Origin of the sequence: Clostridium sp. OF09-36 (genome assembly GCF_003481985.1) — a bacterium.
In the GTDB taxonomy this organism is placed as follows: domain Bacteria; phylum Bacillota; class Clostridia; order Lachnospirales; family Lachnospiraceae; genus Brotaphodocola.
In genome coordinates this window covers 1-57,671 of the sequence record NZ_QUMD01000003.1, presented here as the reverse complement: position 1 = coordinate 57,671, position 57,671 = coordinate 1, and the positions used below count along the sequence as shown (strand labels likewise).

The following is a 57,671-nucleotide window of genomic DNA, read 5'->3' as shown; positions in this document are numbered from 1 at the left end:
GTAAACAATACTAACGGACTAATACCTGTTGCTCCTGCAATTGTTGGAATCAACGGGAATAAAGTCGGACACACAACACCTATTGTGGATGAGAAAAAGCTCATAATACCTGCAACCAGTGCAAATACTACTGGAACAACAGCAACTGGAACATTTGCTCCTATCCAGGATGCAAGTAATTGAATTGTTCCTGCTGATATTGCTACTTGCACTAGCATGCCAACACCACATACCATAACAATAGTTCCCCACGGCACCTTTGCAATTACTTCTTTTTGAGGTGCCAAGTCAAGGCATAGTGCTATAAATGCAAATACACAAGCCATTAAACTTACATCTACTTTTTTGTTCAAATATGTAATTACTCCATTGCCAGGTATCAACATATGAAAAATCGGAATAATTAATACAATTGCCAACATTAAAATCATTAACTTTAAAGTAAGTTTTTGCTTAGTATTAAATTTCTCTGGACACTCCATCGTCACTACAGTTTCTTGCGTATGTTTTCGACCAAGTAATACTGTAAAAGCAAAAACCAAGATACCAAAAAACAAAAAAGACACTATAAAATGTAAAAATTGACCTGAAAATGAAGCATAACCTTCCAAAGGCGTTCCTGTAGTTGCCTCTTCAGCAAGCTGTCTGAAAACAATTCCTAAATTGCTGGTCATAAAGTTGCCTCCAACCAGAGAACCTCCATTGATTGCAACTGCTGCTGCCAGAATATTAATTCCAGCTTCATGACAAATCATGATAGACAATGGTGCCATAAATGCAACTACTGCAAAATTACCGGCTCCAAGACCTCCTACCAATACAGCAATTAAAAACAGAATAAATGGCAAAACGCTTTTATAATTTCTCATGTAATAGAGCAAATAACGTGCTGTCTTTTCCAATGTTCCGTTCACAACACCCATACCATAAAATAGCGTAATCGACATAATAGAAAACATGGTACTAACTGGCCACATTGCAATCACCTCTTTAGATTTAAGCCCGAGAAAAAAGCAACCAATCACATATGCAAAAAGGATTGCCACAATACCTGTGTTAATTTTTGTACGGTAACCAATAATAATAGAAACAACGATGGCAAGAACTATCATCAGATTAATCATCTATAACCCTCCCTTGTTAACTTCTGTTTAAAATATTCGGTATAATGTTTACTGCACGTGGCACTACCATAATTTTCTTTGGCTTTTCTTTTTCCATAACCATATTAACTGCTGTCTGTAAATCAGGTGCCCAATCCATCATCACACTGTGTGCCTGCTCTTCCGTCAAACCTTCACTCACTAAAATAATACGCCCCTTAATCAACGCACGCGCGTACATAAACGCTTTGTTGCTACCAATCCCAAATCCTTCTTTTCTAAAACGCTCAACAACATCTTGTGGACACGATGCTTGCGTCATCCAATCTACAAATAATTGAGGAATCCCCTTTTCTGCTTTTGCACAAAGAATAAATGTGCAGTTTTTTCCTGTACATAAAAGTTCAGAAACAGACAACGCTTTTTGACTTTGCCAGAGATCAATATCTCGTGGTGCACCACCTGGACTACTAATCACGGCATCTGCCAGTCCATGCACATCAACCGTATTGGCTTTCCGGCAAAAATCTACTCCTTTCATATGCGCCTCTTCTAAATCTCCCGCAACTGCTTCTGTTATTTGCTTATGAATGTCCTGAACAACATTTAAAATAAATCTAACTTGTACCATTCTTGCTGCTTCTAAAGCAATTTTATGAAATGGATTTTCCTCAAAATAATTAATCGCTGGCTCGTAAGGTCTGATTGGAAGTGAATGGTGTTTTTTCAAAGTATCTAAACTAACTACTCCAGGAACAATGCTTTTTCTTCCACCAGAAAATCCCGCTACATGATGTGGAGCAATTAAACCAGTTGTCACAATAAAATTAGACTCTGCAACAAAACGATCCAGATAAATTGGTACATCCATCGTTGGCGTATTTCCCATATAAACGTGTGTGCCATCTTGACAGTCATGAATGTGTACTCGAATTCTTTCCTCTAAACCTCCAAGAATTGTATGTAACTGCTCATTAGTCGGCGCACCATGACTTCCTGTTGCTATTACAAAGGTGATGTTTTTATCCGGCACTCCAGCCGTATTCAAACGTTTTATCAATGCCTGGCACATGTTCGCATGGGGACCTGGCCGTGTTTGATCATCTACCATAATCGTAATTTTATCATCTGGAACTACCATTTCTTCCAATCTCTTTGTTCCGATTGGATGGTCCAGAGCCATTTCAATCAACTCATCTGGTGTCTTTTTCACACTCTTTACTTCTGGGTCTAGGATTTCTACTTCTACTTTTGTATCATCAAGTTCTGCCTCTTGATATCCAGTTCCATACGGTATTGAAATATGTTTCATAATATCCCCTTTCAAAATATTTTTTGCTCTATGTTGAGAATAGCACTTGATTATCATAATGTAAAATCATATAATTCTATTATATTTCATCAGTTTTTTTTATATCAAAAAAACACTAGGAGAAAAAAATGACCGAACAAGATTTTCTACTTCTCAAAACATTAGATCAAACCCAAAATGTAACTCAAACTGCCAAAATCCTACACTTAACCCAACCTGCAATTACCAGACAAATTCAGATGTTAGAAAAAGAACTGGAAACCACACTGCTTATACGCTCACGTCATGGCATTCGTTTTACACCCGAAGGTGACATTGCCCTAAAAGCATCACTTGCAGCAGATAAAATCATGGTACAATTACGCCAAGATTTAAATAGTGCCAAAGGTTATTTATGTGGTACTCTGCATGCCGGTATTTCTATGAACTATGCTCGCCATTATCTTCCTGCTATCCTGCAGAACTTCCGACAAAATTATCCCAAAATTACTGCACAAATTAATGTTCGTCATAGCTGGGTTCTTTATAATGGTTTGTTAAATGGCGACTATGATTTGGCTATTTTACCAGGCGAATATCCCTGGAATGAATATAAAAAAGTCCTTCTCAAAGAACAGGTTTTTGCTGTCATGAGTTCCTGCTATGAAAATTACTCATTAGAAGAAATCCCTTTTATCCGAAGACAAACCGATTCTTTTTTTGAACGAAACGCGAATCGCTGGCTCGAAGAAAATAAAATTTCTCCAAATGAGAACTTCATTACAATCAACAACACAGAAGCTTGCCTAGAAATGGTACGACATAATCTGGGATGGGCTATTGTTCCGCAATGCTGCCTAGAAAATTTTACAGGAATTACCAAACCACTTTTTTTCGCAAATACCAAACCATTTCTCCGCACAACCTATCTATTCTATCCTCAAAAATCTGCTGAACTGCCACAAGTACAGGCATTTATTAATGAACTGGATTCACACGAATTATCAAAAAATTCCTTGACGTAAAGTCAACTTCGGGTTGTAAAATATAATTGATTATCATTAACAGCACCCTAAGGAGGATGAGAACATGAGTGATCTGGGTCATGATATTAAGAAACTCGGCTTTGGCCTGATGCGCCTGCCGAAATTAGACGAAAACACAATTGACGTAGAACAGACAAAACAGATGGTAGACATGTTTATGGATGCCGGATTTACCTATTTCGATACTGCATGGGCTTATGCAGGCTCAGAGGATGTCATCCGTCAGGCACTGGTAGAGCGTTATCCGCGTGAGAGCTTCCAGCTCGCTACCAAGAATGCCGCATGGATCAACTGCAAGACAAAAGAGGAGGCTCACGCACAGTTCGAAACCTCTTTAAAGCAGACCGGAGCAGGCTATTTTGATTTTTACCTGCTCCACAACCTCGGAGAAAGCCGCACAGAGTTCTTCGACCGTTTTGATCTGTGGAACTGGCTGCCGGAAAAGAAGCAGGAAGGCCTCATCAAACATCTTGGTTTTTCCTTCCACTCTACCCCGGAAGAGCTGGAGGCAATCTTAACTGCACATCCGGAAATGGAATTCGTACAGCTGCAGATCAACTATGCTGACTGGGAGAACCCGGCCATCCAGTCCAGAGCCTGCTATGAAGTAGCAAGAAAGCATGGCAAGCCAGTCATCATCATGGAGCCGGTCAAGGGCGGCATGCTGGCTACCCCGCCGGAATCCGTTGCCAAGATCTTAAAAGATGCAGAACCGGATTCCTCGGTTGCATCCTGGGCAATCCGCTTTGCTGCAAGCCTGGACGGAGTCATCACCGTGCTGTCCGGCATGAGCAATGTCGCACAGATGCAGGATAACTTATCCTACATGAAAGACTTTACCGGTCTCACTGAAGCCCAGAAGGAAACCCTTAAGAAAGCACAAGAGGAATTAAACCGCATCCCGTTGATCCCGTGTACCACCTGCAATTACTGCGCAAAGGTATGCCCGATGGAAATCGGTATCTCCGGTTCCTTTACCGCCATGAACTACTTAACGCTCTACGGCGATAAGGCAAGTGCCCTGCACCAGGAGAACTGGCTGGTAGACAGTCACGGCCGCAAACGCGCTGACCAGTGCATCAAATGCGGTAAGTGCGAAGCAGTCTGCCCGCAGCATATCGCGATTCGCGAACAACTTGATGAGGTTACTGCGAAGCTATTGGCTGAATAAACAATATCACACAGTAAGTATCAAAGGGGCGAAAGTTCCTGCAGCCACCATGCATGGCGGCTGCAGGAGCTTTCGCCCCTCGTTCATTGTTAGCCAATATTGTTTATAATATGATTGCGAAACAAATGTTCGCATGATATACTAAAAAAGGAAAGCACTCATGACAGGAGTGGGTGTTTTCTTTTATAGTTATTATAAATACCTCTATATGAAAAATCAAGAAAAAATCCAAGAATGGAGATGACTAACATATGCCAAACACGACAACTCAAAATCCTGCAACCGGAAGCCAACTGGAATTAACCAGCCTGACTACCGAATATGAAAACCAGTTTGACCGCAGCAACAAACTGGACAATAAAGTCTATATCACCATTACATTCTGCGGATTCTTTTTTGTATTTATTATTGGCTTGTTTAATGGACTTTCCCAACTGGAAAAGCCTCAGGATGGACTGCAGCTTTTTGTCTCTGTATTATATATTTTAACCTGCATTGGCGTGATGGGTGCATATGCTTTTGTCCTGGTATTTTTCATGCGTCTGTTGCAGCCCGAGCAGATTACCCGAATGGACCCGGATATCATGCGGAAAGAACATTTCGAAGAATGGAAGAAGAGGCGGCAAGGCTTCGCCTGATCGCATTGTACCGGGAAACCGTGAATGGAAATCTGGTGAAACTTCACCGCCGCTGTGATGAGTTTGTGAAAGGATTAAAATTTATTGTACCAACTGTATTGCTGGCTTTTGCATGCTACGCGCTTCAGATTATTCTGCAGATTGCATGGTAAAAATAAATAAATTGTTACTTCAGATAATCCCCCACCGGCGTAGAATTATACTGCTTTTTGATCTCGATCACGATCGAACCATCCTCATTTGTCACCTCGGACACAATCTTATACTGCGTGCGGTTCCGGTCCAGCTGAGCTTTGTATTTTTCATATTCCTGCCGGATAAACTGCTTTGCGTACTCGGTTGTCTCACCATCGTGAAGAGAAGATTCCCGCAAGCGGCAGAATGATGATGAGCTGTCTTAAAAGGGAAATCACCAGAGACTCTATACCGCCGTCCAGTGCCTGGTAAATGCCCTGATACGCCACATTCATTCCCGCGAAAATGAAACTGATGGAAATGATCCGCATATCCGGCTTCATATACTTTATATCATGCTCAAACTCATGATCCAGTCTGAGATGGAAGATGAGCAGCAGTACCGCAGAAACCACCTGGCCAATGACTGTTGCATAAGCAGCACCTCTTACCCCCATTTCCGGTACTGGTCCAAGACCGTAGATCATGATCGGATCCAGAATGATATTGACAACTGCACCGGGAATACCAGTGTCAGGGCATTCAATGCCGATTCGCTTCCTGTTTTCATATTGCCGACGAACACACTGTCCACGATGTTGTAGACAGCCTGCAGTGCCATGGATAAGATTATGGGGATTCCCATCTGGATCATGAGCTTATTCACTGGCATTTCTTTCATTTTGTTACCTTCTGACATTTCGTCAAATCCTCCTGTTCCTTTCTTTTTCCATAAATAAAAAGAACGAGCAGCAAAAACTGGATTTACGCAGTTATTGCTACTCGTTCGCCACCTATTATATTGCCTGTTTTTCAAAAAGTCAAAGGGCTTTTTCCGTATTTTTACTCCTGCCCCATATCCCGGTCACACACATCCAGAAATTCGGTTACCGCATCCTTTGCAGAAACATACTCCCCTGCCGCATATCCTGTCATACAGGAATACCACGCCTCGACGATATCCGGCGTGACCTCGCCCAGGTTTACACTGCCATCCTTAATGAACTCTGCATCCAGGACCTGTTTATAATTCTCAGTGATGCTGCTGTTCTTTGCCACAGACGGAACTCCTTTGATGTTTGCCATCTTGTTGATTTCCTCCTCCGTGGAAAGGAAACGAATGAACTCCATTGCATAATCCAAATGGCTGCCGTCCTTGTTCACCGCAAATCCACACCACAGTTCACGGTAAACGTATGCCCCGTTCTCCCCGGTCGGCGGGTAAATAAACGTGTAAGAAAAAGGTTCCTTCTGGAATGCTTCGGATTTGGATTCCCGTTTTTTCATTCCACCGACCTTTTCGGTATTGCATACCCAGAATGGCACATCCCCCTCCAGGAAACGGAGGATTGCCTGGTCATAATTATCCTTCGGGTAACTGTCATTGACCGCAGGATCTGTATAACCGCCCGCAAGAATTTCATCCACAAGCTCCACGGCTGGCATAACAGCCGCTTCGGCTGCTGCCTGGTCTCCCTCCTGCAATGCCTTATTCAGTGGCTGCCCGTCACAGAGACCAGAAAAGATCTGATTTGCCACCAGCTCCGCATACACCTTTGCAGTTGGTCCCTGAACAGGATTGTATCCTTTTTTCTTTAACGCAGAAAGCACATCCAGAAATTCCTCTCTATTTTGGGGAAGTGCCAGACCTTCTTTTTCCAGAAGGGATGTATTCACGATCATCCCGTAAATATTTTGTCCCATGGGAACTGCAAGCTGTTTGCCGTCAATACAGGATGCAGAAAGCATCTGCGGGTCTATTGCACTGAAATCAACATCTGCCTCCGACAGATTCACGCAATATTTTGCAAGTGCACTATCCTTTGGAGTTAATAATTCACTGGAAGTCATAATAACATCAACGTTGGGATTTGCCTGCAAATATGCCACCTCATTACTCCCGCCTACCTGCTGGTAGGTATACGTGATATTCGGATAAAAGCGGTTAAAATCGCTCATGACCTGATCCAACGCCTCAAAATTCCCAAAATAACCGATCATATCCAGCTGGATCTTTGCATCCTTATCCATTCTCGGTGTAAATCCCGTTTCCGGTTCTTTCTTTGCCGAACATCCAGACAACAGCAATGATGCTGCCAGTGCCGCAGTCACCATACCGTGTGTAAAACTTTTCATATCGTAACGCTCCCATTAAAACATTTTATTTTTTATCTTTTTCAGATAATTCAAAAGCACGATGGTATCGATCGGCTTTGCCATATGGCCATTCATTCCACTGGAGATGCAGGCCTGTACATCCTCCGCAAAGGCATCTGCCGTCATGGCGATCACCGGAATATTCCGAAGGGCTGCCTCGTCTAAGTTCCGGATCCGCTGGCTGGCCTCCAGACCATTCATTTCCGGCATCTGCACATCCATCAGGATCGCATCATATGTGCCTGCAGGATTTGCCAAAAGCTGCTCGATACAGAGCCTTCCGTTTTCCACCCGCTCACAGGTAACCCCGAATTCTTCCAAAAGTATCTCAATCACTTCCCAGTTTAACTCGTTGTCCTCTGCAACCAGCAGATGAAGACCTCTTACCTCATCATCTTCCAGATGTCCCTCCTGCTTTGTCACAGGCTGCTGATCTACAATTGGCAGATTCAGTCGAACCGTAAAGGTCGTTCCCTTCTCAACCTCACTCTCGCAGGTGATCGTACCGCCCATCAGATCAACCATCTGACGCACAATCGCCAGTCCCAGACCAGACCCAAAGTCCGGTTTACCTGGGTATTGATCTCACGCGAAAAAGACTGATACATCCGGTCCTGATATTCCGGTGTCATGCCGATTCCCGTATCGGATACACAAAAGACCAGGCAAGTCAGCTTCTTATCCGCCTCTGCCGGCTCTTCCCCAAAACGCATGGTAATGCTGCCGCCATCCGGGGTATATTTCACAGCATTTGACAGAAGGTTCATATATATCTGATTAAGCCGGATTGGATCGGCCAGAACAACCGGATGCGGCAGCGCATCTTTCTGAATGGTAAAATGCAGATTTTTCTCCCGGATCTGCAGCGCCAGCATATCGTCCAGCTCTTTAAAAAATTTCTCCACCAAGACCTCCGAAGGAGTCAGCACAAACTGACCACTCTCGATCTTTGAGATATCAAGGACATCGTTGATCAGGGTCAGCAGGCGTTTTCCAGATGTCATCGCTTTATCCAGACACTGCGTCACATACTCCGGATCCTGCACATGGCTTTTTGCGATCGACATCATGCCAAGTACGGCGTTCATCGGCGTGCGGATATCGTGTGACATGGAGGAAAGGAACTGGGTCTTTGCCTCACTGGCCTCCTGTACCAGCTGCGCAGTCTTGCGAAGTCTGCGGTTTACCTGGCGCAGATAAAGTCCGTCCAGCAACACCAGGGCCGCCAACGTTCCACAGATCAGAAACACGATCAGCCAGGTGCCATTCTCCGGCTGCAGCTCATCCAACCGGATCACACCAAGGATATCCAGATTGGAATTGCCACCAAAGGACGAATAATACCACAGACAGTCCTCATTCCTGAAATTTTTATAGCAGAGTACACCATGATCGGTGCTTTCCAGTTCTTTTTGGAAACTGTCCACCTTGTTGTAATCATCCTGGAAATTATAGCCCCGAATATATTCCGGAAACGAAATTGATTTCATGGATGGAGACTGGATCACATAACCGCCTTTTGTTGTCATGATCCCGACCTCGGCAGACTGGTATTCTGCCGGAAATACCCAGGTCTTTTGCAGTACATTTGTCGGAATGGCCCGCAGCAGCAGAAAATCTTTCGTCCCATCTTCCGTCTGCAGCGTGATCCGTGCCCCGACACTGACTGCCGGTGAAACCGTTTCATCCAGCTGATACCGCCCGACCACCGTAAACTTCGGCGCTGTGCCATTGTACATCTCCCACATGGCATCCAGCATGAGCTGCTCCCAGTCCTTTAACTCGCCCTGGAATCTGTGATAAGTATCGATCTCATCATGACCAGCCGGATAGCTTGCCGACCAGGCATCAAAATTTTCCATATCTACAATATGAACATACCGCCCCGGATTGGTGTTGATAGACCGCAAAAAGTCCAATGCCTCTTCCCGCGTCATCTGCCGGTCGTTGATGTAGAATGCCCAGTTTTCCACATAGCCCCGCTCACTGTCCAGATAATTCTGGGAAACGGATTTCATGGATTCTACCGTGGAAATAAAATCCGCCTGTTTTACTTCGATCTGCGAAGTGCGGACATGATACGCATAGATCAGGGAGACAACGACTGCAACGAGCATGAGCACGATATTTCCAGCCCATAAGGCTGCTTTATACAGTTTTTCTGTATGCTTGGTATACAATGCCATGCTCCTTCCCCCTTAGCCGTATTTTTGGTTGTGCATATGCGTCTGGCAGAATCTGCTGCCAAATCTATCTTCATTGCTGTTCACTCATGCACAACCCAAATTCTCCCCCCAAAAACGCAGAATTCCCTAATATAAATAGTAACACCACCACGCAAAAAAGTAAATGCGTTCATTGTTTCAAGTATAAAATCGTGGTATCCTTAATAATAACGTAACAGCAATAAACAAAATTTATCAAAAACCTGCAAAAAAATTTACAAAGGAGGACTTTTTCCATGCCACCACTTGCCAAACGCTATTTTTTCTTTATTCTGGGGCTGATCATCAACTCTTTTGGCGTTGCCTTCATCACCAAAAGCGCCCTGGGCACCTCCCAGATTTCCAGTATTCCTTATGTTTTAAGCCTAAAATTCACCATGCTGACCTTCGGGCAGACCACGTTCCTGTTTAATATGATCTTCATTGTCATGCAGATCGCGATCCTGAAAAAGGATTTTCACCCGATCCAGTTTCTGCAGGTTCTGGCCAACATTCTGTTCAGCTTCTTTATTGATATCAGCATGCTCGTGCTGGCATGGCTGAACCCGCAGACACTGCCACTGCGCATCTTAAGCCTACTGATTGGCTGCGCGATCCTTGCCATCGGGATCAGCGTAGAAGTTGCTCCTGATGTCATCAAGGTTCCGGGTGAGGGCATTGTCCATGCAATCTCCCGCGTATCCGGCATCGAATTCGGTAAGGTCAAGATCCGGTTTGATGTTACGTTGATCATCATTGCGATCGTACTGTCATTCCTTTTCTTCCAGCGCTTAAACGGCGTCGGACTTGGCACCATTGTATCTGCCATCCTTATCGGGCCAATGATCTCCTTTGTGAACCGGCATCTGCCGGGGATTGAAAAGATCCGTGGGCTGGCTGGGCAATAAATGAAAAGAGATTTTGCACTGACAACTCATTTCAGATGTATGGCAACAAAAAAATGGCAGGAAATATCCCCACTGCATATTTCCTGCCTAATATTTACTTTTTTCCCATGCAAATCCGTTCCTGCACAAGCTTTTTTAACTGTTTTATATCAATTTTCCCGCTTACATTCATAGGAAGTTCTGTAAATTGCAAAACATGTGCCGGGACTTTATAATCTGCCAGTCTGGATCTTACAAATGCCTGAAGCGCTTCTTTTGATATGGGATATCCTTGCTTTGGTACAATGCAAGCTACGATTTCTTCCTGCAATACTTCTGCTGGAATTCCTATTACCTTAACTCCATCTACACCATCAAATAATCTGATTACCTCTTCAATTTCTTGTGGTGCGATATTTTCCCCAGCCCGAATAATCATTTCCTTCAAACGTCCTGTTATACGCAGTCTCCCGCATTCATCCAAATATCCGATATCTCCCGTCTTTAACCATCCATCTTCTGTAAACACTTTCTTGTTTTCTTCCGGCTTCTTATAATATCCCTGCATAACATTATATCCTCGAACCTGGATTTCTCCACATACGCCTGATTGACCGTTTTCTTCGTAGTCCAGTGAATTAATTCGAATCTGTATATGCTCTAAAACCTCCCCCTCCGATGTTGCCTTATTTTCTATACTGTCCTCCCAGTCTGCTATCGAGATACATGGTGCGCTTTCCGTCTGACCATATGCCGGCTGCAGATGCATTGAAGAAAAGCGTGAACAGATTTCTTTATACTCCAATGATGTTACAGCAGAACCTGCAATAATTCCTGATTTCAAATCTTTTCCTTTTCTGCTTTTGTGTTCCTGCTTGCGGATCAGTGCCAAAAACATGCTCGGCACTCCATTTAACACACTGCAATGACTGTTTTCTATAGCCTCCCACACGTGAAGCGTATGAAAATACGGAATAATATGCATACACATACCGCTGACCAGACAAGCAACAATTCCAGCAGTAATTCCAAAGCAATGAAACAATGGTACCGTAATACACATTTTATCTGTTGCATTCCAGTGCATAGCCATGGCCACGGCCCTCGCATTATTCACAATACTATAGTGACTTAGCATGACACCTTTCGGCATACTGGTTGTTCCAGACGTAAAGATAATGCATGCTGTGTCCCCCGGATTCACCAATTCCCTCATTGCTGAAAACGAACTGCAGCTCCCTAATTCATGGTTTTCTATCCACGCTCTGTCATTCATTTTATTCATTGAAATAAAATATCTAATTCTTGGTAATTTTTTATGCAAATCTGCAATCATGTCTGCATAGACACAATCCTTGTAGCCAGTCCCATAATATAAGATCTCCACATCTGAATAGTCCAGAACTTTCCGAATCTCTTCCACTTTGTAACAGGTATTCAAAAGTACCGGAATGGCCCCTCTCTTCATTAAAGCCAAAAAAACAAACACCCAGGCCGCACTGTTTTCGCTCCAGATTCCTACATGCGTTCCCCTTTTTATATCCAAACTTTCCATCTCAAACGCAAGTGTCTCAGCAATCTGATTTAACTGTGCATAGGTGCAGCTCCAGGCGTTCTCTTCTATTGCCATATGATTTTCTTTATTTCTTGCCTCTTCCTCCAAATACTGCCCAATCGTTTTTTCTATCAATTCCATATGATATTCTCCATATAAAATGAACTCCGCTGCCTGATGAAAGATTCTCAGACAGCGAAGCTCAAAAATTGATTTTTTACAAACTTGCTTTTTCAGAAGAAATCAGAAAAACAAGACATTCCTCTGCTACCTGTTCATCGCTCTGGTTATAAACATATACACGGAACGTAACCACGCCTCTACCAGGCGTTTTACTTGGACGTTTTTCCTCTACGACTAACTTGCAGTAAATAGTATCCTCAAATCTTACCGGCTCCTGATAACTGATTTTCATATCAAGCAGCGCTGTTGCCGTACCTTCAAACATTCTCGTCTGTGCCAGCAAACCTGTACTAACAATAAATGTTACATTTCCATATGCAATTCTTGAACCATAAATCGTACTCTTTCCGTAAACATCATTGGTATGGGTAGCGCTCCAATCACCAGATAAACCTGCAAAATTTACAATATCTGCTTCTGTAATCGTTCGTGCTCCAGTGATAAATTCGTCTCCTACATTCCATTCATCATAGGTTTTCCCAGGAAATACATAATCTTTCATCGCCATAAGTATCTTCTCCTTATTCCATATGTTCACGGTCAGTCGCCATCAAAATAACCCAGGTTCCATCCATAACCATTTCTTCCTTCTGATTAAAGACAGAAATACGGTATGTTATAATTCCACGTCCTGGTTTTCTTGATAAACGCTTTGCAGTCGGAGTCATCGTGAGATAAATCGTATCTCCCACGTATACCGGTTTTAAGAAGCTCATCTGCTGATCCAGTAGTCCAATATAGCTTCCATCCACCCAGAGCGTCTGGCAATCCAGCCCATGCAGTTAGTTGAAAGCTTCGCCACAAACGATGTCCCGGTATTCTGCATCTCCTTAAAAGCCGGCGGAACCGGCCTGAACCTGACTGCTGCTGACATCGTCATCCACTACGATCCGTGGTGGAACGTGGCAGCCCAGAACCAGGCAACCGACCGTGCGCACCGCATCGGCCAAGAAAACACCGTAACCGTTTACGAACTGATCGCGGAACACACCATCGAAGAGCAGATCCAGAATCTTCAGAAGAGTAAGCAGGACCTGGCCGAAGAGATTCTCTCCGGAGAGGGAATCAGCAGCATCCTGATAGACCGGGATGAGATTTTGAAGCTGCTGTAGGATCGATGAATTTGAGAAATAGGCTGACCTGTAACTACTGTCATTAACTCATTAACAATTGCTTTGGGATGCTTAACAATCAAAAAAGGCGTCAGATCCACTTTTTCGGATCTGACGCCCATATTTTTCTAAAACCGGTTCCCGCACTTCGGGCAATACTCAAAATCTTCTGTTGTCTCATAACCGCAATGATCGCAATGCCGGTGTCCATATCCACTGGTTCCCTGCTGCACCATCGTCAAATGCTGCGGCAGAATCTCCACCTGTTCCCCACGCGCAATCGCCTTTCCGATTTCCGGATCAAGCTCATACAGCGTATTGCAGCAGCTCATCTGCACATAATAGTGCCGGTTCCACTTCAAGCATGGGATAAAAAATAACGACAACACCGTATACGTCATAAAGACCTGGTACCGCCCATACTTGCCGCATACACTGCAGATGACGGTCTGCGTAAAATCAAGCTGCTTTCTTCCATCGGTAATTCCCATCATAAAAAACATAATGTCACTTCTTTTCTTAATTTATAGTGTAATCATTATAGCTGTTCTCTTTACACAAATGCAACCTCATTTTGTGTTCCGAGCTCGTTGCAGTTCATGCGTTGCGCAAACCGCTCACGGTTCATGGCTTACCTGACATCCGATTTTTTTGCAATTGCCCTATGTACTTTTCTTTTACCTTGTTTTATAATACATCCGATTTGAGATTCCTCATAAATCACAGGAAACTTTCCGAACGAATATACACAAGGAGATATTATGCAAAAGAATGACATCAAGGACCTGACTGTCGGATCCCCGATGAAGCTGATCTTAAGCTTTGCGATCCCGATGCTTTTCGGGTTCCTTTTCCAGCAGTTTTACAACATGGTCGACACCATCATTGTCGGTAAATGTCTGGGCATATCAGCCCTGGCAGCGGTCGGCTCAACGAGCTCCATTAACTTTATGATCATCGGCTTCTGCACCGGCGCATGCAGTGGCTTTGCAATCCCGGTAGCCCAAAAATTCGGTGCCGGAGACTATAACGGGATGCGGAAATTCGTAGCCAACTCCGGCTGGCTGTCCGCAGTCTTCGCCGCAGTCATGACAACCATCGTCGGTATCCTCTGCATGGACATTTTGCAGTGGATGAACACGCCGGAAGATATCATCCAGGGGGCTTACGATTACATTTTCGTGATTTTCCTCGGAATTCCTGTCACCTATCTTTACAACATGCTCGCAGGCATCATCCGAAGCCTGGGAGACAGTAAAACACCGGTCTATTTTCTGCTGCTTTCCTCCCTCATGAACATCGCCCTGGATTTCTTCACGATCCTTGTCCTCGGCATGGGAGTCCGCGGACCGGCACTGGCTACCATCATCTCCCAGGGAATTTCCGCAGTGCTTTGCCTGATCTACATGATCCGGCATTATCCGATCCTGCATATGAAACAGGACGAATGGAGACCGGACAGCCACATGCTCCGCGTCCTCTGCGGCATGGGAATCCCGATGGGGCTCCAGTATTCCATCACGGCGATCGGAAGCGTTGTGCTCCAGACCGCGGTAAACTCGCTTGGCTCCATGGCCGTGGCAGCAGTTTCCACCGGAAGCAAGGTCAGCATGTTCTTCTGCTGTCCGTTTGACGCACTCGGCGGTACCATGGCAACCTACGCAGGCCAGAATGTCGGTGCCAAAAAGCTGGATCGCGTAAAAGAAGGACTGAAAGCTGCAAGTCTGATCGGGATCATCTATTCCCTGATCGCATTTGTGGTCCTGCTTTTCGGCGGCAAATACATTGCGCTTCTCTTCATGGACGCAGGGCAGACCGAGATCATCGGCAGGGTAGCCACGTTCCTGGCCGCAAACAGTATGTTCTATATCCCGCTGACCTTTGTCAACGTCGTCCGCTTCACGATCCAGGGAATGGGATTTTCCACGTTTGCGATCCTGGCCGGAGTCTGCGAGATGGCTGCACGGTCACTCGTCGGCTTCTGCCTGGTTCCGGTATTCGGGTTCCTTCCGGCGTGCTTCGCCAGCCCACTTGCGTGGATCTTTGCAGATGCGTTTTTGCTTCCAGCATTCTTCCACTGCCTGAAAAAATTGAAGATTCTGTTCGGAGAAAATTAATCATCGGAGGTGCCACTGGCACCTCCTCTTTTCTTATTCAGCCACATCATAAATCCCACACACAAAACCAGCTGCAGCGCAGACGACATCGGCGTCGCCAGCCCGATATGAAACAGAGATGTCTTCGGCTGGATACTCACCAGATAAGACACCGGCACACGGACACCCAGCATACCTCCGCCGCAGATCCGGATATAATCCACAGTCTTGTGAAACGCCTCCTCCGGTGCATTCATTGCACGGCTGACCTGAGGGGCAAATGCCACAAGAATAACCGACAATGCCACCGCAATTCCCGCAAACAGCAAAATCGCCGTTCCTACCGTGTGGCCTCCCTCTTCCCGTTTTCCGCTTCCGATCTGCTGTCCCAGCAAGATCGTGGTTCCCATCGCAAAGCTGCTGATCAGGTTCGTCAGTGTTGTCATGATCTGCGAACCGGTCGATACCGCGGATACATCTGCGGAGGAAGCAAACTTTCCGACAATCAGCAGATCCACCGCACCGTACATTGCCTGCAAAAACAGCGCCAACAGGACTGGAAATGCGAATAAGATGAGCGGCTGCAAAATTTTCCCTTCTGTAAATGATGTGGTTCTCTCCATGAAATTTTCTCTCCAATGTTGATCATTTATTTTTTATTCTGTGGAGCGTGTTTTTCCACGCTATAATTTCCTCTGAAATCAGCGGATATGCCACCAGCACCTTCTTCGATATACAATGCAATAAAAAAAGCCGGATAAGAAAGCAGATATTTCAACCTGCCATCTTATCCAGCTATTGTTTCTGCATCAGCAACGGGTCTGTATCACCCGGTTACTTAAATGGAACAAATCACCCTCCGATGAACGATTCTGATTATACAATATGCATTTTTTCTTGTCAATTTGCAATGCAAAATTTATATTGCCATCTTAACCTGGCGGTTACTGTTCACACGTTGCGGTTTGCCAAACACGTAAGCAGCAGTTACAACTGAGCCCCCAATTCTTCCAGTTCCTTCATTACCGCCTCATTCTTCGCCAGTTCATCTTTCCCATTCGCACTATATCTCTTCTGAAAGCGCATATCCCATTCCAGGTATTCAGACATACATGCAAACTGTTTCTCAATCAGATCATACTGATCATGATTTACAGGCGCACCTCCTGTAACGATCAGACCAGTCTTTTTGCCCTTCAGCTGCAGACCGCGGCAATAACACTTATCAATCACCAGTTTCAACTGTCCGGTAATTCCCCACCAGTACACCGGTGTCGCAAATACGATCATATCCGCCGCCGCGATCTGTTCAATCGTCGGATTGGTATCATCCTGGTCAACACAGCCCTTATAGCACTGACAGGCGCCACAGCCTTTACATGGACTGATGTGCAGCTTGTCCGGCTGAATCACCTCGATCTCATGATTCTTAGATGCTCCCTTGATCAAGGCATTGATTGCCGTTAAGGTATTGCCCTTTCTGGCACTTCCGTTAATAATTACAATTTTCATTGGTAATCCCCCTTTATCACAACATTATCATTTTATAAGCATATCTTATGTTGCTACACATCATATACCACATGTCTTTTTCCTGTGTTTTTTGCCTGATACAGGCGCTCATCCGCATAGTTGAACAGCTTGACCAGCATATCTTCCCCATGAAAGACCGAAGCACCGCCACTGAATGTCAGCGGCTTCCCTTTGGAAGACATCCCATACTCTTTAAAATCATCCGCACAGCCGTTTAAAACCTGCTGTATCTTATTCTGGTCTGTCGTGTGGAACACCAGCATAAATTCCTCCCCGCCAAAACGGGTCACAAGTCCTTGTCCTTTCATATGCTTCAGAAGAATCTCCGAAAATGTCTGCAATACCTCGTCTCCAAACATATGACCATACGTATCATTGATCTGTTTAAAATCATCAATATCCAGCAATACAACCGAAAAAGCATTTTCTCCGTCCGCCTTCTTCTCCTCCAGATACTGGGTCAGATAGCGGCGATTATACAGGTGGGTCAGCGGATCCAGATTCGCCATCCACCGCAGATCCTTTGTCATCTCCTCCAGGCACTTCTGCTGCCTTGTATACTGCTTGAGAAGAATACTCAGCAGCATCAGAATACTGCTGCCTGCGATCAGGAACGTAATAACCACCGAGCTCATATTCTCTTTTCCCGCAAATGCAGCAAAGAAAGCCGGGTCGCGCTGTCTCCATACAATGAATACCAGATCAAACAAGATCAGGGCACTGGTTCCCTTAATCCGCCATTTATCCTCCAGAAACAATGTTGTTGCCACAATTCCCAGAACCATATAAGACAAGCGGTAAAAACCATAGCTGCAATAGAGCACCGGAAACTCAATCAGATCGCAGATCACCAGGATCAGAACGACCGGAATTTTCGTTTTCTTTGTCTTGATACCATAGGCACTTGCCGCATAGATGATCACGGCACAGAAAAGCGGAAACAGCGTAGCTGCCGTCATGCCATATAACAGCATATTCGTCAGGTATCCAAGCGTATTCGCAATGCAAGCTGTCAAAGCCAGTACATAAAACAACCGGATCTTTAAATCAATGTTTTCATCATAAAATATATTCATTCCAATTCTCCACATGGCTACAGTTCACGCAGGCGTGTTCGGTAACCGGATTTTTTTGTACGGCATATTCTAGCATAAATTATGGAGATATTGTAGAGAAAATGACGATTTTTTCTCAAAAATAAACATGTTCCTGGCGGCTCCCGTATCCGTCTTTCTTGAAATCCGAGTTCAGAAAGTCAATCCGCTCCGGCACAATTTTAATCAGGTTCATGACCTCCGGAAGCTTTTTTAACATCTCAATCGGGATTTTCTTAAACTCTGCCGCTTTCAGATATTCTTCCGAAAATGGTTCTACAATCTCTGCAACGCCCTGAACCTGCATTCCCTTTAATTTCGCAAACCCGGCATACTTGTCAAAGATTGCAAGACATACATTCTTATTCTGCTCAAGGCCTAGGAACTTTTCGCCGCCCTCCGAAAACATCCAGAATGCCCTGTCGTGGTATGTATACTCGATCGGAGTGTTTCGGATCTGGCTTCCACTTCCCGTGGCAAGCGCACAGGTATCGTTCGCCAGAATATAACTCTCAATCGCCGCAAGCAGTTCTTCCCGCGGCATCTTAACGGAAGCCGCATCGATTGGTTTCCAGTGGTCTGCGGCTTTTTTATAGTCTTCATGATTCATGCTTATTCCTCCCTTGGAGCTCATTTTCTTGTAATCAGTTTTACGATACCATAACAATGATAACTCTGTTTCCTTATTAAATTACCTATATTATACCGTGTATGGGGTCGGATATCGATGCTTTTTTGACCAAGATTTGTGATTTATGTTTCTTTCACGCGTTGTGTAAAACTCTTCTGTTCTTCCATCAAACCTCCATATAGTAAAATAGAAGAATGACTTCACAGCCATCCTTCTACTAATTTTTCACAGTTTATCCTGCAATGGGAATGGGTTTTCGGTCTCCATCCCGACCACTGGAACAGGTTTTAGGTCTCTGTTCCGACCTTATAAGTATCTCTTTTAGATTACACTGTAGCTTTGAAATAGTCAAAGAAAATTTATGCTTCTTCACCCAATTAAGTCATGATAACATTTTCTTTCGAGAATTAACCTCTAGCCAGGTTGTGGTAAATGTCAAACCCTTATAAAGCTCATAAGATACTGCTCTCTGGCACAATACCTTACTTCACAGCTTGACAGACACTCAGGTTGCCTGTCTCTAATATTAGATTACCTAGCTTCTGAAAATATGTCAACCAAAATCTCTAACTACATTCCTTATTTAAGTCAAGATCGGATAAAGACCGCATCGACCAGCACCAGAAAAACAAATGGCAGCCAATAATTCCAAAAAACAAAAACGACGGGTGTCTTACCCGCCGTTTGGTGGACCCGGGTCTTTCGACCAGCCCAATATAAATAGAGTTTCGATCATTGCTGCAAAAACTGTTCCCAGCGGGAATCGAACCCACAACTAGCGCTTAGGAGTAGACCCGATACGACATCGGGAAGTGGCATCTAATGCTTAAAAATGCTTGGAAATACAAGGTTTTTCAGCATTTCAAATCCCATCTGATACTACGCTGTGATAGCTAATTCAGAGGGATTTTACACCGTCCGATTGGCTCGAAATTAGCAAGTCTTTCGATTTTTGGTGGACGTTGCAAGTGCAAGTAAATGTCACTATGTAACTTCTCGTGATGCGAAATGATAGGAAATCCTATTCATTCTCGTGTGAGGGTGCGGGTGTCCTTAGACACAGATTTCAGTCTGTTTTATATATCATTTCAAAATGAATTTTTCAACCAGAATTATTAAGAATTTCAAAGGTTTTTCAGACTCAATGATTCTATGTAATTTAGACCCGCCGAAGCAGGTCTTTTTTTATTTCAGCATAATCTCTCTATCCTCAGCGCCGAGCATATAAGCACCCTTGGCAAAAGCATCCCTTGCAAGAAGCTCTGCTACATCAACCCTATCGAACAGCATCCATATTTCTTTCTCTTTCGGAGTCAGTTCATGGCTATGGTCAAACAAATGCTCAAGTCCCAATCCTTCAAGCAATGCCGACTTTGCTGCTTTGTATTCCTCAGCTCTGCCAACATATTCGTCGTTCCTTTCCTTGGAAAATGCCTCGATATTGTCAGCTCTCAGATGCTCGTAATACTCGTCCATAAAGATTCTATCCATACTCGTTGACCTCCATAACAAAAAAATAAGGGCAGACCCTTTTACAGCTATTGTAGCTATGTAAAAGGATCTGCCCTTGCAGTTACTATAATGTTTTTGCCAGCGACTTCAGGAGTGCTGCCATTTCCGGATTTTGCAGAAGCTTCAGAAGAAGTTCTTTATCATCAGCGGAGCTTCCGTTGCGGCTGGTTGAACCGGCTCAGGCGTTGCCTGTCTGCCTGAGTAGAACGCAGCTTCCATTCTTTCAGCGTTCAGTCTGCGGTCATCGTCGATGATATGGGAGTAAACATCCGCTACCATCTTGACCTGTGCATGACCGGAATCGCCTTGAACGGATTTCATATCGCCGCCGTTCAGCTTCAGCTTGTAAGTGATACTGGAATGTCGGAGACTATGGAAAACCACTTTCGGCAGTCCCTTCTCCTCAATCAGCTTATTGAAAGCACGGTTGATAACCTGCCCCTCAATCGGCTTGCCATTGGAAGAACAGAAAACCAGATTGAAGTCTACGAACTCGTCACCGAAAAGGTCTTTCAGTTCTTCGATGTCAGCCTTTCGCTGTACCAACATTTCCGCTACGGTTTTCGGTAAGAACACCTTGCGGACACTTGTTTTGGTCTTAGGAGTTTTGAGAACCAATGCGGTATGCGTACTGGCGAAGGTCGGTGGGAACTTGAACATGATGTCCTTACCGTCCAGATCTGCCATCGCTTCACGATTTACTCTCTGCAACTCCTTTTCAACGAAGATGCTTGCCTGACCAAGTTCAATACTGGTGGGGGAAATGTCAATACAGTCCCAGGTAAGCCCCAGAAGCTCGCCCATTCGCAGGGAACAGGAGAAGGCAAGGTTAATAGCCAGACGAAGAATATCATCGTCACAGGCTTCCAGAGCCTTCTGGAGCACTTCTGCTGTCCAGATATCCCTGGTCTTGTGTTCTTCTTTCGGCAGCGTAGCGTGCTCCACAGGGTTTCTGGTCATCAATTCCCACTTGACCGCTTGATTGAAAGCATTTCGCAATGTCTTGTGAACCTCTCGGACAGTATGCGGAGTCAGATATTCTGTACGGGCTTTTACATACTTAGAAGAAACCGCTTTGACAGAAAGCAAATCTCGGTAATACTTGTCCATGATTCTCGGCGTGACATCCTCCAGCTTCATATCACCGATGAGGGGACGAATATAGTTTGCAATCAGGCTCTTTCTGCTTTCATAGGTAGACATCGCCCAGGTGTTCACACCATAGATTGACATATACTCATCCAAAAGATCATTGACGGTTTTAGCAGAAGGGGGAATAAAGGTTCCGGACTCCTGCTCATATTCAACCTGCAACTTCCTTTTCTTTGCTTCGGCATTCGTTTCAAAGGTTTCCCACTTCTGACGCTTGTTGCCGTTCTCATCGGTGTATGTATAAACCACAGAATACTTCTTTTTTCTCTTAACGATAGATGCCATGTAATCAGCTCCTTTCCTGTCTATCTTCCGCTAACTGGTAGCGGGTCTGATTGTGATACCATTTTTCAAAGCTCTCTTTGGTAGCTCGCTTATACCTGCCAACCTTGATAAGCTCAAAATCTTCATTGGCAACGATATAGTAAATGGTCTGACGATGTACCCCAAGCATTCTTGCCATTTCCGGCAGACCGTAGGTGGATGCCATAATATCTGCATCCAGTTCCTGATCCTCTACCGTGCGGTAATCGGTTTGAGAAGCATACCATCTTTCAAAGCTCTCCTTTGTCACTCTGCGCTTGCCCAGGACATCGACCACATCAAAATGCCCTTTGGCAACCAGTTCGTAAGCAGTCGCTTCTTTCAGCCCAAGGCGCTGTCCAAGCTCCTCCATTGAATATGTAGTTTTCTTCAATTCCTCGCCGGGAGGGGTTCCATCGACCTTCTGGTATTTGAACTGATTGGCATACCATTCTTCAAAGCTGTCGATCATCACCCTCATGGTGTTGCCGACAAGAATGGTTTTGAAGTAATTCTTCTTAATGAGCCAGTATGACTCCGTTTTACCAAGACCGAGCATCCTGCCCATTTCCAGAACAGACATACTCGTGCGTTTTCTCATTTCCGCCATCGTACAACCTCCTATGTAAAAAATGTAGCCATGTGTTTCTTGTCATGGCTACATTTTATCGAACTCTCAATATGTTTTGAAGTTTGTCGCCGGGTTGTACGACGCCCTTGACAAATCTTACATTTGATGATCCAACCACTCATCAAAACTCTTTTTGGAGATTCTGATACTGCCACCGATGCGGACGCTATGGAAAACTTTCTTTTTCACAAGGTTGTATGCGCTGGTTCTGCTGATGCCCAGAATATCCTGAATCTCATCAACCGTATAGGTTCTCTTATCAAACTGAACTGCGTTAGCAGCCATCGCTTCTTCGGTGCGCTGATTCATGGCAGCGATTCTTTCTTCAAACATTTATGTTCACTCCTTCGCTCTCTTTGCTTTATGTTTTGGGGAACGCTTTTTCAGCTGTTCCATTGCCAGGCTGACAGATAAGGCTTTCTCAATCGCTACCATTTCACGGGGCGTTACCTTACCTAAGTAATTATCAATCCTGCTTTTATCAATGGTACGAATCTGTTCCAGCTGAACAACGGACGCTTCTTTGAATGCAGGATTGTCGTAAATAACAAAGTGCGTCGGCATATTCGCTTTCTTATGGATTCTGGTGGTGACCGTTGCCACAATCAATGTGGGAGCGTGTTTATTACCGGTATCGTTCTGAATGACGATAACCGGACGGATGCCGCCTTGTTCCGACCCAACTACCGGGTCCAGCTTGGCGCAATAAATATCACCACGGCAATATACCCAATTTTCTTTCATCATGTGCCATGACCTCCTTTCGTTGGCTATGTAATAACTGACTGCCAGAAAGGAATCAGGCAGTCAGTCCAAAAGTCTATGTGTCCCATATTTGCCACGCACCCCTGGGAAAGAGGCTTACGCCCTCAGGGAATCACCGAACGACTGATTGCGAATCAGTTCCATAGGAATCTAACCTCTGCCGGGTTCTCCGCCAGCTCCGTAGAGAAGTATCTTTAATCCTGTTGCTTTCATGGCCGTATTGGGAGCAACCCAATATTTACAAGCCAGTATTGATCGCTGGCATCGGGAGAGAGACAAGCGCTTAATTTATAGAAGAAAGTCGTTCTGTTTCTCTATCCGATACGTCTCGGCGTACCGCTGATGTGGCTGATGCTCTCGCACCGGCAACAGGAACGTATTCGATGACTGTGTATTCAGTTTTCAAGGATCAAGCAGCCGATTTTCTTTGGCTGTATCTAAATTGTACCTGTTCCTCATGCAAGTTTTTATTGCCTCGTAGGTATAGTTTTGAGGTTATTCACGACCTAAAAATATGTAATCAAGGGTTGTCTCAAAGCGCACAACCAGTTCGATTGCCAAATCAATAGAGATACCTCTGTTGCCGGTTTCAATTCGTGCAATGGTGTTTGCGGCAACACCTAACTGCTCCGCAAGCTGTTCCTGTGTAAGCCCATGTTCCTTTCTCAAGGCTTTAATTCTTTTTCCGCTTTCAACCAAGTCGTAATACATTTTCGTTCCTCCGTGTTTTTGAATTTGTGAAGTTGCAAAATCAAAAACAGCGGGAGGAGATCGTGCCCGATTCTCAATACCCTTTGCCATCTGCCTGTCCTCCTTGCAGGCATAAAAAAAGAGCCGGAGTAAATTACTCCAAGCTCTCGTTCATGCCTTTGTGTTAATTATTGGGGAAAATAGGCAGGTATAAAAAAAGCCCCGTACCCATTACAGGCACGAGGCGTAACTCTCTCTATTCAATTTTATGCCGCTATCTCCCAGCATAGCCATTTTAACACTGGACAAGTCGGACTTTCAGTAGGGGAACCGTCGTATTTTCATCGGATTTTAGTCGGACTAAATCCTGTCTTAGCATTCACAATAACACAATGCTTCTTCCTCCCGGGCACTTTCCAGGAAATCTTTCAATTTAGGAATGGCTGTTCCCCAAAGTGACAGACCAAATAACAGTATCGCTTCTTTCTTTCGGTCATAGTAGGTGCTGCGTTCCATATTCAAAACCTCCAGCATTTCTGATTCCCTGTACTTGAAGCGGTTGAGATATGCCTTTGAGATAATCTCACAGTACAGAGCGCCTTTATCTGGATATTCTCTGATTTTCAACATAGCCATATCTACCAGTTCAATGATCCACTTTGTCTCAAATAAGCTGCGAATGCGTTCTTCAAATCGTTCTCTCGCTTCATCCGGAGCAAAGTTCTCCAGATAAATCAATGCACCATCTAAGCTGTCACCGTAAGTACAAATAAGGGTATCACATACATCATTCGCACGATCAATGGTAGACCAGCACACCTCTCGATATATGGATAAAATCAGCTTTGCTCTTTCATACAGAACCTTCTCGTCAATGTTCTGCATCCGGCAAAGCATTCGAATACTGCTTAATACCTGTGTATTATATCTGCTCATTCAGAATCTCCTTTCAGCCTAATCCATAAAATAAGAATTCCTTTCTAACTCCTGTCACTTGGCTAAAGGGAAACAAATACCATGGGACAAGAATGACTATAACTTCCGATATTTGATTAAAATAACAGAAGTGAAATCGGAAGTTCTTGACTTTATAAAAGTTCCGATATATAATTAAGTGGAATTAAAACTTCTGTTATGATTCTTATTATAGCATTTTCCAGAAGTTTGTCAACAAATAATCGGAAGTTACGAATAAATATTTTTTGAAAGGAAGGATACTACCATGACATTTGGAGAAAAAATTAAAGAAGCTCGTTTGGCTATGAACCTATCTCAAACGGAGCTTGCCCAGATGACCGGCATTTCCGAAAGATCCCTTTACACCTATGAGCAGCTCGGAACACTCCCCAGAAAAAGCAACATCAGAAAACTTGCTGAAGCACTGCATATCTCTGTGTCCTATCTTTTGGACGAATCTGAAACGGATAGCCAGAGCCATATAGATCAGGATATGTTTATTTTAGAGGCAAAGGAAAACTTCGGTTCAAAAGGAGCAAAAGAAGCTCAGGAAGTGTTGGGTCGTGTAAATTCTCTGTTTGCCGGTGGAGAATTGGACGAGGACGCAAAAGATGTATTCTTCCAGGCGATTATGTCAGTTTATATGGACTCTAAGAAAACAGCACGGGAAAAGTACACTCCGAAGAAATACAGAAAGCATAAAGATAAAGAGTAAAATCCTCAAGCACAGAATATGTTTTCTGTGTGCGATTCGGAGGTGAAGCAAATGAAAACGGCAGAGCATATCATTGAAACTGTCGATAAGCTTGTGCGAAAATATCACACCAGAGACCCTTACGAGCTATGTCAGCTGTTAGGTATCAAAATCCACTATTACGATTTACAGAAGAAATTGAAGGGCTTCTTCTATTACCAGTCCAGACAAAAGAATATCGTGATAGATCACAATGTGAACGGTATCCTGGAGCGTATATTAGTCGCACATGAATTAGGACACGCTGTCCTGCATACAAAAATCGCTATGATGCACGGCTTTCAAGAAATGGAAGTTTTTGATGATAGATCAATCGAAGAAAATGAAGCAAACTTCTTTGCGGCGGAGCTTCTGTTAGAAGATGGGAAAGTCCTGGAATGCCTTTCGGAACACACATTTTTTGAAACGGCTAAAATGCTCTATGTACCGGCAGCATTATTAGACTACAAATTCAGCCTGCTCCACGAAAAAGGAGAGCTGGTAAATTCGATGTATATTCGTAAAGCAGATTTCCTGAAAGAAGATCTTCATGCCTACGATAACGACATTGGTTATGGCGATATATGAATATCTATTTTTATATCTTTACAGAAAAAGTCCACCAGTACGATGCGTAGTGCATCATGACTGGTGGACTTTTTGCTTCTTAAAGAATCAGTATATTGTGCTGCAAAAAAGAACCCCATAGCAGTTCACTCTGTACCGTCAATGGGCTTCTTTTTCATTATATCAATCAAGCTCCGCTTTTTTTATCATCTCTTGCTGGTCAATCAAGACATCAATCAACTTTCCTACGGTTATCAATGTTGTTACATTACACTTTTTCAGTTTTGCAGCAATCTCATTATCAATGATGCTGTCGCATTTTGCATATGGGGTATCCAGTAAAAAATAGTCAAAGTTCTTTTCCAAGACGAATGCCAGTTTTAGAAGCATTGCCAAAGAAACTTTCGTCTGTCCAACTTCAACATGGCTCATATGATTGTTCGAGCAACCAACCAACGCACCCAAATCAGCCTGACTATAACCCTTTTCCAGTCGGGCAGCTCTAATGCGCTGACCAATCTTAACGTAATCAATTTCCGGTTGCGTTTCAATCACCTCCATGCTGTGTATGATTCTGCTATACATTATAAAATGTACCAAAAATCTCAACAACCAACATCGGGTGCAAGTTGCATTTATAAATGCAATATGATAAAATTTTATAGGCAGATTGCATTAAATGATAGAATGAAAAGAACCCCAAGACGACAATATGAGCTATCTTGAGGTTCTTTAAAATAAAAAATTCGTAGAGTACATTACTCCACGAATCGCATTCTTCTCTGTTTTTTTTAGTTTATATCTTTATTTTACAAATTGTCGCACTGTTTGTCAATATGTTAGGGACATAAAACACGAGGTTTTGCACAAAAATCCATCTTAGAAAGTTCCAAAGTCACAATTTGCCGTCAGAATTATAGTCATATTGAAGGAGGTGTACCTTATGGCACGAAAAGGAGAAAATATTTACAAAAGGAAAGACGGCAGATGGGAAGGAAGATACATTAAGTCCCGATCTTCTACAGGCAAAGCCAATTACGGTTATGTTTATGCAAAGTCATATCGAGAAGTCAAGGCAAAACTTATCAGTCAAAGTTCGTGCACGAGTAATTCTGTCACTGTCGATCCAGAAATTAGCTCAGATCAATTTGAACAGGTTGCTATGGAATGGTTTCAAGCTATATGTCCTAAAGTGAAGGAATCTACAAGCAACAAATATAGGAATCTTCTCAGCTCGTATATACTTCCTGTGTTCGGAAGCAAACAATTGCGTGATATAACACACGAGTTTATTGAAACGCAGTGTAATTTTTTCCTTGTTTCTGGTGGATTAAAGGAGAATGGACTTTCCTCTAAAACTGTTTCAGATATTTTATCTCTAATTCGAAATGTCTTACAATTTGCCACCCGAAACGGGAAAGCCATTTCTTGTGACGCACGATCTATACAGATAAAACGTCAAACGAAGGAAATGAGAGTTTTGAGTCGTGCTGAACAGGAAAAATTATGCCAATACTTGTATTCTAATCTTGATTCCTGCAATATTGGTATATTAGTATGTTTATTCACTGGTCTCAGAGTAGGTGAAATTTGTGCGTTACGATGGGAAGATGTTTCATTCTCAGATTACACAATCCACGTGCATCAAACGCTCCAGAGAATCCAAGATAGAACCAACAGTGAATACAAGACAAGGATTGTTGTTACCACACCAAAAAGTGCTTGCTCCATCCGTACTATTCCAGTACCCCATGGCTTAATGACTATTCTTACAGCACACAAAGCTTCTTCTACTGGCTACATCCTAACCAATAGCGATCAGAATCCATTAGAACCAAGAACCATGCAAAATCATTTTAAGAAGGTATTGAAAAACAGCGGAATCACCTCCGCAAATTATCACTCGTTACGTCATACATTTGCTACAAGGTGCATAGAGCTTGGATTCGATGTAAAAAGTCTCAGCGAAATATTGGGTCATGCCAGCGTGAATATTACAATGAATCGCTATGTACACCCATCCATGGATTTAAAAAGAGAAAATATGCAACGGCTTTCTGATTTATTAGCCGTCAAATAAATTGTCAACACCGTCAAATAATGCTGAGTTTTCAGTGTTTGGCGGTGTTTTTTCGTGGAGTAATGTACTCTACGAAAGAGTATACCCAGGAGGAGATTTATTGATTCAATTTGTAGGGCGAGATGCTTATAAGCAGTTTTGGAATTTTAGTAAAGATGAGAAAGAGAACTTGGCCACTCAATTGGCGATTGAGTTACCCGCATTCAGAGGAAAAGTTGGTGCATCACAAGAAGAAATTGCTTCGGCTGTTGGTATTTCACGACAAACTTATAGTGCCTACGAAAATCGGACACGCCCAATTCCATGGAGTTTATATCTAGCACTATTGTTTTATTTTGATTACATTCCAAGTACACATTATATGATTCGCCAGCTTGAATTATTCCCAAATGAATTAGACGAATGTTGGTTAGCTGGTAGAGTTTTTATTGAGGAAGAAAAATGAGCGAATATTCACAGCAAATAAAAAGGGATATTACATGAACAAAAATATAAAATATTCTCAAAACTTTTTAACGAGTGAAAAAGTACTCAACCAAATAATAAAACAATTGAATTTAAAAGAAACCGATACCGTTTACGAAATTGGAACAGGTAAAGGGCATTTAACGACGAAACTGGCTAAAATAAGTAAACAGGTAACGTCTATTGAATTAGACAGTCATCTATTCAACTTATCGTCAGAAAAATTAAAACTGAATACTCGTGTCACTTTAATTCACCAAGATATTCTACAGTTTCAATTCCCTAACAAACAGAGGTATAAAATTGTTGGGAGTATTCCTTACCATTTAAGCACACAAATTATTAAAAAAGTGGTTTTTGAAAGCCATGCGTCTGACATCTATCTGATTGTTGAAGAAGGATTCTACAAGCGTACCTTGGATATTCACCGAACACTAGGGTTGCTCTTGCACACTCAAGTCTCGATTCAGCAATTGCTTAAGCTGCCAGCGGAATGCTTTCATCCTAAACCAAAAGTAAACAGTGTCTTAATAAAACTTACCCGCCATACCACAGATGTTCCAGATAAATATTGGAAGCTATATACGTACTTTGTTTCAAAATGGGTCAATCGAGAATATCGTCAACTGTTTACTAAAAATCAGTTTCATCAAGCAATGAAACACGCCAAAGTAAACAATTTAAGTACCGTTACTTATGAGCAAGTATTGTCTATTTTTAATAGTTATCTATTATTTAACGGGAGGAAATAATTAAACTATGTTTTGAACCATGAATTAAATAAAAATGACTCTCAATTATTGGAAGTCAATTTATTAAACCAATTAAAGCTTGCAAAACGTGTAAATCTTTTTGATTATTCTTTAGAAGAATTACAAGCCGTTCATGAGTATTGGCGGTCAATGAATCGTTACTCAAAACAAGTTTTGAATAAAGAGAAAGTGGCTTAATATGGCAAATATAGTCAATTTTACTGACAAACAGTTTGAGAATCGCTTAAATGATAATTTAGAAGAATTGGTTCAAGTAAAAAGCGGTTGAATCGCCAACCGCTTTTTTACTTGGTGGGCAATCAGGGTCAGGGAAAACCAGTTTGCGAAGAAGATGATTGAGCAGGCAGGAACAAAGTGATAAATTCAAATTGTGAGGGAAAATACAGATGAATCAAGGAAGAATTATTGTGATTACAGGCTCACCGGGGACAGGAAAAACAACAACTGCGTCAATTGTCGCAAAGGAATCAGATATGGATAAATCAGTGCATATGCACACCGATGACTTTTTTCATTACTTAAGCAAAGGCGCAATACCACCACATTTGCCAGAATCCAACAAGCAAAATCTGGTTGTCATTGAAGCCTTTTTAGAAGCTGCAAAGCGATATGCTCGTGGCGGATATGATGTAATTGTAGATGGGATTGTCGGGCCATGGTTTTTGGAGCCATGGAAAGCTCTTGCCCAAGAAGATTACGAGGTACACTATATTGTATTAAGAGCGAGTAAAAAAGAAACTATGAAGCGAGCTGTGGAACGCTCAAAATTAGATAGAAAAACAAATATTGAATTAGTGGAAACAATGTGGGAGCAATTTTCCGGTTTGGGGATATATGAATCAAATGTCATAGACACAACTACATTCACAATTAAAGATACGGTTTCCGCAATAAAAGAAAGAGTTGCATGTGGGACGTCTTTACTATCTTAGACATTCCCATTTGTCAGGAAGATAGCAAAGCCAGCCGAGCCAGTCAACGGTCAAGATGAACGGCGCATTTCATGCGCCGCCGTTGACAGTCACGCCCGTCTTTGCTAAAAAGTAATCAAGGCGGGAAAGCCCTAAAATGGCTTCCCGCCCATTTCAATTTTTAGAAAAGAAACGCTCCAAAATCAGAAAGAGAGCGTCCAAGCACTTTGAGGGATTGGCCGCCTTGTCCACCCATTCAGCGGGACAGCGGGCGGAGGTCAAGGCCGGGTGTAAACCCGTTCATTTCAGCTTAGAAACCCTTCATAAAACGGGCTTATTTAGCGATATAAGGCTTTATAATAGAGAAGGAGTGAAACTTCTATTCAAGTTTAGAAACGCCTTCCATTAGTCCGAAAGAGACCTTAGAAAGAGAATTAAATCGTAAAGTATCAGGGAAAGAAATTCAACCGACTTTGGAGAGAATAGAGCAAAAAATGGTTCAAAATCAACACCAAGAAACCCCTGAATTTAAAGCAATTCAACAAAAATTGGAAAGCTTGCAGCTACCTACACCACCAATACCCAAAACACCTAAACTTCCAGGACTTTAAACCTTAAAAAAGGAAAAGAGTAGTTACCAAAAAACGGTAACTACTCTTTTTTTATAAAAACCTTTCCTCATGTTTGAAAAGCTGATCGAGAAATAAAGCACACAACGGTATTCTTTCTTTTTTCAGTTGGTACATTTTGCAGTCTGTAACGTGTCATTTACTGTTTGTTACCTTAACATATCCAGTCGAAAACACAAGGGTATATAAACGAGCAAGCTCGCCCTTGTGTTTTCTTTGTGTCTATGTTGCGTTCTCGTCACAGCAAACGACACGAACACACTGGCGAAAATGAACCAACAAAACGAAAAAAGAAAGGAGCGTATACTTCACAGACGGTGTTAAGGATACTTACCAGATGAAACCGTACATTGCACCGACCGCTGCTGAGTTGGAACAATTTCTTTCCTCTCTAAATTAAATCTTGCCGAAGCAGTGATGTGTCAGACTTTCCTGACACATCGCCGCTTTGCACTTCACAAAATCCGCTGCCAGGAGGTGATGAAATGAGTATGGTAAATGCTGACTCCGTTCAGCTATTCGCAATGCTGAAAAAAATGCAGGATTCCATTTCCTCCATCGAAACTACCAAAAAATCTGTAAAGATGAAATATGAACAGTTAGGTGCTGGATGGCAAGATAAAAAATACAACGAGTTGGGCGTGGTTGTAAGAGACTGCAACAAGGCTCTCAATGACATATTGGTAATTATGCTTCAAGCAGAAAAATATGTGGCTTTACTCGCCAAGAGCCTTAGTGAATACGAAAGTGTTCAACTAGGATCTACAAATGGAATATCTGCAAGCACACCTCAGACCAGTAGTTTTGCTGTTACACCATCAAGTGCAGATACAACCACCTTTGAGTCAAATACCTTTGGTTCTAATCTTGCATTTGTTCAAGACAGACTATCAGCTGAACGATATTTTTCCCGTGGAAATCACTATGAAGAATATCGAGATTATTGGGAGAACGGGAACTATACCTTTTCTCGAAATGAAAATCCAGAACTCGTATACGTTAGAGCAAGGGATATTGAAGGAGTTTATCTCAGTGACCGAGAACTTGGGAACCCGGAAGGATTTTGGACACGGAATGGTCGAGAGGGATGGTCGAGAGAAAACATTCTAAGGCGAGCTTCGCACATCCAAGATGTTCGTCAAAATACTGAGTCAGGAATGTCTTTGGATGAGCTTTCACAAAACCCAGTGTTAGATGATACCATTCGTAGCTATTACAATAATCCTGTCCAGGTTGCGCAGGTAGGTTCTTATTATGTATTTCAGAGTGATGGGCGACATCGAACACTTGCAGCTCAATCGCTTGATACATATATCCCGGTTTTAGTAACAGGTAGCTACACTCGAAATGATTAACAAATGAGGAGGTGAGTGTTTGAGCAACGTAAATGCTGATGCAACTCAATTACTGACAATACTGAAAAATATGCGGACCTCCATTTCTTCTATCGAAACTACAAGAAGTTCTGTGAAGATGAAATATCAGCAATTGGGAATTGGATGGAATGACAAGAAGTACGATGAGCTGGGAACTATCGTAAAAGATTGCAACAAAGCCCTGAATGATATTTTACAGATTATGCTTCAGGCCGAAAAATACGTTGCTTCACTTGCCAAAAGTGTACAAGAATATGATAATGTTAATTTGGACACTCCTTCTGCACGAAATTCTTTCCTCCAGGGTCTGCAAACACCTAATGTTGGTAATTCGTCTTATCAGTATTGCCTTGGCGTGCTAACCCAAGGTAGCACACCAGACGGATATATCGCTGTTATATCACAACGCCATGAAAATGCAGAGCAGAATGTCAGAGAAGTGTTTGACCATTTCGCTGGTAAACTGATGATACAAGATTCTGAATATCCACCGGATCAGACAGCACATTACTCACCGGGAAATTATATAGGGCATTCACGAGGAGTCTACTACAATGCAGCTTCTGATATGACAAATCCAAGAGGTGCAGGAACAACTTATTTCCACGAGCTTGCTCACATGATCGACCATGCTTCGTGCAACTATCGGAGCAATCTATCCAATACTCCAGAATTTGCTGAGGCACTGGTTGAGGACGGACAAAGAATCCTGAGCTTATATAACAATCTTCCAGTGGAAAAGCAAACTGCTTTTCTGACCCGTATTAGGCAGGATTCAGCTCACTCCTTCTCGGACTTAATTGATGCGACAACAAATGGTCAATTGCACGGAAATTATGGTCACTCAAGGAACTATTGGACGAGACCGGGCAATCTACAAGCAGAAGCCTTTGCCCACTTTTTTGAAGCGTCTATGGGAGACCAAGGCAAATTAGAGCTATTAGCAAATTTCTTTCCTACAGCGTTTGGTATTTTTTCTTCAATGATTGATTCTATTAGACCAGATAATCATGTTAGGGTCTTGAGCAGAGAAAGGTAGGTGCATACAATGGACAAAAACAAGAGCGTTGCAGATTTTATGAATAGCTTCCTTAATACACCTGAACCGAAAATTGATAATGAGTATTATGAAATCGAAGAACAGTATTTTCGGCAATTCGGTCATGGTGTCCCAAGGGAAATGTTGCCTGATAGCATTTCAACGGAACAAATTAAACAAGCCATGAAAAAATGCATTCTTTCCAAAAAGGATAATCTCTTTGAACTATTAGGCATCATTATCAACGATAATTATTTATATTAAGAAAAGGAACGACGACATGGATGAAGACAACATTATAACTTTGAATGATGAGAATGGGAACGAAGTTGAATTTGAATTTCTTGACTTAATACCGTATCGCCAGAACGAATATGTTGTCCTGCTTCCTATTGGAGATTCGGATGGGCAAGTTGTTATTTTGCAGCTGAAAGAAATTGACGATGAAACAGAAGAATATGTTGGTGTTGAAAACGAATTTGTGTTAGAGACTGTCTTTGCTCTGTTCAAAGAGCGAAACAAAGATTTCTTTACATTTGAGTAATTAAACAATGCAAGCTCAAACCAACAACACGATAAAAGGGGGGTGCATTATGGATATTTGGCATCGTGTAGGCAGAATTGTTCGCTTCTCAAACTTAGGAACTCTTCTGTTCTTTACTCTTAATATTCTGCTGATTGTTGCTGTGTTCGGTTCGTCAGGAAGCATTGTTGAACTGATTTGTATTTACTTTTTCACAGTAGCTATCAGCTTATCCCCATTAGGCGAAATGTGCCTGGCTGCCTTCGCAGGAGCAAGCGATATAAAAAGAGTAGATATAAAACTTCGAGTTGTCCCGCTGGTTCAATATGTTTTAGATAAAGCAAAAGAGAACACATCATACTGTCCTAAAAAAGTGAAAGTGAAGATTATCCATGATCCTGCTCCAAATGCATTTGCTCTAGGTAGGCAAACACTATGCATAACTGACGGATTGCTTTTACTCTCCGATGATATGATACTTGGAATTCTCGCCCATGAGATCGGACATCTCTCATACGGACATACTGTTATCCAATTATTGATTGGCGGGGGCAATATATTTATATCCGGGTGCCTCCTGTTAATCAAAATATCCTACTGGATTTTTTCTGCAATCATGGGGCTGTTCGCAATATGCTCTCGTAGTGGTGTAATGGGTATAATTACCGCAGTTTTCGCAGGAATATCAACAGCACTTTCTTGGTTATGGGTAAAGTTCTGTATGCTTTTTCTGATGTGGTCTATGAGACAAAATGAGTATCTGGCTGATGAATTTGCTTATAAAATTGGTTTTGGTCTTGAATTAGCGACGGTATTAGACCAACATATCTCAGATGTTCCGCATGATGGTTTTCTCAGTGCAATATACTCAACTCATCCATGCAACGATGATAGGGTTGCAGCATTGCAAAATTTAGGTGTACCCTATTCTCGATACTAAATTCATAATCTCACAAATTGGCAAGCAGTGTAAACCTGTACAGGTTCACTCATTTTCTCGATTTTCCCTTCGGTGCAATCTTCGCAAATTTGCTTGTTGGGGAAGCATCCCCAATCCCCTTTGAACATCATCTGCCGATGATGGCTACACGATTTTCAATCGTTTCTCAAAGAACAGTAGAATAAAAATTTGCCCATGGTTGAAAGCACCGAAATCGAAAAGCAAAAAAGCAGCCACGATCCGCACCCTTTGGGGAGTGCAGACCGTGGCTTTTTGCTTTAACGGAAGTTCTTCTTTTCCTCTTTCTCTTTCTCTTTTTCCTGCTCTTTCTGCCTGTCGATATTCAAAATCGTTTCAACCGTCCGTTTGGCAATCAGCAGTTCTTCTTTCTCTTTTCTGATCTGACGGTACTCAGCGTAGTCCTGCTTTTTCTGGACTGCCAGCTGATGAAACTCCTCATACAATGATTGCATGGACGGGAGCTTTGTAATCTGCAATTCATCAAAGGCTTGCTTCGCCGCTTTATGAATTGTGATTTCCTGACGGTGTTCTTCAAAGAATTTTTTGCTATATCCAGACTTGCGGTACTCGATATAAATTTGCCTTGTGTTGCGATAATTTTTGATGTGCTGCTGCAACGCCTGAACCTCAACCATACGTTTCTCTGCGACCTTGATAGAATCAGAAAGCGCATCGAACCGGGCAGACAGATTTTCAATATGAGCAGTCAGATCGTCGTAGTTGCCCAAGCCTTTTTCTTTCAGTAGGATTACCGTTCGGGCAGCTTCTTTTCGGTTGAACTTCTTCGCCCACTTTTCATAACCGACCGTCTTGCCCTCGGCCATCTTTGCCTGAATATCAATCAGCATCTGGAACTGCTCGGGGCAGGAGCTTGGCAGAGCCGCCTTTTGATTTGTGCAGGTTCTTGCCGGAGATAACCGCTTGAATTTCCTCTTTGCTATATCCTTCGCCCAGGGAACGCAGCCGAATGAAACGCTTCTGATTCTCGCCCTTGAACGCAGGCTGCTTTCCATCCTTGAACTCAAATCCCATGTCAGCCAGAGCCTGAACAAAGCCATCAAAGCTCTTTGGTTTCTGCTTCAGCACCGCATCAATCGCATCACATAATTCGTCACGCTGGGTACGCTTCTTGGGATAAACAGTTCTTTTCTGGCGCTCCCGATACGGCTTCGGTGTAATAATGGACAGCCCGTGTTCCAGGCAAACCATATCACTGAGTCTTTGCACCGCCAGACCGGAAAGAAAGAAGTTTTTGAATTTCCGTGTGGCATCCAGCGAGGTCGAATTATAAATGATATGATTGTGAATGTGGGATTTGTCGATGTGGGTCGCAACGATGAAAGCGTGTTTTCCCTTTGTCCATCGCATCGCTGTTTCATAGCCGACTTGGTTCGCTTCTTCCGGGGTGATTTCTCCCGGCTTAAAGGACTGGCGTATCTGGTATGCGATGATATTGTTCTTCTGCTGTCTGCCGGTAATATGCTGATACTGCCGTTTGGAAAGCAGAAATTCCTCATCTGCTGTCTTTGGATCACACTCATAGGAACTGATAAATTCGCCATCATTGGTTTTTGCGGCATTTTGTGAGTAGTCGGTTCTGTCTGCCAAACATTGAGCGACCGTCTTTCCCTTATTCACATGGAGTGCAATCAATCTTGTCGCTGCCATTCCCATCACTTCCTTCCCAAAAAGAAAAAGCCACCGGTCGGTGACTTTTCTCTGATATTATCTTATGACCTGATAAATGCTCCCAGACTTTCTCCAATATTCTCGACTTTCATAACAGCCCAGACGAGCAAGAACACCGCTGCTATTGTCGCAATTCCAAGAACCACAAGAATAAGCAGGGACTGCCACAAAGCCTTTACAATGCAGTAAATCGCAGATCCGCCAATGACCAAGAGCAATAAACCAATTACATAGGACACAACATTTGTAAGCAGATTTCCAAGAATGCAAATCACTTTTACAACGAACAGCACCGGCAGTGCCAATATCTTCAATACCAGCTTCATAGGCTCAACCCCTTTCTTTTAATTATATTGTACAAGGGTATCTGCCATAACGCAATGATGTCAACCCTTATGTAAAAGCCGCAGCCGAAACTGCGACTTCCCAACAAGTTGTCGGATTACTGGATTGAGGACAGGCGAACAAGAACTTCTCTCATGTCCGTCCAGATCTCCTCCAGCCGTTTTTGCAAATCCTCAATGTCAGCACGATAGATGCTGCCTGTTTCGTTCGCTCGCTTTGCGTACTGGTTCAGGTTGTTGGAGCAGATTCGCAGGAGCGAAACCAGGGCTTTCACATCCTGCAAATCCAGTCTGATACAGTAACCATCCAGAGCCATTTTCCGCAGATAGGCTCCCATGCTGCGGATGCCAAGCTCGTCCATCTTCTCATGGATTCGCTCGACCTCCTCCTTGGATGCAAGGAAATGAACATCCTGATCTCGCTTTGCCATTACAACACCTCCTCACGGGTTTCAGAGTATTTTGCAGGCGGGATATGCTCCGCTTTGGATTTCAGATCAGCCAACACAGAAGGACGCTCTGACTCGCTTCTTTCGTCACGATTTTCCACAGAGTCCTCCATATTCAGGGCTGCATCCAGTTCTGCCAGTCGCTGACTTTTGGCTGTCAGCTCTGCTTCCTGCGGGAACGGTTTTCCAACCTCCGCCTTGGCTGCTTCCTGCTGATTGTAGAGATTATTCAACTGCTCATTGGCTCGTTCTAAGCGCTCAAGGATGCCTGCAAGGGCATTGTCCAGTCGGGTGATATTTCCTCGTGCGTCCGTTCCAAGGGCTACTCTGTGGCTCACAGCGCCCTTCAGGGTCACATCGAACTCGTTCCGGAAACTGTCAAACGAAAGCTCCATCTGAAAGCCACGGTAACTGCCAAGAGGAACCGGATCGGCACTTTTCGTGTCCTTACAAGCCGCAAGGAGGATTTCACCGGCATCTGCCTTTTCGGTGTAGGCTTTGCCCATGATTTCCATGCCGCAAAAGCCATCGGCAATCTGCGGGTGTGCTTCCACGGTTTTAATATCAGCTTCAAAGCCATGAATATAGCCTGTCTGCTTTTCAATCTCAGCCGGGAAGTATTTCAGAAGCTTATCTTCCATACGGTACTGCTGGCTCTGGTGGTCAGCTTTCAGCACCTTCAGCCTTGCCACATCAATGTCCAAGTCCATCTTTTCCTTGATAAGCGGATTGCCGGCACACAGCGCCTTGATCTCCGCATAGGACAGCGCCTGCTCATCCACATCGTCACAGGAGCGAACCGGTGATTTGGAGGTCATAATCTGAGAAATAAACTTCTGCTTGTTTTCCAAGGTCTGATACAGGTAGGCATCGAAGGTTCCCTCGGTCACATACTGATACACCTGAACCTCTTTGTTCCGGTTGCCCTGACGGATGATACGACCGTTTCTCTGGGTCATATCAGACGGACGCCAACCCACATCCAAGTGGTGAACTGCCACCAATTTGTCCTGGACGTTGGTTCCTGCACCCATCTTTTGCGTACTGCCAAGAAGCACTCGCACCTGCCCGGTACGAACCTTGGCAAAGAGGTCTTTTTTCTTTGCCTCGGTATCTGCATCATGGATAAAGGCAACTTCTTCCGCAGGCACACCGTTTGCAATCAGCTTGGTTTTGACATCATCATAGACATTGAAGGTTCCATCATTTTTCGGTGTGCTAAGGTCGCAGAACACCAACTGGGTCAATTTGTCAGCCTGACCGTCCTGCCAGATACGCAGGATATTTCCCACGCAGGCATTGAGCTTGCTGTCAGGGTCATCGGGTAACAGGGTGTTCATTAGCCGCTGATCCAGTCCCAATTTTCGTCCGTCGCTGGTAATCTTGAGCATATTATCGACGGACGGGTCTACAATACCGGCATGAACATCTGCTGCTCTCTCTGAAAGGGAAGCCACCATATCCTTCTGGTACTCAGAGGGCTGAACCACAACCGTTTCAAACTTTGCTTCGGGAACAGGGAGATGCAACTGGTCAGAGGTCTTGATGTCGGCAACCTCCTTGAACATATTCATCAGTTCAGGCAGGTTGAAGAACTTCGCAAATCGGGTTCTGGCACGATAGCCGGTTCCCTCCGGTGCAAGCTCAATCGCAGTTGTTGTTTCTCCGAAGGTCGATGCCCAGGAATCAAAATGGGTCAGGTTCTTTTGCTGGAGCGTACTGTACTGGAGATAGCGCATGACCGTATAAAGCTCGGTCATCGAGTTACTTACTGGAGTACCGGTTGCAAAGATCACACCACGCCCGCCGGTCAGCTCATCCATATAGCGGCACTTCATAAACATATCCGAAGATTTCTGGGCTTCGGAGGTGGACAGACCTGCCACATTTCGCATTTTTGTGTAGAGGAACAAATTCTTGAACGCATGGCTTTCGTCCACAAACAGCCGGTCTACACCCAACTGCTCAAAGGTAATGACATCATCTTTCTTGTCAGCGGCAAGGAGCTTGTCCAGTCTGGCTTCCAATGATTTTCGTGTTTTCTCCATCTGCTTGATCGTGAAGTTTTCGCCACGCTGCCATTTCAGCTCCGCAATCGCACCCTCGATCTCATCAATCTGCTCCCGCAGCTGCCGTTCCTGTCGTTCGGCAGAAAGCGGGATTTTTTCAAACTGGCTGTGACCGATGATGACTGCATCATAGTCACCCGTTGCGATACGAGCGCAGAACTTCTTACGGTTTGCTGTTTCAAAATCCTTCTTGGTGGCAACAAGGAGCTTGGCACTCGGATAGAGGTGCAGGAACTCGTTTGCCCACTGTAAGGTCAAGTGATTCGGCACAACGAACAGGGATTTCTGGCTCAATCCAAGCCGTTTACTCTCCATAGCCGATGCAGCCATCTCGAAGGTCTTGCCCGCACCAACTTCGTGTGCAAGCAGCGTATTTCCACCATATAGCACATGAGCGATAGCATTTCTCTGGTGTTCACGGAGGGTAATATCCGGGTTCATGCCGCCGAAACGGATATGAGAGCCATCATACTCACGAGGTCTGGTGGAGTTAAAAAGTTCGTTGTACTTGGTGGAAAGGGTTTCTCGTCTGTGCGGATCTCTCCAAATCCAATCTCGGAACGCATCCTTGATTGCCTGCTGTTTCTGCTGTGCCAGGGTAGTTTCTTTTTTATTGAGGACACGCTTCTGCTTACCATCTGCATCTTCAATCGTATCATAGATACGAATATCCTTCAGATTCAGCGTTTCCTCCAGAATCCGATATGCGTTGCTCGCTCTGTACCGTAGGTGACATACGCCGCCACATCGTTGTAGTTGGGAGAACTCTTACCGTTGATGCGCCACTCTGCGGTCAGCTCGGAGAACTTGACCTCAATGGAACGGCGCAAGTAATACGGCGTTTCAAAGGTTTCCTCCATGAACTGCTGAATATAATCGGCATCAATCCATGTTGCACCCAAACGCACATCAATCTCGGACGCATCCAAGTCCTTCGGCTGTGCTTTCTGCAAGGCTTCCACATTGATGTGGAAGGAAGAATCCCTGTCTGCCGCCATCTGTGCGACACGCAGCTTGCTTCTTACATCACCGGAAAGGTAATCATCGGCAGTCTGCCATCCAACTTCCACAGCATCGGGAGCCATCGGGTCTTTGAAGATCACCCCTCGAAGCTCTGCCTGAATCGCATCGTATTCTCCAGGTGTTCCAAGCAGCTGTGCCATAAACGGCAAATCCACCTTGCCACGCTCACCGATAGAGATTGCCAGAGCTTCGGACGGCGTATCCACGCTCGTCACTCTGCGTTCCGGCTTGATGGTTCGCTTGGTGAACATATCCGCCTTGCTTTTCAGATTGCCGTCCTCATCCACATTTTCCAGAGAACACAGGAGATAGTAGGAGGAATCGTCAGCAAATGCCTGACCATTGGCTCGATTATTGATAAGCCCGTTCTTTGCGGCAAACGCATCGTAGGCATCATTCAGTTCTGCCTGTTTCTGAGTAATCATTTCATCCGGGTAATCCTCAAGCTGATATTCGATCAGCTCGTTGACGATACCACGAAGTTCCACCATGCCCATCACACGGTCTTTTGCTTTCTCATTCAGGTCTACACGGCGCATCAGGGAGTTTTCACGGAAGTACACATTGCCATCCACCACGGTATAAGAGAAATTCTTTACATCCGGGGTTGCAGGAATGGTTTCGATTTCCTTACCCTTGTCAGCTTCGGGAAGCTCCACAGCCTGATAGGTTCCTTGGATGTGGGAAACTGCTTCTTTCAGAAGTTCGGACAGTTCCATGCCCTCAATGGGACGCACTGTAATGTCCATGCCGTAGGCGGTACTTTCTTCCACCGTATCGCCCAGAACCATTTCAGGATGAGCGACAAAGTAGCTGTTCATGGTGTGTCCTTCTTCGGTGCGGTCAAGGTTTACCCATTCCGGTACAATGTCAATCGGATGGTCACGCTTTTGCAGGAACAGGATGTCGGACACGACTTCCGTGCCTGCGTTTTTCTTAAAGGCATCGTTTGGCAGACGGATTGCACCAAGCAGTTCCGCCCTCTGCGCCATATATCGCCTTGCGTCAGAGTTCTTGGAATCCATGGTGTAACGGCTTGTCACAAAAGCGACCACACCACCGGGACGAACCTGATCCAAAGCCTTGGCAAAGAAATAGTTGTGAATGGAGAATCCCAGCTTGTCATACGGCTTGTCGGACACTTTGTAGTTGCCGAAAGGGACATTACCCACAGCCAGATCGTAAAAGTCTCGGCGGTCTGTCGTTTCAAAACCGGCTACTTTGATTTCTGCGTTGGGATAGAGCTTCTGAGCAATTCTGCCGGTGATGGAATCCAGTTCCACACCATACAAACGGCTGCTCTGCATTTCAGGAGGGAGCATACCAAAGAAGTTGCCGATACCCATAGCAGGCTCCAGAATATTTCCTGTTTCAAAGCCCATCTGTCCGACCGCATCGTAGATGGAGCGAATGACCGTAGGGCTGGTGTAATGTGCGTTCAGGGTGGAAGCTCTTGCCGCAGCATATTCATCTTCGGAAAGCAGGTTTTTCAGTGTCTGATACTCCTTCGCCCAATTTCCCTTGTCCGGGTCAAAGGCATCTGCCAGACCGCCCCAACCGACATAATTCGACAAAATCTCCTGTTCTTCGGTAGTGGCGTTCCTGTTCTCGCTTTCCAGTTTGAACAGAGTTTCAATGGCTGCGATGTTTCTTGCGAATTTCTGCTTCGGTCCACCTTCACCGATGTTGTCATCCGTGATGTGGAAGTTCACCGCAGGAACAGGTGGGATTTCTCTGGTGGTGATGGACTGCTCAAGCTGAGCGATAATGTCCATGACTTCGGCATTCTGCCATCCGTCCACCTGGGCATAATCCTGAATGATGGTGTCCTTTCCATCTACGCACTGTACGAAGTCCAGACTACCCGGCAGATCTCTGGTATTCATTGCACCCAGGGCTTTTCTCTGCGTGTCAGGAAGTGCATAGTAGGCTCGCAGGGCATCATCAAAGGAACTGTATTCCTTGATGTCCAGCGCACCCCGCTTCTGAATGTCCTCGGCAACATAAAAATGATCGATGAAGTGTTCCGGTTCCTGCTGTTCGGGTTCCGCACTGGCTCTGACCTGTGCGTGTGCCTTTTCGTCAGGGTAGTCCCCATAGATACGGATGCACTTATGCTCCTGCTGATCGTAAACGGCAGCACCATCGTACTTGAATCCGTCATCCTCCATGGTTCCGTCCACATAGCCCTGGGCAGCTTTTTCCGCTTCTTCCAGAGTGTAGTAGTCCAGTTTATCATCGAAGCCGTTTTCAAAGTGATGGTAGGCGGCAACCAGATAGCGGGGAGCCATGCGCTCCTCGTAGCTGTTAATCATCTCAGGTGTCAGCCATTCTGGTTTGTCGGGAATCATTTCATACAGCTCACGCATCTTGGCAATCTGTGCATGGCGGTTGCCTGCCCACAGATGCTTTTCGCTGTGCTGTCCTGCACCAAGGAAGTATTCGCAGTCCATACGCAGACGGTCTAACAGCTGATACTCAGGGGTGTAGTCCCTCGGTTCGGTTTTGCCCAGAAAATCCTCTGTAACGGGCTTTTCTTCGGTTTGGGCATCAACCCTTACCGCATGGTTTCTTTCGTCCTGAGAGAGCATACGCTCGAAATTCTCACGATTCTCGGCACGGAAGATGGGATAAGCAAGCGTAGGGTCACGCAGCTGAACTTCTCTGTCCGTGATCTGCTCCACACGGAAAGCTGTATCGTCCAGATATACCGTGTCACCGACCTGATAATTCCATTTCGGTTCCTCGGAAGCAGATGCTTCCACAACTTCGGCAGGCTCTGCCACAGGCGCTTCTGGCTGAACCGACTCCATCGCAGCTACGGACTGACGAACTTCCTCCAAATAGTCATTGGCAAGCCATTCGTCCGTGAAGTATTCCGTAACGCCTTCCGGGTCTACATAGTAGTCATCGGTCTGATTATCCCAGATCGCATACTCGCCATCCTCGGTATCAATCACTGCGAAACGGTCATAAACATCTTCCAACGGATCAGTTTTAGCTTCTTCGATAGCCTGTCGTTCCGCTTCTTCCTCCGGGCTGAGGTAGCGTCCCTTTCGTATCAGACCGTCGATTCTCTGCACCACCTGCGCCCAGGACATCTGCAATTTATCGCAACCGCTCTTGGTGTAAGCAACACCCTTGGCATCGTGATCCTGACCGCTGTGCGTTGCACCAGAGCAGGCATGGGAATGACCACCGGTTCCGTATTCATGCTTCAGGAAGTCCATCTTTTCCTTGGCAGAATGATTCTCCTGCCAGTAGTTATAAATACGGGCTTTACCACCGGAAAAGCCGCTTCCACGGGTCAAGTCTGCATTGACTTCATCATCCGTAATGAACTGGCGGACAAGGGGCATCTGCATCATATCGGTCTGATACTCACGCAAAGGCATATTCAACTCATACAGCTGTTTCTGAATGAGATTCAGCTTGTGATAGTGAAAACGAAGCAGATCGGGATTTTCCGCAAGGGTTTTTCTAAATTCCGAATACTGCTGTACCAAGGTTGCGTGGAAACGAGGGTCATCCAACTTTTCAGCCAAGTCTGCGGTTTCGTCAGGGAAACCACGAAACGGTTCCTGATGAAGAATTGCCAGATAGTTGCTGGAACGGGCTTCTTCACTCAAATCGTGATAAAGATGCCACAGGGATTCTGCCAACTTCTGACGCTCATATCCGGATGCTTCTACCAGTTCCACATTAGTTGCGAACCGACCATTTTCAAGCAGTTCTCCAATGCGCTCGGCAACCGTTTCCCAAGAAACGATCTGCGCTCTGGGGCTGTCAATGGCAGAGGAACCTTTGGCAAGGTGGATACCGTCCTCGGCATACCACGCACAGATATTCCCGCTATCTTCTTTCAGACCATAGCCGCCGTGATAGACCTGCTTTAAGGTCTGAACGATTTCTTCCAACGGCTTCTGCTTCATATATTCCAGCGCTACGACTTTTCGGGCTTCATCGGTATTGCTACCAAGCAGAAGGAAGTGGTCGATTTCTTCCTGGGCAAAAGAAAAAGCAGAGGGCGTAAAGCTCTCTGCTCGGTCGATAAAACTGATTTGTTCATTTTCGGAGAGGAAAAGGTTCAGACTCAGCTGTTGATAAGCTCCGTCATCACGACTTCCTCCGCCTGTGCTTTCAGGCTGTTCATGTGCTGCACCCACGCCATCTGCTGCGTTTCCTTGTCCGGTGCGGGGCTGTCCTTCAGGTACTGCTCCATCAGAAACTCCACTCTGGCTTTCGCTGTTTCCTCGATCTCCCACAGGTGCGGGAACAGGCTCTCCGTCAGAATCATGTCGTTCAGGAGCATCGGATTGTTCTGTTCCAAAAATGCTCGACGCATCCTGCCGTACTTGCCCAGAGGTTTCTCTCCCTCGTTCTCCAACTGAAGGTTCGGAATCTGATAATCTCCGGCCTGTCTGTAAGTCATCTCGCTCATAATCTGTACTCCTTTCGGTAGCTTTAATCTGCTCATGTTCTCCAATCGCTTTTTCGATTTCCTGAAGCATCCTTGTGCTGATGGCATTCACCGCAGTACCAAGGGCATTTACCGTCTGTCTGGTGTTAAAATCAAACACCTTCTGGAAATCCTCATGCTCGAAGTAGTTGTCGGGACTTTCCACGAACCGGCAATACATCGTATAGGATACGCTGTTTGCCACCGCATTTTTGAAAGCTACTTCGATGTTGAGTTCATCATACTCCTCAAGGAAGCTGTTGGCAACGATGTCGAGGAACTGCTTTTTGTAATCGTCCCAATACTCAGCCGCCAGTGCGGATGCAATATCTTCAAGCTGTGCTTCCAGTACCCCGTCAGCGGCAACACCGAAGGTACGCTCCATCGCTTCCATGACATAGGAGCGGTTTTCAGGCGTCACCTCCCACGGTTTCAGTTCCGGGGAAGAACGGCGAACGCCGGTATCCGCCACATCAAACACATAGCGCAGATACGGTTTATCCCTGTTCATCACAAACAGAGCAATGCCGGTAGAGCCACGCTTTACATATCTGCGGTAATTTTCAGCGTTCCAGTCCTCATAGGGCTTGCAAAAGGTCGCATTGGGGCGCTGAGCATAAATCATCACCTGTTCCGGATAGGTGAACTCATAGTTGCGGGACATCGTTCTCAAAAACGAAGTCCAGTTATCTGTGTTCGAGGTGATTTTCCCAATCGTTTCTTTTGCTAATCCGGAATAAAATCGCTCTTTTGCGTTCATTGTATCCCTCCAATCCTATCAATCCGGATAAAGGTTCAGCTTCTCAAAGGCGGCATCGTCCATGGCTGAAACTTTACGGAGAACCGAGTCTGCCAAAGCAAAAAGCTCTGACTCGTCCTCCGAAAGCTGTTCCTTCATCAGTGTCAGTGCTTCACACAGCCCTGACCTTGTGCCAGGGCTGTAAAGCATCATCATGTTCCGCTCATCCTGTGTGAAATCCATCATTCAATCTCCCTTTCCGGGTGGCTCTTGGGCGGCTTATGGGAAACATCCGGCACGGGCTTTTCCTTTAACTGCTCCAACACCGAAGGACGTTCCTCTAATCCGGACGCTTTTCCGTTATTGATGATACCGTCAATCATCCCATAATCATCTTCCATTGCCATCTCTGCGTTTTTCAGGTAGTTTTCGGACTTCATAAAGTTTTCCAGCTTCTGAAACCCAACAGAATCTACATAGTGAAAGGATACCTCACCGACTACCTTTAAGGCTACGATGTCGCTGACCGACATACTGTGACCACGGAAATCATCCGGGTGGTCAATATTGAACTTTACATACAAATCTTCCAGCTGCCGATTCACATCCTCGGACATAGAAATGGAGCCATGATAGACCACCTCGTAACGGTCAATCTCAGGCTCCATTTCTTTCTTCTGAAGGTAGCTGTAATTTGCAAACATGAGCGGGATATTATCGTCTACATCTTCCCGCAGCTGAAGAATCGCATAGGAATCCGTGGGGCTTTCCAGAAAAGCAACCATTCTGTCATCCGGGGTGGTATTTCCGTGAACATCATCCCATTTTTCGTTTTTCATATCCGTGTCCTCCTTATCGTTCAGGCTCTTTGCGTTTGGGAGAGGGACTGGCAGGCGCAGCTTTTTCTGCGGCCTGTGCCAGTTTTTCCATGACCGACTCACGCTTCGGAGAGTCGAGCTTATCCAGCTGACTTTTCAGCACTTTGGCAACCTCAACCGCAGTTTCCTCACGGGCTTCTTCAATGGCTGTATTCAGGAACTCACGATACGGAGCCGTATTACCAGCGGCAAGATCTGCCTTGATTTCTTGGATATGCGCCTGCACATCATCGACCTGATCCATATATTCATAGGGGTCGAAGTTCTCTGCAAAACGGTCGAGCTTAAAAGCAAGCTCAGCGATAGGGTCATTGACCACCACCGCCTGTCTGCCGACTTCAAAAGCCTGCTCCATGACATCCTCATAGAACATTGCCCGCAGTTCCCGGCGCTCCAGCCCGAAGGATTCCAGAATATCCCGGCGGACTTCGAGCATGGACAGTTCAGGGTTATCAACCTGACCGCCATCAATCTCGTTGTAGTTTTCATCCAACAGGGTGTAGTCGTAACCATCTTCGCAGGTCTGCACCGCAAGGATTCTATCCTTTCCGACCTTCCATGCGGCTTCATCGCCCATAATCTCAGGCTCCGGCATATAGCTTGCGCCGTTGCGCTCCATAATTTCTGCAAACTGGCAGATATGAAACACATTGTATCCGATCTGCGTATGATACTCGTCAATGAAGGTGCAGGGCTTCACAACCATTTCATCCGGGTAGTGAATCTGCACACAGCTGCCATCGGGGATATGAAACAAATCCTTATAATGGCTGTCGATAAATCGGATTTCCTTACCATCCGGGTTGTACTCATTTGTCATTTGCGCTTTCCTCCATTTTCAAATTCCATACTGAACTTCGTTTTGCCATCATCTGATACCTCCATAAAGACGGTGGCATCAAAGGTGTTGCCCGTTCTTTCGGACTTGCAATTCTTGAGCTTTACCTTGCCGGAACCAAGCAATTTCTGCGCCGTGGCAGAAGTCATGCTCTTGCCGATGCTCGCAAAGTAGCGATTGTTTTTCCAGAGGGCAAATTTGCAAGCTCTGTTGGAACAGAAAAATGCCTTGGCTTTGTCCTCTACAGCACTGCCGCAGAGCGGGCATTTGCCGATAGAATTGGCTTCTTTCGACATCATAACCTCGGAATCACGGATTACTTCATAGTTCTGAATCAGACCGGCAATCACATCTTTGATCTCGTCCATAAAGTCCTCGCTGGCATATTCGCCTTTCTCAATGAGCAACAATTTTTCTTCCCAATCCGCCGTCATGGATGGGGACTGAATCTGTTCCGGCATGACTGTTACCAGAGCCGTACCCTTGTGGGTCGGAATCAGGTGTTTGGTTTTCTTATCACCCTTACGCTCCAGAAAACCGATGCGAACCAGCTTCTCAATGATACCGGCACGGGTCGCAGGCGTTCCCAAACCTTTGCGCTCCACCTCATCAGGCATTTCGTCCGCACCGGCAGTTTCCATAGCAGAAAGCAGAGTATCCTCGGTAAAGTGTTTAGGGGGAGATGTTTTCCCTTCCTTGATTTCCGTGCCGCTGACGGTCATTTCGTCACCAACGGAAACAGAAGGGAGTGTCTGCACGTTTTCGTCGGATTTTGTCGAATCATTTTTCTGAACCAGAGCTTTCCATCCATCCTGCACAACAGTTTTGCCTTTGGTGGAAAACACGGTACCGCCACAGTCCAGCTCAATAACTGTCTCTGCGTATCGGTGCGGATCGCCAACAGCTACGCACAACCGATTCGAGATCAGTTGCAAAATTGCAAGTTCACCCTTGGGAAGTTCGCTCAGATTGCATTTCTGCAATTCTCTGGTCGGAATGATGGCATGGTGATCTGTGACCTTTTTGTTATTCACAACCTGCTCTGCATGAACTGGTATGTTATCCACATCCTCCACGGGGAATGTGTGGAAAGCCAGCTTTACGAGGTCGGTCAGGCTATGTGCCATATCTTCCGTCAGAAACCTGCTGTCGGTACGGGGATAAGTGACCAGTTTCTTTTCATAGAGGTTCTGCGTGTAGTCCAAGGTCTGCTGTGCCGTGTAGCCAAGCACACGGTTGGCTTCTCTCTGTAAACTGGTCAGGTCATAGAGCGCAGGCGGCTTTTCTGTTTTCTCCTTACATTCAGCTTTCTGAACGATTGCCACCGAACAGCTTTGTTTGACAGCTTCGGCTGCTGCCTTGGTTTTGAAGCGTTCGCTTGCAGCCGTAAAACCATCCAATCCAATCTGAACTGTGTAGAACAGTTCAGGCTTGAATGCGGAAATGGCAGCTTCTCGCATAACAGCCATAGCAAGGGTAGGGGTCATAACACGACCAACATTCAGGGTCTGCCCGTAAAGGGTCGAAAAAAGTCGAGTAGCGTTAATACCAACAATCCAGTCGGCTCGTTCTCGACACAGTGCTGCTTCATACAAAGCATCATATTCCGTTCCAGACCTGAGATTTTCAAAGCCCTCCTTGATTGCTACATCTTCCATCGAGGAAATCCAAAGCCGCTCAAACGGCTTTCTGCACCCGGCTTTGTGGTACACCAACCGAAAGATCAGCTCGCCCTCACGACCGGCATCTGTTGCACACACAAGACTCGCAACATCTTCTCTGGCCATGAGCTTTTTCAGAATCCCAAACTGTTTTTTCGTACCGGCAGAACCTCATACTGCCAGTCCATCGGAAGATAGGAAGGTCTGCATAAGCCCATTTGCTGTACTTCGCATCATAGACTTCCGGCTGTGCCAGCTCCACCAAATGCCCTACACACCAGCTGACCACATATCCGTTTCCCTCTAAGTAGCCATCCTCACGCTTGGCAGCACCTAACACTTTGGCAATACTCTGTGCAACCGAAGGCTTTTCAGCCAAAACTAATTTCATTTGCATCTGCTCCTTTCACAAAAAAATAAGCAGCCACACACCGTAGTGCATGACTGCTATGTAAAAAGTTCGGAAAGGATTTTTGCAACCTGATACAATTTTCTGTTCTACAATCTCCGTCATAATAAAAATATCTCCATCATTTCAAAAGAGAATGACGGAGATATTTCACCTTGCTTATTCTTGTAGCAACCAATCGGCTATATCGTGAATTTCGATTCCTTCATAGCTATATTGGGGATGTTTGGTTCTGGCAATAATCATTTTCGGATAAGCGTCTCGAATCTGAAGCAGAGGAGAGCATTCTCTCTCAAATGTTTCCTGCCCGGAAATGTTGTCGCTGACCTGAATATAAATCTTTTCGCTACCTCTCTGAGCAACAAAGTCGATTTCCTTTTGATAGAGCTTGCCGACATAGACATCATATCCACGGCGAAGAAGCTCGATACAAACAACGTTTTCATATACTCTGCCATAGTCTATATTTCTGCTTCCCAGTATTGCATATCGAATACCGCTGTCACACAAATAGAACTTTTCAGAGCTTTCAAGGTATTTCTTACCTCGGATGTCATATCTCTTAATATCATAAAATACAAAAGCATTGCACAAATACTTAATGTACTTGCCGACGGTTACATGATTGGTTGGAGTCTCATTTGCTGTCAGTAGCTGACTGACCTTATTCGGAGAAGTCAGGTTGCTGATATTATCCATAAGGAACTCGCTCAGACGTTGTAAAACCAAAGTGTCCGGGAGAGTATATTTCTGTACCAAATCCCTTGTAACAATCGTTTCGTAGACCTCTTTGATATAGTTTGTTCTGTCTTTTTCGGTTCTATAAGCATAGGAACCTGCTAAACCGCCCTTGATAGCGTACTCATCAAAGAGCTTATCTTTGTCACTAATATCATCATAATACTGGCAATATTCCTGGAAGCTGAAAGGAAACACATGAATTTCAATATAGCGTCCGGTAAACAGAGTTGCCAGATCTGCACTCAACAGGAAAGCATTAGAGCCTGTTACATAGATGTCGTATTTTCCCTTAGAGTACAGGCTATTGATTGCCAACTCAAACTTGGGACACATCTGAACCTCGTCTACAAACAGGTAGTTCGTTTTTCCTTCCTGATAATGTTCTTCCACATAGGCGTGTAAGGCATGGTATTCCTTGATTTCTTCATACGCCAAATCCATGAAGTCGATGAAGATAATATTGATGTTTTCAAAATTGCTTTTCAGATACGCAATATACGCCTGCATCAATTTGGACTTACCAGATCGACGAATGCCCGTGATGATCTTGATGTCAGGAGTACCATTCAGTTCAATGATTCTATCGAGATATTTTGCTCTCGTGATTGTTTTCATATAGTCACCCGCTTTCAAAAATTGAAGTTTTTTCATTTCTCGAAACCGCTTCGCTGTACTTATTATACTGTCTGCTAATAGTATATGCAAGATGTCACTTTCAAAAACGCAAATTTTTTTATTTTTTGAAAGCGGAAACTATGTAAAGGCAACCCGAAGGCTGCCCCAGGCATCAAGCCTATCCTGTTTACACAGGTTCATTATCATCTTCATCGACGGAGCTATCTTCATCGTCGTCCTCAAACTCCGGATCGTACCCATAGTCCTCGTCATCGTCCACATAATCAGCATCTGGGTCAGGCTTTGCCGCTTCCTGTGCCTTCTTCTTTTCCTGGACTTTCTTAAATACGAAGAATCCACCACCACAGGCAAGCACAATCAGAGTAAGAATCGCCGGGAGCATATTTGTGGATTTCGGCTTTTCCTCCGGTGTCGGTTCTGTAATTTCAGGAACTGTTTCAACTACTTCCGGCTTTGTTTCCTCAACCGGCTTGGTGAACTCTGCAACTTCTTCCTCGTCCATCAGCTTGAGCAGGTCGGCTTCATCCACCTGATTCAGAAAATGCACGGTTTCCTCGCCTTATCATCACGGTCAATGATGATATAGAAGTAGTTTCCGTTTTTGGTTACAGCGGTAATGAACTGCTTTCCGCTTTTCGTAGGCGAGCCAGCGTCATCAACCAAAGTCAGATTGCCGTCGGGAGTAAGCGGTAGCATCGGCTCCTCCGGCTCTGTTTCGGGAACTTTTTCTTCGACCGCAGGTTCTTCAGTCGCTACGCTTTCATCTACATAGCAAATGCCGTTGTAGAAAACACGCCAAAACACATTGCACACGCCAGCAATGCGGCTCCAATTTTCTTAAATCTCATTCTGCGTTTCCTCCTCATTCATAGTATTGATCGTATCAGCTTCGGAGCCATATCCGCAGCAAACATACGGAGCAGCTCGGAAAGCTGTTCGGGATTCAGGTTCGCAGCATGAACCATCTCATGGATTTCGGAATTTTCCTCCTCACGGTATCTGCGTTCCAGGTCTTTCACCTTAGCATCCCATTCTGCCCGTTTCTTACGGGCTTTTTCAAGGTCTGCACCTATTCTGTCTAACTTGGCACTCAATCGCCATCCCTCCTTTAGTTTCTGATTCTGCCGAAGCAGTAAAAATGCTGTTGCCAGTAATTCGATTCGATAGAAGCGTAGGAAATGGGGTTTCCGCAGTGGATCATCATACCATTGCCAACATAGATACCAACGTGTGATGCACCGGAGGTATCATAAGTGCCTTGGAAGAAAATCAAATCTCCCGGTTTGGCAGAGCTTTTCGGGATAATGTCGCATACGCCCATCAAACCGTTTGCGGTCAAACGACCAACACTCCAACCGTTTCCGCAGTGATTGATTACATAGGAAACAAATCCGGAGCAGTCAAAGGAGGTAGACGGGCTGCTGCCGCCCCACACATACGGGTATCCCAGATATTTTTCAGCTTCCCGAATCATATTGGCAAATCTTGTGTCTGTCAGCGCTTCGCCCGGAATATCATAATCGGTGTACTCGCCGCCAGGGGTGGCGTAAATGTCATTTCCGAAAATATCCGGTCTGTTGCCCCTTGTCTGAAGCAAAATTCTATATCGCTCCATATCATCTTCCGACAAGCCGGAATTTGAAATCACACTGTTCAAGCCCTTATTTCTGAGCTTCACATTCAGAATATAATATTCGTAATCTTCTTCCTCTGTTGTTGTCTCTCCCGTTTCGGGATCAGTAGAAGATGTTGTTCGTGTACGAATCTCTACTACTTCCGTCAGGGTCAGCTCATATTGTTGCTCAAATAGCCATTGCAGGGTAGCCTGCACCTCATCTCTGGTGTAATCCTCAAACTTCACCGTCAAATACGCCGCCAGCTCATAAGGATTGTGGTTGATTTCATCAAGGTCATACCGGTACTCGTCATATCCGCTATGAGTACGCTCGATATTATTGATTTTATTGCGGAGCGCAGCTTCCAAAGCCTTGTAATCATTGTCCGCACCAATAATATCTTCCTCTTTTGCAGTAAAAGAAGTTCCCAGAATGATCTGTGTGCCGCCTTGGAACATAGCCGAACAAGACGAGAACATCCCTGAGAGTATCATAAAAAGCAGTCCGGCAATCAAAACAAACAGAATCGTTTTAGAGTGTGTGGTGCAGAACTCCGTTACTCTTTCTGTGATGTTCTTGGCTCCCTGAGCTGCTTTGCCCGTTGCCTTGCCTGCACCCTTAGATGCAGAAGCCGTTGTCGAAGCGGTATTCTTACCGGCTTTGGCGGCAGCATATTCTTTCTTGATTGCCCTTTTCTGTTGCCAACGGGAAAAGGGATTGGAACCGGCATCGGGGTTGTCCTTTTTGAACTTCTCATACAGGGCATTTACATTTGCTTTATCTGACTTCTCAACCAGCTTTTCCGCCTTGTCGTAGGCTTTCAGCTTGTGACTGTAAACGGCATGATCGACGGTATAGACAGTGGATTCAACAGCCTTGGTCGTTTCCTGCACAGCCTGAACGCCGATATTATCATCCTCATATTCTGACACCGCCCGATGTGCTTTGGATGTGAGCGTGACTGCGGCACCACGGCTTGCCATGTGCTTTGCCACAGATGGGCGCTCGATTTCCGTAAACTCCGCTTTTTCAAAACGGAGCTTTGCTTTACGGGAACCGGCTGCATCTGTTTCCAGCTTTAGCTTCGGCTTTGCCTTTTTAGAAGCCAATTTGTCTGCCGCTTTTTCAGCCCTATCAACCGCCTTATCTGCACGGTCGGCAGCTTTCTTCACATGAGAATCTGCAAGGTCATCTTCGGTAAAACGGAGTCGTGTAGGTCTTTTCGCCATACATTACGCCTCCTTTTCCTGTGCCACCTCGTTTAACTTCGTGGTCATAATGCGATACAGTTCCAGATCTGTCGGGAATCGGTCAATGAACGGCAGAATCACATTGCCATAGAACAGAAGTCCTTCGCCCTCACCGGAGTTGGTTACATAGGACAGCTGATGCGGCGAAATGTTCAACCGCTGTGCCAGAATACTTCGGTCATCGCTTGCCTGATTCAGCATATAGATGAAATCAGAGTTTTCGAGGATGTTGGCAATCTCCGGGGAACGAAGCAGGTCTTTGACATTCTGAGTAATACCGGTCGGCAAGCCGCCCCATTTACGGAATCGCTTCCAGATTTCTACGGAATAGGTTGCCGTCTGTTCTTCCTTCAGAAGCAGATGGAACTCGTCAATATAATATCTGGTCGATTTACCGGCAGAACGGTTGGCAGTTACACGCCCCCAGACCTGATCCTGAACGATCAGCATACCGATTTTTTTCAGCTGATTGCCCAGCTCCTTAATGTCGAAGCACACCAGACGATTCTGAATATCCACATTGGTTCTGTTGTTAAACAGTTTCAGAGAACCCTTAACATAGATTTCCAAGGCGGTCGCTACATGGTGGGCTTCCTTTTCGTCCTGTTTCAGAAGGGCATCATACAAATCCTCAAGGATCGGCATATTCTCAGGGGCAGGATTGTCGAAATATCTCTGGTAAATCTGATGCACACAACGGTCGATAACCGTCTTTTCGATAGGCTGCAAGCCATCCTTACTGCCCATAATCAACTCACAGAGGGACAGGATAAAATCAGCTTTCAGTGCTACCGGGTTGTCATCCTCAGAGTAGTTCAGGTTGATGTCCATAGGGTTGATATAGTTGGTACTGGAGGAGCTGATTTTTACCACCTGACCATTGAACTTGTGAACCAGAGCCGCATATTCCGCTTCGGGGTCGCAGATGATAATATCGTCATCCGTAACCAGGAACGCATTGGTGATTTCACGCTTTGCGGAAAAGGATTTACCGGAACCGGGAGTACCCAGAATCAGTCCGTTGGGGTTCTTGAGCTTCTTTCTGTCCACCATGATAAGGTTGTTCGACAGAGCATTCAGCCCGTAATAGAGCGTTTCTCCACCATTCTGGAACAGCTCCTGCGTGGTGAAAGGCACAAAAATAGCCGTGGAACTGGTAGTCAGGCCACGACGAATCTCAATCAGGTTTTGTGCCAAAGGCAGGCTGCTCATCAGTCCGGATTCCTGCTGAAAATCCAAACGACGCAGATTGCAGTTATGCTTCTGGGCGATGCTCTGTGCCTGGAACACATTGTTCTCCAGTTCCTGCTCGGTGCGCCCGGTGTTCAGCACCAGAAATGTCACCATGAACATTCGCTCATTCTGGCTCTGCAATTCTTTCAGAAGTGACTTCGCATCTTTACCATAGGTAGCAAGGTCAGATGGGATAATGTCCATGTCATAGCCAGAACGCACAGCCTTTTTCTGTTCCTCGATTTTGGAACGGTCAAGCTCGGTGATGATTCTCTTGATGGTCTTAATCGCCGCAGTCTGGTCAACCGACTGGATGTGCATGGTCACGATCTGCGTGGATTCCATATCCAGAAAATCCGCCAGCATACGATCAGACAGGTCTGATGCCGTAATTGCCAGATAAGACATCGAACCGAAGATACTGCCCATCTGGAAGGTGCGGTTGGTCTTAAAGGCAAACGCCGTCGGAGCAATGAAGTCCTTTACGGACAGCCCGGATTCCACAAGATACTTCCAATCGAAGAAGAACTTATCATTATCACCCATGTGGAACATAGAGTGCATCAGATGCAGCCGCTCTTTGCCGTTCATGGTAGTGGCAATGACACCCAAACGCCGAAAGTTATTGAGCAGATCGTTTTCGATATGGTTGAGTCTCGGCTTTGCCTGCCGCATGGATTCGGCTTCAATGCCGAATGTCAGGTACTTGGTTTTGGTCAAGCCGTTGTTGCCCTGCGCCAACTGCTTTTTCAGCATCTGGCTATACTCGGCACGGACGGGATTGAAGCTGTCCTTCTTGAACGGGATACGGATACTCTTTTCAAAGCTTTCAGCATCGGTACTCAGGTTCATAAAGGAAAGCTCAAAGTGAATGGAGCTGTCAAAGAAATTCAGGAAACTGCACCACTCATCGAAGATGGCAGTCTTATCTTCCTGCTGTGCCAGCTGATAGTTGATGTCCTGAAACTGAATGGTCTTGGTGTAATAACTGTCAGTGACACGGCAGATGCCATCCGGGAACATTCTCTGAAAGGGAATGGACTGCTGTGCAGTCTGCGGAATACCGTTGTCCTTCTTTGCCCGTTCCACAACAGCTTTAATTTCTCGCTGCTGCTTCCGATTCAGATTTGCAGGCATTTTGATGTTTCTTGCCTGTGGCTTCTTTTTGAAAAACAATTCGTTCAACCTCCTTTTCCAGTTTGTACTGACGCATCAAAGCGTCATAATAGTTGTCCGTCTGATAAGGGCGAACCTTGGGACGAACGAATTTGGTCTGAATGAAGTGTTCTACAACCACTTCCAACGGCTGACTATCCTTTTCATACATTGCCAGAAAGAACAACGGTAACATGACGATCATCATGGACAGTGCTGCAAGGCTCACATTTCCGGTTGCTTTGACCAGAAAGAAAATCGGCACTCCGATGAGCGCCGCCGCACCAAAGCAAAGTAACTGCCGTTTCGTCAGATTGAAGAACACTTTTGTTTTTACCCTCGTCAGGTCACGAGGTACGGGAATATACGCTGCCAAACAATTTCCTCCTTCCCTTAGTGAGCGCTGAATACACCCTTCGCAAGCGAACCAGTCTTAAACAGGGTGAAGCACAAAAGGACGGTGTAGCCCATAACACCCCAGATAGAACCGATGATGTCATCACTGAATGCGATAGACTGAATCAGCACCGCATAAATGCCCACGCAGATCATAATCAGGAATCCCTGGAATCCGATTGCAAACAGCGAACGCAGATAATTCTGTCCGATATTGCTCTGTTCTCTGTTTCCAAAAGTGGAAAGCGGAATCGGGGCAAGGCTGACCATCAGATAAATTTCAATCATTCGACCGTAGACGATCACAAAGATGATGATTGCCAAAGCGGACATCGTGACCTGCACGATAAAGGATTGCAGGAACAAGCCGAGCAAAGGACCCAAATCCATTGCCATCAGCGTTTCTTCCATTGTTTCCAATGCCGAAGCATCTATGGCAGTATTTCCGGATATGATACCGGCGCTTGCGTTTATAACGTGCTGTGTCACATCAAACACAGCCATCGTGATATTGAATGTGTTTGTGATTAACATGACCGCAACAAAAGTCTTGAACACCCATTTGAAGAAGATCCAGGTTTCAAAATTTGCCAGATTGTTGTGGTCAATAATCATCTGAATTAGCTCATAACAGGCAATGAAGGTCAGAATCAAGCCTGCGATTGGGATAATCACTGACTCGGAGATGTTTCGTACCATGGCAAAGACACCCGGCGAAAAATTCGCCGGGGTCATGCCAACGGAGGTTGCTATCTCGCCAACCTGGTTGTTGACGGACTCAAACATCCCCGACAGATTTCCCATAATAGCTGAAACGAGCATTTCTTTCAGCCAGTCTGTGATCTGTTGGAGTATGCTGTCCAAAGGCGATTACCTCCTTGTTTTGTGATTAACCGAACAGTCCGGAGAGCAGAGGTACAAGGGTGGTGCCGATGAGGGCAACACCGCCGCCAGCCATGAGCTGTTTTATCCCCAATTAGGTGTAAAACTCTGCTCGATGGCGGGCGGCGGCGTACAAAAATCTATATGGTGTTTTTAAGAGAACCGTCCCGGCGGGACAGGTCAGGCAGTGACCTGTTCCACCTCCGGGATGGGTTTGAGATTAAAATGAATTTCGATAGAAATGTGTCTTGTTTTATCTTCG

The 57,671-nt window shown here is 44.9% G+C and carries 53 protein-coding genes and 11 pseudogenes (1 of these 64 running past the window's edge); 22 read left to right on the top strand and 42 right to left on the bottom strand.

Annotated features, from left to right (window positions below; translation table 11 throughout):
* Nucleotides 1-1,124, bottom strand: the 5' portion of a protein-coding gene (locus DXA97_RS03580) for an SLC13 family permease (RefSeq protein WP_118718593.1). The gene continues 187 nt to the left of window position 1, outside the view; 1,124 of the gene's 1,311 nt are visible here — the first part of the coding sequence; the start codon lies at nt 1,122-1,124; its stop codon lies off the left edge, out of view.
* A 16-nt stretch (nt 1,125-1,140) separates the two neighbouring features.
* Nucleotides 1,141-2,415: a nickel-dependent lactate racemase gene (gene larA / locus DXA97_RS03575; RefSeq protein WP_118718592.1), complete on the bottom strand. Its 1,275-nt coding sequence runs from the start codon at nt 2,413-2,415 to the stop codon at nt 1,141-1,143.
* A gap of 128 nt (nt 2,416-2,543) precedes the next feature.
* On the opposite strand from larA, the gene DXA97_RS03570 reads away from it, so the two are divergent.
* The 4 genes from DXA97_RS03570 (at nt 2,544) to DXA97_RS03555 (ending at nt 5,401) form a co-directional block, all read left to right on the top strand.
* Nucleotides 2,544-3,419: a LysR family transcriptional regulator gene (locus tag DXA97_RS03570; protein ID WP_118718591.1), complete on the top strand. Its 876-nt coding sequence runs from the start codon at nt 2,544-2,546 to the stop codon at nt 3,417-3,419.
* A 64-nt stretch (nt 3,420-3,483) separates the two neighbouring features.
* Nucleotides 3,484-4,611 carry an aldo/keto reductase gene (locus DXA97_RS03565; RefSeq protein ID WP_118718590.1) on the top strand — a complete coding sequence of 376 codons (1,128 nt, stop codon included), beginning with the start codon at nt 3,484-3,486 and terminating at the stop codon, nt 4,609-4,611.
* A 251-nt stretch (nt 4,612-4,862) separates the two neighbouring features.
* Nucleotides 4,863-5,249: a hypothetical protein gene (locus DXA97_RS03560; RefSeq protein ID WP_118718589.1), complete on the top strand. Its 387-nt coding sequence runs from the start codon at nt 4,863-4,865 to the stop codon at nt 5,247-5,249.
* Entirely contained in the window at nt 5,219-5,401 is a 183-nt protein-coding gene (locus DXA97_RS03555) for a hypothetical protein (protein ID WP_118718588.1), read from the top strand. The genes DXA97_RS03560 and DXA97_RS03555 overlap by 31 nt, the downstream gene beginning before the upstream one ends.
* A 14-nt stretch (nt 5,402-5,415) precedes the next feature.
* Here the strand turns inward: DXA97_RS03555 and DXA97_RS03550 are convergent, their stop codons facing one another.
* The 6 genes from DXA97_RS03550 to DXA97_RS21475 all read right to left on the bottom strand — a co-directional run bounded on the left by DXA97_RS03550 (nt 5,416) and on the right by DXA97_RS21475 (nt 9,766).
* Nucleotides 5,416-5,622 carry a hypothetical protein gene (locus tag DXA97_RS03550; RefSeq protein ID WP_118718587.1) on the bottom strand — a complete coding sequence of 69 codons (207 nt, stop codon included), beginning with the start codon at nt 5,620-5,622 and terminating at the stop codon, nt 5,416-5,418.
* On the bottom strand, nt 5,594-5,911 hold the full coding sequence (locus DXA97_RS21860; protein WP_347561439.1) for a hypothetical protein: 318 nt from the start codon (nt 5,909-5,911) through the stop codon (nt 5,594-5,596). Before DXA97_RS21860 ends, DXA97_RS03550 begins: the two co-directional genes overlap by 29 nt.
* Complete coding sequence (locus DXA97_RS21855; RefSeq protein WP_347561438.1) at nt 5,908-6,123, bottom strand: hypothetical protein; 216 nt, start codon at nt 6,121-6,123, stop codon at nt 5,908-5,910. The genes DXA97_RS21860 and DXA97_RS21855 overlap by 4 nt, the downstream gene beginning before the upstream one ends.
* A 143-nt stretch (nt 6,124-6,266) precedes the next feature.
* Nucleotides 6,267-7,559 carry an ABC transporter substrate-binding protein gene (locus DXA97_RS03540; RefSeq protein ID WP_118718586.1) on the bottom strand — a complete coding sequence of 431 codons (1,293 nt, stop codon included), beginning with the start codon at nt 7,557-7,559 and terminating at the stop codon, nt 6,267-6,269.
* 15 nt (nt 7,560-7,574) lie between these two features.
* The gene (locus DXA97_RS03535; RefSeq protein WP_118718715.1) at nt 7,575-8,105 is read right to left on the bottom strand and encodes a response regulator; all 531 of its coding nucleotides are present in this window, start codon (nt 8,103-8,105) and stop codon (nt 7,575-7,577) included.
* Nucleotides 8,093-9,766 (bottom strand): histidine kinase dimerization/phospho-acceptor domain-containing protein, encoded by a 1,674-nt coding sequence (locus DXA97_RS21475; RefSeq protein WP_118718585.1) that lies wholly within the window; start codon nt 9,764-9,766, stop codon nt 8,093-8,095. The genes DXA97_RS03535 and DXA97_RS21475 overlap by 13 nt, the downstream gene beginning before the upstream one ends.
* Before the next feature lie 275 nt (nt 9,767-10,041).
* Between DXA97_RS21475 and DXA97_RS03525 the strand changes: the two genes are divergently transcribed.
* A complete protein-coding gene (locus DXA97_RS03525; RefSeq protein WP_118718584.1) occupies nt 10,042-10,692 on the top strand; it encodes a DUF6198 family protein in 651 nt (216 codons plus the stop codon).
* 94 nt (nt 10,693-10,786) lie between these two features.
* Here DXA97_RS03525 and DXA97_RS03520 read toward each other — a convergent pair whose 3' ends face one another.
* The 3 genes from DXA97_RS03520 to DXA97_RS03510 all read right to left on the bottom strand — a co-directional run bounded on the left by DXA97_RS03520 (nt 10,787) and on the right by DXA97_RS03510 (nt 13,161).
* Nucleotides 10,787-12,367: an AMP-binding protein gene (locus DXA97_RS03520; protein ID WP_118718583.1), complete on the bottom strand. Its 1,581-nt coding sequence runs from the start codon at nt 12,365-12,367 to the stop codon at nt 10,787-10,789.
* 76 nt (nt 12,368-12,443) lie between these two features.
* The gene (locus tag DXA97_RS03515) at nt 12,444-12,917 is read right to left on the bottom strand and encodes a MaoC/PaaZ C-terminal domain-containing protein (RefSeq protein WP_118718582.1); all 474 of its coding nucleotides are present in this window, start codon (nt 12,915-12,917) and stop codon (nt 12,444-12,446) included.
* Between the two features lie 13 nt (nt 12,918-12,930).
* Nucleotides 12,931-13,161, bottom strand: coding sequence for a hypothetical protein (locus tag DXA97_RS03510; RefSeq protein ID WP_147354187.1), 231 nt, complete (start codon nt 13,159-13,161; stop codon nt 12,931-12,933).
* A gap of 27 nt (nt 13,162-13,188) precedes the next feature.
* On the opposite strand from DXA97_RS03510, the pseudogene DXA97_RS03505 reads away from it, so the two are divergent.
* Nucleotides 13,189-13,521 (top strand): annotated as a pseudogene (locus DXA97_RS03505) (C-terminal helicase domain-containing protein); the annotation flags it as partial.
* Between the two features lie 128 nt (nt 13,522-13,649).
* On the opposite strand, the gene DXA97_RS03500 reads toward DXA97_RS03505, so the two are convergent.
* The gene (locus tag DXA97_RS03500; protein WP_118543106.1) at nt 13,650-14,024 is read right to left on the bottom strand and encodes a zinc ribbon domain-containing protein; all 375 of its coding nucleotides are present in this window, start codon (nt 14,022-14,024) and stop codon (nt 13,650-13,652) included.
* 258 nt (nt 14,025-14,282) lie between these two features.
* Between DXA97_RS03500 and DXA97_RS03495 the strand changes: the two genes are divergently transcribed.
* Nucleotides 14,283-15,638: an MATE family efflux transporter gene (locus DXA97_RS03495; protein WP_118718580.1), complete on the top strand. Its 1,356-nt coding sequence runs from the start codon at nt 14,283-14,285 to the stop codon at nt 15,636-15,638.
* On the opposite strand, the gene DXA97_RS03490 is transcribed toward DXA97_RS03495, so the two are convergent.
* From DXA97_RS03490 to DXA97_RS03440, 11 genes and pseudogenes are all read right to left on the bottom strand, one after another.
* Nucleotides 15,635-16,240, bottom strand: a complete 606-nt coding sequence (locus tag DXA97_RS03490) for an MATE family efflux transporter (protein ID WP_118718579.1) — start codon at nt 16,238-16,240, stop codon at nt 15,635-15,637. The two genes, DXA97_RS03495 and DXA97_RS03490, sit on opposite strands and share 4 nt — an antisense overlap.
* Before the next feature lie 364 nt (nt 16,241-16,604).
* Nucleotides 16,605-17,129: a flavodoxin family protein gene (locus tag DXA97_RS03485; RefSeq protein WP_118718578.1), complete on the bottom strand. Its 525-nt coding sequence runs from the start codon at nt 17,127-17,129 to the stop codon at nt 16,605-16,607.
* A 53-nt stretch (nt 17,130-17,182) separates the two neighbouring features.
* Nucleotides 17,183-18,226, bottom strand: a complete 1,044-nt coding sequence (locus tag DXA97_RS03480) for a GGDEF domain-containing protein (protein ID WP_182436786.1) — start codon at nt 18,224-18,226, stop codon at nt 17,183-17,185.
* A gap of 115 nt (nt 18,227-18,341) precedes the next feature.
* Nucleotides 18,342-18,854, bottom strand: coding sequence for a pyridoxamine 5'-phosphate oxidase family protein (locus DXA97_RS03475; protein WP_118718576.1), 513 nt, complete (start codon nt 18,852-18,854; stop codon nt 18,342-18,344).
* Between the two features lie 1,206 nt (nt 18,855-20,060).
* On the bottom strand, nt 20,061-20,366 hold the full coding sequence (locus DXA97_RS03470) for a hypothetical protein (protein ID WP_002304425.1): 306 nt from the start codon (nt 20,364-20,366) through the stop codon (nt 20,061-20,063).
* A gap of 85 nt (nt 20,367-20,451) precedes the next feature.
* Nucleotides 20,452-21,824 (bottom strand): annotated as a pseudogene (locus DXA97_RS03465) (tyrosine-type recombinase/integrase).
* 4 nt (nt 21,825-21,828) lie between these two features.
* Nucleotides 21,829-22,452: a helix-turn-helix domain-containing protein gene (locus DXA97_RS03460; RefSeq protein ID WP_002304420.1), complete on the bottom strand. Its 624-nt coding sequence runs from the start codon at nt 22,450-22,452 to the stop codon at nt 21,829-21,831.
* A gap of 117 nt (nt 22,453-22,569) precedes the next feature.
* Nucleotides 22,570-22,806: a helix-turn-helix domain-containing protein gene (locus DXA97_RS03455; RefSeq protein ID WP_002304418.1), complete on the bottom strand. Its 237-nt coding sequence runs from the start codon at nt 22,804-22,806 to the stop codon at nt 22,570-22,572.
* A gap of 6 nt (nt 22,807-22,812) precedes the next feature.
* Nucleotides 22,813-23,220 (bottom strand): type II toxin-antitoxin system PemK/MazF family toxin, encoded by a 408-nt coding sequence (locus DXA97_RS03450; protein ID WP_002578938.1) that lies wholly within the window; start codon nt 23,218-23,220, stop codon nt 22,813-22,815.
* Nucleotides 23,221-23,733: 513 nt separating this feature from the next.
* Nucleotides 23,734-24,039 carry a helix-turn-helix transcriptional regulator gene (locus DXA97_RS03445; protein ID WP_002304413.1) on the bottom strand — a complete coding sequence of 102 codons (306 nt, stop codon included), beginning with the start codon at nt 24,037-24,039 and terminating at the stop codon, nt 23,734-23,736.
* 261 nt (nt 24,040-24,300) lie between these two features.
* Nucleotides 24,301-24,864, bottom strand: coding sequence for a hypothetical protein (locus tag DXA97_RS03440; RefSeq protein WP_002304412.1), 564 nt, complete (start codon nt 24,862-24,864; stop codon nt 24,301-24,303).
* Between the two features lie 286 nt (nt 24,865-25,150).
* Between DXA97_RS03440 and DXA97_RS03435 the strand changes: the two genes are divergently transcribed.
* Both DXA97_RS03435 and DXA97_RS03430 read left to right on the top strand, forming a co-directional pair.
* The gene (locus tag DXA97_RS03435; protein ID WP_002304411.1) at nt 25,151-25,600 is read left to right on the top strand and encodes a helix-turn-helix transcriptional regulator; all 450 of its coding nucleotides are present in this window, start codon (nt 25,151-25,153) and stop codon (nt 25,598-25,600) included.
* A gap of 51 nt (nt 25,601-25,651) precedes the next feature.
* Nucleotides 25,652-26,206 carry an ImmA/IrrE family metallo-endopeptidase gene (locus DXA97_RS03430; RefSeq protein ID WP_002304410.1) on the top strand — a complete coding sequence of 185 codons (555 nt, stop codon included), beginning with the start codon at nt 25,652-25,654 and terminating at the stop codon, nt 26,204-26,206.
* A 162-nt stretch (nt 26,207-26,368) separates the two neighbouring features.
* Here DXA97_RS03430 and DXA97_RS03425 read toward each other — a convergent pair whose 3' ends face one another.
* The gene (locus tag DXA97_RS03425; protein WP_002578940.1) at nt 26,369-26,746 is read right to left on the bottom strand and encodes a helix-turn-helix transcriptional regulator; all 378 of its coding nucleotides are present in this window, start codon (nt 26,744-26,746) and stop codon (nt 26,369-26,371) included.
* 382 nt (nt 26,747-27,128) lie between these two features.
* On the opposite strand from DXA97_RS03425, the gene DXA97_RS03420 reads away from it, so the two are divergent.
* From DXA97_RS03420 to DXA97_RS03355, 12 genes and pseudogenes are all read left to right on the top strand, one after another.
* A complete protein-coding gene (locus DXA97_RS03420) occupies nt 27,129-28,265 on the top strand; it encodes a site-specific integrase (protein ID WP_002304408.1) in 1,137 nt (378 codons plus the stop codon).
* Between the two features lie 100 nt (nt 28,266-28,365).
* Nucleotides 28,366-28,710: a helix-turn-helix transcriptional regulator gene (locus DXA97_RS03415; RefSeq protein ID WP_243107545.1), complete on the top strand. Its 345-nt coding sequence runs from the start codon at nt 28,366-28,368 to the stop codon at nt 28,708-28,710.
* A 4-nt stretch (nt 28,711-28,714) separates the two neighbouring features.
* Entirely contained in the window at nt 28,715-29,482 is a 768-nt protein-coding gene (gene erm(B) / locus DXA97_RS03410; RefSeq protein ID WP_255420040.1) for a 23S rRNA (adenine(2058)-N(6))-methyltransferase Erm(B), read from the top strand.
* Nucleotides 29,483-29,680 (top strand): annotated as a pseudogene (locus DXA97_RS03405) (antitoxin); the annotation flags it as partial.
* 1 nt (nt 29,681) lies between these two features.
* Nucleotides 29,682-29,829: pseudogene (locus DXA97_RS21850) on the top strand (hypothetical protein); the annotation flags it as partial.
* A 60-nt stretch (nt 29,830-29,889) separates the two neighbouring features.
* Nucleotides 29,890-30,435 carry an AAA family ATPase gene (locus DXA97_RS03395; RefSeq protein ID WP_002304402.1) on the top strand — a complete coding sequence of 182 codons (546 nt, stop codon included), beginning with the start codon at nt 29,890-29,892 and terminating at the stop codon, nt 30,433-30,435.
* A gap of 286 nt (nt 30,436-30,721) precedes the next feature.
* Nucleotides 30,722-31,025, top strand: a pseudogene (locus DXA97_RS21845) (toxin zeta); the annotation flags it as partial.
* A gap of 503 nt (nt 31,026-31,528) precedes the next feature.
* Entirely contained in the window at nt 31,529-32,398 is an 870-nt protein-coding gene (locus tag DXA97_RS03375) for a hypothetical protein (RefSeq protein WP_002578944.1), read from the top strand.
* A 19-nt stretch (nt 32,399-32,417) separates the two neighbouring features.
* On the top strand, nt 32,418-33,458 hold the full coding sequence (locus DXA97_RS03370) for a hypothetical protein (protein ID WP_002304399.1): 1,041 nt from the start codon (nt 32,418-32,420) through the stop codon (nt 33,456-33,458).
* A 9-nt stretch (nt 33,459-33,467) separates the two neighbouring features.
* Nucleotides 33,468-33,722, top strand: a complete 255-nt coding sequence (locus DXA97_RS03365; protein ID WP_002588965.1) for a hypothetical protein — start codon at nt 33,468-33,470, stop codon at nt 33,720-33,722.
* A gap of 16 nt (nt 33,723-33,738) precedes the next feature.
* Nucleotides 33,739-34,002 carry a DUF1292 domain-containing protein gene (locus DXA97_RS03360; protein ID WP_002304397.1) on the top strand — a complete coding sequence of 88 codons (264 nt, stop codon included), beginning with the start codon at nt 33,739-33,741 and terminating at the stop codon, nt 34,000-34,002.
* A 49-nt stretch (nt 34,003-34,051) separates the two neighbouring features.
* On the top strand, nt 34,052-34,921 hold the full coding sequence (locus DXA97_RS03355; RefSeq protein WP_002588966.1) for a zinc metalloprotease HtpX: 870 nt from the start codon (nt 34,052-34,054) through the stop codon (nt 34,919-34,921).
* 278 nt (nt 34,922-35,199) lie between these two features.
* On the opposite strand, the pseudogene DXA97_RS03350 reads toward DXA97_RS03355, so the two are convergent.
* From DXA97_RS03350 to DXA97_RS20675, 6 genes and pseudogenes are all read right to left on the bottom strand, one after another.
* Nucleotides 35,200-36,610: pseudogene (locus DXA97_RS03350) on the bottom strand (relaxase/mobilization nuclease domain-containing protein).
* 62 nt (nt 36,611-36,672) lie between these two features.
* Entirely contained in the window at nt 36,673-36,957 is a 285-nt protein-coding gene (locus DXA97_RS03345; RefSeq protein ID WP_002578946.1) for a hypothetical protein, read from the bottom strand.
* A gap of 116 nt (nt 36,958-37,073) precedes the next feature.
* Complete coding sequence (mobC, locus tag DXA97_RS03340; protein WP_002578947.1) at nt 37,074-37,406, bottom strand: plasmid mobilization relaxosome protein MobC; 333 nt, start codon at nt 37,404-37,406, stop codon at nt 37,074-37,076.
* A pseudogene (locus DXA97_RS20685) lies at nt 37,406-42,231 on the bottom strand (SNF2-related protein); the annotation flags it as partial. The pseudogene DXA97_RS20685 and the gene mobC, both read right to left, overlap by 1 nt.
* Before the next feature lie 633 nt (nt 42,232-42,864).
* A pseudogene (locus DXA97_RS20680) lies at nt 42,865-42,969 on the bottom strand (LPD11 domain-containing protein); the annotation flags it as partial.
* 1,640 nt (nt 42,970-44,609) lie between these two features.
* The gene (locus tag DXA97_RS20675) at nt 44,610-44,948 is read right to left on the bottom strand and encodes a TnpV protein (RefSeq protein WP_118199520.1); all 339 of its coding nucleotides are present in this window, start codon (nt 44,946-44,948) and stop codon (nt 44,610-44,612) included.
* 163 nt (nt 44,949-45,111) lie between these two features.
* Here DXA97_RS20675 and DXA97_RS20670 point away from each other — a divergent pair, with 163 nt between their 5' ends.
* Nucleotides 45,112-45,705, top strand: coding sequence for a hypothetical protein (locus DXA97_RS20670; RefSeq protein WP_021386789.1), 594 nt, complete (start codon nt 45,112-45,114; stop codon nt 45,703-45,705).
* Nucleotides 45,706-45,753: 48 nt separating this feature from the next.
* Here DXA97_RS20670 and DXA97_RS03330 read toward each other — a convergent pair whose 3' ends face one another.
* From DXA97_RS03330 to DXA97_RS03275, 12 genes and pseudogenes are all read right to left on the bottom strand, one after another.
* A complete protein-coding gene (locus tag DXA97_RS03330; RefSeq protein WP_002578948.1) occupies nt 45,754-45,960 on the bottom strand; it encodes a transposon-transfer assisting family protein in 207 nt (68 codons plus the stop codon).
* Entirely contained in the window at nt 45,957-46,553 is a 597-nt protein-coding gene (locus DXA97_RS03325) for a YodL domain-containing protein (RefSeq protein WP_002304389.1), read from the bottom strand. The genes DXA97_RS03330 and DXA97_RS03325 overlap by 4 nt, the downstream gene beginning before the upstream one ends.
* A gap of 13 nt (nt 46,554-46,566) precedes the next feature.
* Nucleotides 46,567-47,412, bottom strand: a complete 846-nt coding sequence (locus DXA97_RS03320) for an LPD16 domain-containing protein (RefSeq protein ID WP_002304387.1) — start codon at nt 47,410-47,412, stop codon at nt 46,567-46,569.
* Nucleotides 47,409-49,482: pseudogene (locus tag DXA97_RS03315) on the bottom strand (DNA topoisomerase 3). The gene DXA97_RS03320 and the pseudogene DXA97_RS03315 overlap by 4 nt, the downstream one beginning before the upstream one ends.
* A 177-nt stretch (nt 49,483-49,659) precedes the next feature.
* On the bottom strand, nt 49,660-50,892 hold the full coding sequence (locus tag DXA97_RS03310; protein WP_002304383.1) for an ATP-binding protein: 1,233 nt from the start codon (nt 50,890-50,892) through the stop codon (nt 49,660-49,662).
* A gap of 151 nt (nt 50,893-51,043) precedes the next feature.
* Nucleotides 51,044-51,725, bottom strand: a pseudogene (locus tag DXA97_RS03305) (DUF4366 domain-containing protein).
* An 18-nt stretch (nt 51,726-51,743) separates the two neighbouring features.
* Nucleotides 51,744-51,971, bottom strand: coding sequence for a DUF4315 family protein (locus DXA97_RS03300; RefSeq protein ID WP_118651389.1), 228 nt, complete (start codon nt 51,969-51,971; stop codon nt 51,744-51,746).
* A gap of 14 nt (nt 51,972-51,985) precedes the next feature.
* The gene (locus tag DXA97_RS03295; protein ID WP_002304377.1) at nt 51,986-53,722 is read right to left on the bottom strand and encodes a C40 family peptidase; all 1,737 of its coding nucleotides are present in this window, start codon (nt 53,720-53,722) and stop codon (nt 51,986-51,988) included.
* 3 nt (nt 53,723-53,725) lie between these two features.
* Nucleotides 53,726-56,113 carry a VirB4-like conjugal transfer ATPase, CD1110 family gene (locus DXA97_RS03290; RefSeq protein ID WP_002588967.1) on the bottom strand — a complete coding sequence of 796 codons (2,388 nt, stop codon included), beginning with the start codon at nt 56,111-56,113 and terminating at the stop codon, nt 53,726-53,728.
* Nucleotides 56,073-56,507, bottom strand: coding sequence for a PrgI family protein (locus tag DXA97_RS03285; protein WP_002304375.1), 435 nt, complete (start codon nt 56,505-56,507; stop codon nt 56,073-56,075). The genes DXA97_RS03290 and DXA97_RS03285 overlap by 41 nt, the downstream gene beginning before the upstream one ends.
* A 17-nt stretch (nt 56,508-56,524) precedes the next feature.
* Nucleotides 56,525-57,391 carry a VirB6/TrbL-like conjugal transfer protein, CD1112 family gene (locus DXA97_RS03280; protein WP_002304374.1) on the bottom strand — a complete coding sequence of 289 codons (867 nt, stop codon included), beginning with the start codon at nt 57,389-57,391 and terminating at the stop codon, nt 56,525-56,527.
* A gap of 25 nt (nt 57,392-57,416) precedes the next feature.
* Nucleotides 57,417-57,500, bottom strand: a pseudogene (locus DXA97_RS03275) (Maff2 family protein); the annotation flags it as partial.
* Between the last annotated feature and the right edge of the window lie 171 nt (nt 57,501-57,671).

What these genes read in the sequence shown, in the direction of transcription:
- DXA97_RS03560 (WP_118718589.1), top strand. Translation starts at nt 4,863, where the DNA reads ATGCCAAACACGACAACTCAAAATCCTGCAACCGGAAGCCAACTGGAA.
- DXA97_RS03480 (WP_182436786.1), bottom strand. Translation starts at nt 18,226, where the DNA reads ATGAATATATTTTATGATGAAAACATTGATTTAAAGATCCGGTTGTTT.
- DXA97_RS03375 (WP_002578944.1), top strand. Translation starts at nt 31,529, where the DNA reads ATGAGTATGGTAAATGCTGACTCCGTTCAGCTATTCGCAATGCTGAAA.
- DXA97_RS03455 (WP_002304418.1), bottom strand. Translation starts at nt 22,806, where the DNA reads ATGTTTGAAGAAAGAATCGCTGCCATGAATCAGCGCACCGAAGAAGCG.
- DXA97_RS03540 (WP_118718586.1), bottom strand. Translation starts at nt 7,559, where the DNA reads ATGAAAAGTTTTACACACGGTATGGTGACTGCGGCACTGGCAGCATCA.
- DXA97_RS03345 (WP_002578946.1), bottom strand. Translation starts at nt 36,957, where the DNA reads ATGAAGCTGGTATTGAAGATATTGGCACTGCCGGTGCTGTTCGTTGTA.
- DXA97_RS03535 (WP_118718715.1), bottom strand. Translation starts at nt 8,105, where the DNA reads ATGGTTGATCTGATGGGCGGTACGATCACCTGCGAGAGTGAGGTTGAG.
- DXA97_RS03495 (WP_118718580.1), top strand. Translation starts at nt 14,283, where the DNA reads ATGCAAAAGAATGACATCAAGGACCTGACTGTCGGATCCCCGATGAAG.
- DXA97_RS21860 (WP_347561439.1), bottom strand. Translation starts at nt 5,911, where the DNA reads ATGATCTACGGTCTTGGACCAGTACCGGAAATGGGGGTAAGAGGTGCT.
- DXA97_RS03485 (WP_118718578.1), bottom strand. Translation starts at nt 17,129, where the DNA reads ATGAAAATTGTAATTATTAACGGAAGTGCCAGAAAGGGCAATACCTTA.
- DXA97_RS03450 (WP_002578938.1), bottom strand. Translation starts at nt 23,220, where the DNA reads ATGATGAAAGAAAATTGGGTATATTGCCGTGGTGATATTTATTGCGCC.
- DXA97_RS03475 (WP_118718576.1), bottom strand. Translation starts at nt 18,854, where the DNA reads ATGAATCATGAAGACTATAAAAAAGCCGCAGACCACTGGAAACCAATC.
- DXA97_RS03325 (WP_002304389.1), bottom strand. Translation starts at nt 46,553, where the DNA reads ATGAAAAACGAAAAATGGGATGATGTTCACGGAAATACCACCCCGGAT.
- DXA97_RS03290 (WP_002588967.1), bottom strand. Translation starts at nt 56,113, where the DNA reads ATGCCTGCAAATCTGAATCGGAAGCAGCAGCGAGAAATTAAAGCTGTT.
- larA (WP_118718592.1), bottom strand. Translation starts at nt 2,415, where the DNA reads ATGAAACATATTTCAATACCGTATGGAACTGGATATCAAGAGGCAGAA.
- DXA97_RS03570 (WP_118718591.1), top strand. Translation starts at nt 2,544, where the DNA reads ATGACCGAACAAGATTTTCTACTTCTCAAAACATTAGATCAAACCCAA.
- DXA97_RS03445 (WP_002304413.1), bottom strand. Translation starts at nt 24,039, where the DNA reads ATGGCAAAGGGTATTGAGAATCGGGCACGATCTCCTCCCGCTGTTTTT.
- DXA97_RS03355 (WP_002588966.1), top strand. Translation starts at nt 34,052, where the DNA reads ATGGATATTTGGCATCGTGTAGGCAGAATTGTTCGCTTCTCAAACTTA.
- DXA97_RS03435 (WP_002304411.1), top strand. Translation starts at nt 25,151, where the DNA reads ATGACATTTGGAGAAAAAATTAAAGAAGCTCGTTTGGCTATGAACCTA.
- DXA97_RS03490 (WP_118718579.1), bottom strand. Translation starts at nt 16,240, where the DNA reads ATGGAGAGAACCACATCATTTACAGAAGGGAAAATTTTGCAGCCGCTC.
- DXA97_RS21475 (WP_118718585.1), bottom strand. Translation starts at nt 9,766, where the DNA reads ATGGCATTGTATACCAAGCATACAGAAAAACTGTATAAAGCAGCCTTA.
- DXA97_RS03330 (WP_002578948.1), bottom strand. Translation starts at nt 45,960, where the DNA reads ATGATGGATTTCACACAGGATGAGCGGAACATGATGATGCTTTACAGC.
- DXA97_RS03555 (WP_118718588.1), top strand. Translation starts at nt 5,219, where the DNA reads ATGGAAGAAGAGGCGGCAAGGCTTCGCCTGATCGCATTGTACCGGGAA.
- DXA97_RS03365 (WP_002588965.1), top strand. Translation starts at nt 33,468, where the DNA reads ATGGACAAAAACAAGAGCGTTGCAGATTTTATGAATAGCTTCCTTAAT.
- DXA97_RS03395 (WP_002304402.1), top strand. Translation starts at nt 29,890, where the DNA reads ATGAATCAAGGAAGAATTATTGTGATTACAGGCTCACCGGGGACAGGA.
- DXA97_RS03515 (WP_118718582.1), bottom strand. Translation starts at nt 12,917, where the DNA reads ATGGCGATGAAAGATTATGTATTTCCTGGGAAAACCTATGATGAATGG.
- DXA97_RS03520 (WP_118718583.1), bottom strand. Translation starts at nt 12,367, where the DNA reads ATGGAATTGATAGAAAAAACGATTGGGCAGTATTTGGAGGAAGAGGCA.
- mobC (WP_002578947.1), bottom strand. Translation starts at nt 37,406, where the DNA reads ATGGCAAAGCGAGATCAGGATGTTCATTTCCTTGCATCCAAGGAGGAG.
- DXA97_RS03500 (WP_118543106.1), bottom strand. Translation starts at nt 14,024, where the DNA reads ATGTTTTTTATGATGGGAATTACCGATGGAAGAAAGCAGCTTGATTTT.
- DXA97_RS03420 (WP_002304408.1), top strand. Translation starts at nt 27,129, where the DNA reads ATGGCACGAAAAGGAGAAAATATTTACAAAAGGAAAGACGGCAGATGG.
- DXA97_RS03470 (WP_002304425.1), bottom strand. Translation starts at nt 20,366, where the DNA reads ATGGATAGAATCTTTATGGACGAGTATTACGAGCATCTGAGAGCTGAC.
- DXA97_RS03525 (WP_118718584.1), top strand. Translation starts at nt 10,042, where the DNA reads ATGCCACCACTTGCCAAACGCTATTTTTTCTTTATTCTGGGGCTGATC.
- DXA97_RS03310 (WP_002304383.1), bottom strand. Translation starts at nt 50,892, where the DNA reads ATGAAAAAACTTCAATTTTTGAAAGCGGGTGACTATATGAAAACAATC.
- DXA97_RS03430 (WP_002304410.1), top strand. Translation starts at nt 25,652, where the DNA reads ATGAAAACGGCAGAGCATATCATTGAAACTGTCGATAAGCTTGTGCGA.
- DXA97_RS03440 (WP_002304412.1), bottom strand. Translation starts at nt 24,864, where the DNA reads ATGAGCAGATATAATACACAGGTATTAAGCAGTATTCGAATGCTTTGC.
- DXA97_RS03565 (WP_118718590.1), top strand. Translation starts at nt 3,484, where the DNA reads ATGAGTGATCTGGGTCATGATATTAAGAAACTCGGCTTTGGCCTGATG.
- DXA97_RS03295 (WP_002304377.1), bottom strand. Translation starts at nt 53,722, where the DNA reads ATGGCGAAAAGACCTACACGACTCCGTTTTACCGAAGATGACCTTGCA.
- DXA97_RS20670 (WP_021386789.1), top strand. Translation starts at nt 45,112, where the DNA reads ATGCTCGAAGTAGTTGTCGGGACTTTCCACGAACCGGCAATACATCGT.
- DXA97_RS03460 (WP_002304420.1), bottom strand. Translation starts at nt 22,452, where the DNA reads ATGGCGGAAATGAGAAAACGCACGAGTATGTCTGTTCTGGAAATGGGC.
- DXA97_RS03425 (WP_002578940.1), bottom strand. Translation starts at nt 26,746, where the DNA reads ATGGAGGTGATTGAAACGCAACCGGAAATTGATTACGTTAAGATTGGT.
- DXA97_RS20675 (WP_118199520.1), bottom strand. Translation starts at nt 44,948, where the DNA reads ATGACTTACAGACAGGCCGGAGATTATCAGATTCCGAACCTTCAGTTG.
- DXA97_RS21855 (WP_347561438.1), bottom strand. Translation starts at nt 6,123, where the DNA reads ATGTCAGAAGGTAACAAAATGAAAGAAATGCCAGTGAATAAGCTCATG.
- DXA97_RS03360 (WP_002304397.1), top strand. Translation starts at nt 33,739, where the DNA reads ATGGATGAAGACAACATTATAACTTTGAATGATGAGAATGGGAACGAA.
- DXA97_RS03320 (WP_002304387.1), bottom strand. Translation starts at nt 47,412, where the DNA reads ATGACAAATGAGTACAACCCGGATGGTAAGGAAATCCGATTTATCGAC.